Source organism: Streptomyces sp. DT190, assembly GCF_049846985.1.
Classification (GTDB): domain Bacteria; phylum Actinomycetota; class Actinomycetes; order Streptomycetales; family Streptomycetaceae; genus Streptomyces.
In genome coordinates this window covers 1-54,810 of record NZ_JBNCNM010000033.1, presented here as the reverse complement: position 1 = coordinate 54,810, position 54,810 = coordinate 1, and the positions used below count along the sequence as shown (strand labels likewise).

The following is a 54,810-nucleotide window of genomic DNA, read 5'->3' as shown; positions in this document are numbered from 1 at the left end:
CATGGTCGAGGCGCACCTGGACGTGTACGCGCACGGGCCGGCCCGGCTCGGCGGTCCGCTCGCCGACGAGGTCGCCCCGCTGTGGCGGCACACCGGCGCCCCGTACGGCCCGGTGTTCCTCGCCGTGGCGGCGGCCCTGTCCGGCCTGACGCACGGCGAACTGCCCGCAGGGCTCCTCGGGATGCGGCTCGTCGCGCTCGCCGGCGTGGCGCTGATGGCGGCCGCGCTGCCCCGTCTCGCCCGGCACAGCGGCGCCGATCCGGCCGCGGCGCTGTGGCTGGGCGCCCTCAACCCGCTCGTCCTGCTGCACCTGGTCGCCGGCGCCCACAACGACGCCGTCATGCTGGGCCTGCTGGGCGTCGGGCTGGTCGCCGCGCTCGGCCGGTGGCCGGTCCTCGGGGCCGTGCTGGTGACACTCGCCGCGCTGGTCAAGGCGCCCGCCGTGCTCGGCCTGGCCGCCGTGGTCGTCCTGCAGATCCGTGCCGGGCGCCGTCCCGTGCAGGCCCTCGCGGGCACCGCCGTCGCCGCGGCCGGCACGACCGTCGCCGTCACCGCCGTCGCCGGCACCGGCTACGGCTGGATCGGCGCCCTGAACACCCCCGTCTCTCCCCAGAACTGGGCCCTGACCACCCTGCTCGGCCGCGCCACCCGCGCCGGCCTCGAACACCTCGGCAGTGATCTCGCGCCCCTGGCCGTCCCCGTCTGGCACGGGGTGGGCATCGTGGCCGCCGTGGTCGCCGTCGCCGTGATCTGGCTGCGGCTGCGGCCGCGCCCGGTGTACGCCCTGGGCCTGAGCCTGGCGGCGGTGGCCGCGCTCGGCCCGGCGATCCGCCCCTGGTACGCCCTGTGGGGCCTGTTCCTCATCGCCGCCGCCGCGCCCAGCGGCTCCGTACGCCAGCGGACGGGCGCCGTGACCGGGGTGCTCGCGCTGTGCGTCCTGCCCAGCGGCGGACCGGCGGACACCGGGCAGCTGCTGCTGGCCGTCTCGGGCGGGGCGCTCGCGGTCGTCGTGCTGTGGCAGGCCCACCAGGCCCGGCTCGCCCCCGCGCTGGGAGGCGCCGCATGATCCCGCCCCTGCCGCGCACCGACCGCGGCCGGCTGCTGCTGGTGCTCGCCCTCGCCGTGTCGGTCACCGTCTTCACCGCGACCGTGCCCCTGCTGCGCGACTGGTTCGACCTGCGCGTCTACCACGGCAGCGTCGGCACCTGGGTCCACGACGGCGGCCGGCTCTACGACTACCGCGTGCCGGGGACGACGTACGGCTTCACCTACCCGCCGTTCGCGGCGGTCGCCATGCTGCCCATGACCCTGCTGGACCTGCACGCGGCGATCGCCGCCACCCTGCTGCTCGACCTGGCGGCTCTCGCCCTGGTCCTGCGCCTGCTGGCGGGCCGGGCGTGGCGGCGGATCGGCTGGTTCGGCTGCGCCCTGATCCTGTGTCTGCTCGCCCTGTTCGAACCGCTGCGCGACACCTTCAGCTTCGGTCAGGTCAACGTCCTGCTGCTGGCCCTGGTGCTGACGGACGCGGCGCTGCTGGCGAGCGGACGGGAGCGGGCGGCGGGCGTCGGCATCGGGCTGGCCGCCGCGATCAAGCTCACGCCGGCGCTGTTCATCGGACTGCTGCTGGTGGCCCGGCGGTGGCGTGCCGCCGCGGTCGCCACGGCCGTCGCCCTGGCCGCAACGGGCCTCGCCGCCCTCGTGGACCCGGACGCCTCGCGCTTCTACTGGACCGAGGCCCTGTGGGACACCGACCGGGTGGGCCGGCTCGGCTACGTCTCGAACCAGTCCGTGCAGGGCGTCCTGGCCCGGCTGGGCGAACCGGACCGGGCGGTGTGGGTGCCGGCCGTCCTGCTGGTCCTCGGGGTGTGGGCGGTGCGGGCGCGCCGGGCCGTGGCGGCGGGCGACTGGACGGCGGCGTTCGCCCTCACCGGCCTCGCCGCCTGCCTGGTCAGCCCCGTCACCTGGGTGCACCACCTGGTCTGGCTGCTGCCGTCCTTCGCCGTGCTGGTCCGGACCGGCCACGTCCGCGGCGCGGGCGCCCTGTACGCGGTGCTGTGCACCAGCGTCGTCTGGCTGTGGGTCGACGACGCGTCCGGCGTCGGCGGGTTCCTGGGCGGCAACCTCTACGCGTGGCTCACCCTGGGCCTGCTGCTGTGGCTGCCGGCCGGTCAGCTCCGTCCCGGCCTGCGCACCGGGAGCCGCAGCACCAGCACCACGACGGAGGCGCCCAGTCCGGCCGCTCCGGCGATCAGCCCCGCGTCCGTCCAGGCCGACCCCGGCTGCCTCGGCACGGTCGCGGCGGCCGCGGGCTCGGCCGTCACCTCCGTGCGCGCGGCCGGGCGCGGCCCCGCGAGCGAGCCCACCGGCTCGACCCTCCCGGCCGATCCGAAGCCCCAGTCGAGCAGCGAGCGGGCCTCCTCGTAGACGGCGGACCCGCCGCCCTTCTGAGGGTTCATCACCGTCACCACGAGGGTGCGGCCGTCCCGCCGCGCGGCCGCGACCAGGGTGCTTCCGGCCTTGCTGGTGTAGCCGTTCTTGATGCCGATCAGCCCCGGGTACGGCTTCACCCCCTGGGCGCCGCTCAGCAGCCGGTTGGTGTTGCGGATGGGGTACGACCAGCGGCCGCCGCCGGGGAAGCGCGCCTCGACCGTGGCGCAGTACCGCGCGAAGTCCGGGTTGCGCAGCCCCACCGCGCCGAACAGGGCGAGGTCGAACGCCGAGGACACCTGGCCCGGTGCGTCGTAGCCGTCCGGCGACACCACGCGGGTGTCGAAGGCGCCGAGGGAGCGGGCCTTGGCCTGCATCCGCTCGGCGGTGACCCGCCAGCCGCCGTTGAGCTCGGCCAGGACGTGCACGGCGTCGTTGCCGGAGTTGAGGAAGACCCCGCGCCACAGGTCGGCCACCCGGTACGTACGCCCCTCGGCGACCCCGACCAGACTGCTGCCGGATCCGATGCCGCGCAGCTCCCGCGCGCGGACCGTGTGCTGGATGCCCGCCGGCAGGGACGGCAGCACCGTGAGGGCGAACAGGGTCTTCAAGGTACTGGCCGGGGCCAGTCTGCGGTGCGCGTTGCGGGCGGCGAGCACCTCGCCGGTGCGGGCGTCGGCCACCACCCAGGACAGGGCGGAGACCCTGGGGACACGAGGCGTGGCGGCACGCGGGCGGACGTGCAGCCCGGGCCGGTGCAGCAGCGAGGGGTGCGGGGCCGCCGCCCGCGGCCCGGCCGGCGCGGTGGGCTCCGCGCCGCCGGGTTCGGCCGCGGCGGCGGGCATCAGCACCAGGAGCCCCGCCGTACAGAGCGCGCCCGCCGACACCGCCACCCGGGAAGAGAATCCGATGATCATACGATCAACGTAGAAACGGTCGGGCTGTGGACGGCGGCGGCGGGGCCGCACACCGCACGCGAGCACCCGGATGCCGCACGGACCGTGCGTCAGCCCGAGGGCAGGGTCGGCCGGATGCGCCGCAGGAACGTCGCGTTGTCGGGCGTCTCGCGCAGGCGTTCCAGCAAGGTCTCCAGGGCGCCCTGCCCGTCCCGGTGGTGCAGAACGCGCCGCAGGCCGTGCAGGGCCGTCAACTCACCCGGGGGCAGCAGGAGTTCCTCGCGGCGGGTGCCGGAGGAGGTGATGTCGACGGCCGGGAAGATCCGGCGGGACGCCGGCTCGCGGCTCAGCCGGAGCTCCATGTTGCCGGTGCTCTTCAGCTCCTCGAACCAGTGGTCGTCGGCCCGGGAGCCGGTCTCCACCAGGGCGGTCGCCAGGATCGTGAGGGAGCCGCCCTCCTCGGCCGTGCGGGCGGCGCCGAAGAAGCGCTTGGGTCCGGTCAGCGCCGACGCGTCGATGCCTCCGGTGAGGATGCGGCCACCGGATCCGGCCGCGTTGTTGTGCGCCCGGCAGAGCCGGGTCAGCGAGTCGAGCAGGACGACGACGTCCTCGCCGGCCTCGACGCGCCGCTTGGCCCGCTCGATGACGAGCTCGGCGAGCGCGATGTGCTGCCGGGCGCTGCGGTCGAAGGTCGAGGCGTACACCTCGCCGCGCACGGAGCGCCGCATGTCCGTGACCTCCTCGGGGCGCTCGTCGAGCAGCAGCACCATCAGCCGGCACTCGGGGTGGTTGCCGGCGACGGCCGCCGCGAGCTGCTGCAGCAGGACGGTCTTGCCGGTCTTGGGCGGGGCCACGAGGAGTCCGCGCTGGCCCTTGCCGACGGGTGCGACGAGGTCGACGACCCGTCCGGCCGTTCCGGCCGCCGGGTGTTCGAGGCGCAGCCGCGCGTGCGGGTGCAGCGGTGTCAGATCCCGGAAGTGGCGCCGTCCGCGCAGTGCCGCGGGGCCGGCGCCGTCGACCCGTTCGACCCCGGTCAGGCCGCCCCGGTCGCCGCGCACGCCCTCGACGAGGTCGCCCTTGCGCAGGTCGTGACGGCGGATCAGCGCGGGGGAGACGGCGGGGTCGGCGGGGGTGGGCAGGAGGTCGTCGCCGCGCAGGTGCCCCTTCCCGTTCCCGTCGATGTCGAGGACACCGGCGGCGTACCGGGGTGTGGCCCGCTGCTCGGCGGGAGCGTCCCGGAGTGGGCTGGTCAGTGTGGTGGTCATGGTGGGGATGTCCTTTCCGGACGGGACGGCATGTGACATGCGAAGGGAGGGGGTGAGCCGCGAGGGGAGGGCCTTGGGGCACGCCTCCGTGCGGCGGGGAACAGCACGCCGGGTACGACGGAACTCGTCGTGGTGCTGGGAAAGGAAAGGTGCTGCGAGAGAGAACTGGCACCGGCGCCCACACAAGGGGGCAAGCACACGTGCTGTTCGGCACGGTACCACGCGCGGTGGTGCCAGGGGAACGGAATACGCCTCAGCGCAGGGCCAGCAGCCCGTACAGCAGTGGGATCCGCGGCTCGGGGAGCCGCCACCAGCCGGACTCGGTACGGACCATCCGCGGCCAGCGCGGCCAGGGGAGTTCGTCGCTCTCCCGCAGGCGCCGCACGGTGAGTCCCGCATCCGTCAACGCGGTGACGACCTCGCCCATTCCGTGCATCCACTCGTAACTGTCCGTGGCGCCGTCGACGGCCGGGCCGTCCGTGTAGGTGTGGCTCGCGTCGCGGTGCACGGGACCGCCGCCGCCCAGGTAGTCGTGGCGCAGCAGCAGCTCGGGGCCCTCGCCGGGGGCCGGCTTCGGGCCGAGGGAGTTGAGCAGGGGGTGGAACTCGACGACGTACAGCCGGCCACCCGGCCGCAGGAGGCGGCCGACGGTCCCGGCCCAGCGGTCCAGGTCCGGCAGGTAGCACAGGGCGCCCTTGCCGGTGTACACGACGTCGAACCGCCGCCCGTCCAGGGCCTCGACGGCGTCGTACACATTGGCCCGTACGTACGTCACGTCCGCACCGGCCCTGGCGGCGATGCCCGCGGCGGCGGTCACGGACGCCTCGGAGAAGTCCAGCCCGACCGCCCGGGCCCCGCGCCGGGCGAAGGCGATGGTCTCCGTGCCGAGATGGCACTGCAGATGGAGCACGTCACGGCCGGCCAGCTCGCCGAGGTCCTCCCACTCGAAGGGGGCGAACCAGCGCTCGGGATCGAGGTCCTGGTCGAGGCCGTAGAACCGGCTGGCGAGGTGGACGGGCGTGCGGGCGTCCCAGTTGGCCTGGTTGGCGCGCATCAGCCGGTCGTGCTCGGCGGACGTCATGGAGACATCCAAGCGCGAACCGGCCCCGGGCGGCGGAGGAACGCGCGAAACCGAGCCATGAGCGCGGCGCTCGGGACCGGTGAGACCCTCCGGCCGCGTCACACCGCGCGGGCCCCGGCCTCCCGCGCGATGCGCTCGAACTGCTCGCCCATGGCCGCCGCCAGCGCCTGGGCCGCCGACAGGGGGCGCACCATCACCGTGAACTCGTCGATGAGACCGTCCTCGTCGACGTGGATGAAGTCGCAGCCGTTGATCTCCCGGTCGCCCACCCGCGCGGTGAAGACCAGGGCGTGGTCGCGCCCGCCCGCGTCGTTGATCTCGCGCACGTAGCGGAAGTCCATGAAGACCCCGGAGACGGCGCGCAGGATCGCCCCCGTGATCGCCTTGCCGGTGTACGGCTTGAACACCACCGGGCTGGTGAAGACGACGTCCTGCGCCAGCAGCGCCTCGGCGGCGTCCAGGTCGAGCGCCTCGACCGCCTCACGGAAAGCTCGCATCGCAACCGCCTTATTCAACTAGTTGAGTAGGTGCGGAGTAGATTAATCAACCGTTGATACGGTGTCCACATGTCTTTCAAGTACGCCGTCCTGGCCGCCCTGCTGGAGGGCGAGGCGTCGGGCTACGAGCTGTCGAAGGTGTTCGACGTGTCGCTCGCCAACTTCTGGGCGGCGACCCCGCAGCAGCTCTACCGGGAGCTGGAGCGGCTCGCGGGGGAGGGCCTGATCGAGGCCCGCGTCGTGCGGCAGGAGCGGCGGCCCGACAAGCGCATGTTCACGCTGACCGACCGGGGCCGCCGGGACCTGGACACGTTCGCCGCCGCACCGCCCCGGCGGCCCACCGCCATCCGTGACGAACTGCTCATCAAGATCCAGGCGATGGACGGCACGGACCCCGCGGCGACCCGGGCCCTGATCGACGAGCGCGAGGCGTGGGCGAGCGGCAAGCTGGCCCGCTACCTGCGGGTCCGCGAGCGCCTCCTGGCCGGCCGCGCCGAGGAGGACTACCTGCGGGACAACGACCGCGTCGGCCCGTATCTCACCCTGCTGGCGGGCATCGCCCTGGAGGAGGAGAACCTCCGCTGGTGCGCGCGTGTGCGGGAGGTCCTGGACCAGCGCGCCGCCCGGGACACGGGGCAGCGCCCTCCGGCTCAGGGCAGCACGCGGTAGGTCAGGTGCGTCACCAGGCTCGCCGGCCGCGCTCCCACCTGCCGCAGGTCCAGCGGCGGGACCCCGTCGAACAGCCGGGTGCCGGCGCCGAGCGTGCACGGCACGATGTGCAGCCGCAGCTCGTCGACCAGGCCCGCGGCGAGGAACTGGTTGACGGTGGTCGCGCCGCCCAGCACTGTCACGTCGCCGCCGCCTGCCGCCTCGCGCGCCCGGGCCAGGGCCGGCGCGACGCCGTCGGTGACGAAGTGGAACGTGGTGCCGCCGTCCATCGGCTGCGGCGGGCGCGCGTGGTGCGTGAGCACGAACACCGGCGCGTGGAAGGGCGGATCCGCACCCCACCAGCCGTTCCAGGGCCGGTCCCAGGCGCCGCGCACCGGGCCGAACATGTTGCGTCCCATGAGGAACGCGCCCGCGGTGTTCAGCCGGTCGATCTCGGCCCGGTTCTCCTCGGGCGTGTCGAACATCCAGGCGTGCAGCCTGTCGCCGCTGCCGTCCCCGCCGTCCTCGCCGAAGGGGCGTTCCTCCGTCTGGTGAAGCCCCGCCGCGTACCCGTCCGCCGAGATCGTGAGGTCGCAGCTCACCCGGCCCGTGCGTGCGGTCATGGCCCACTCCTTCCGAGGCGGCCCCCGCCGCCCGTGCGGCGCTTCTGGCGGCCCGGGGGCAGCGCATAGGCTGAGCCGATGTTCAGCCCCGATGGTCCCAGTGTGCGTGAGCTCGCCGTCCAGGCCCTGTCGTCCGTGGAACGCGGCTACGACCTCCTCGCTCCGAAGTTCGACCACACCCCCTTCCGCACGCCCGAGGCGGTGCTGGACGCCGTCGAGTCGGCGCTGCGCCCGATGGGTCCCTTCGGCACCGGGCTCGACCTGTGCTGCGGCACCGGCGCCGGGACCGGCGTGCTGACGCGGCTGTGCCGCGAGCAGGTCACCGGGGCCGACTTCAGCACGGGCATGCTGGACGTCGCCAGGGAGCGGGTCCGCTCCGACGGGCCGCGGGTCTCCTGGGTGCGGGCCGACGCCCGTGCCCTGCCGTTCGGGCCCGCCTTCGACCTGGTGGTGAGCTTCGGGGCCTTCGGGCACTTCCTGCCCCGCGAACTGCCGGGGCTGTTCGCGCAGGTCCGTTCCGTGCTGCGGCCGGGCGGCCGCTTCGCCTTCCCGCTGGTCGCCCCGCCCCGCCCGGGCACCCCCGGCTACTGGGCGCTGCTCGGCTTCGACGCGGTGATGCGGGTGCGCAACGCGCTGTGGCGGCCGCCGTTCGTCATGTACTACCGCGCGTTCGGCCTCGGTGACGTGCGGCGCGCGCTCACCGGGGCCGGATTCCGGGTGGAGCTGTACGCCCTGCCGGAGTTCGGGCGGCGACGCGACGGCAGCCCGCGGGTGCGTCTGGTCGTGGCCCGGACTCCGGACGGGGCCGTCGCGCCGGGAGGCCCGGTCAGCCGCGGATGAAGGCGAGCAGGTCGGCGTTGAACGCCTGCTCGTAGTCGCCCACCAGGCCGTGCGGGGCGCCCTCGTAGACCTTCAGGGTCGCGTCCTCCACGAGCTGCGCGGTCCGCTTCGCCGAGGCGGCGATCGGCACGATCTGGTCGTCGTCACCGTGCGCGACCAGCGTCGGCACGTCGATCCGCCGCAGGTCCTCGGTGAAGTCGGTCTCGGAGAACTGCTCGACGCAGTCGTAGGCGCCCTTCAGGCCGGCCTGCATGCTCCACCGCCAGAACGCCCGCCGTACGCCCTCCGACACCGCTGCGCCGGGCCGGTTGAAGCCGTAGAAGCTCTCGCTCAGGTCCCAGTAGAACTGCGAACGGTCCGCCTCCACCGCCGCGCGGATGCCGTCGAAGGCGTCCTTGGGCGTGCCCTCCGGGTTGTCGTCGGTGCGCAGCATCAGCGGCGGCACCGCGCCCAGCAGCACGGCCCGGGCGACCCGGGCGGTGCCGTGCCGTCCGATGTAGCGGGCCACCTCGCCGCCACCGGTCGAGTGGCCCACCAGCACCGCGTCGTCGAGGTCCAGCGACTCGATCAGCTCGGCCAGGTCGTCGGCGTACCGGTCCATGTGGTTGCCCTGCCACGGCTGGTCCGAGCGGCCGTGCCCGCGGCGGTCGTGGGCGATCGCGCGGAAGCCGTGCTCGGCGACCAGCCGGGCCTGCCGGTCCCAGGCGTCGGCGTTGAGGGGCCAGCCGTGGCTGAACACCACGGGCCGGCCCTCGCCCCAGTCCTTGTAGTAGATCTCGGTTCCGTCGGACGTGGTGAACCTGCTCATGGAAGACCTCTCTCGCGGGATCGTGGCGCGGGATCAGACGAAACGCCGCACGAACGTCAGGGCGGTGTCCGCGACCTCCTGCCAGCCGTGGTCGATGGTCAGGGCGTGGCCCCTGTCCTTCATCTCGATGATCTCCGTGATCCCGGGATTGCGCCGCTGGCGCTTGTACGAGGCGTTCGACAGCGCCCACGGCACGGTGTGGTCCTTCTCGCCGGAGATGATCAGCAGTGGGCCGCGCCCGGGGTTGCCGGTGTCGACCTTCGCCTCGGTCCACGGGTTGATGTTCGCCGTGGCCGCCTGGAACAGGGGCGCGCCCGGCGCCGGCACAGCGAACGTGCCGTACAGCTCCCGCGCCTCCTCCTCGCTCACGGCGTTGGCGAAGGAGTACCGGAACTGGTCGTAGGTGAGCGGCACGGCCCGGTTGCGGTTGGCCGGGTTGGTGAGCACCGGGGCCGCCGCGCGCAACGACGACACCGGCAGGGGCAGCACACCCCGGAACGGCGCCGGGTCGATGGCCACCGACGCGGCCGACAGCCCCCGCCCGGCGAGAATCTGCGTGAGCAGTCCGCCGAACGAGTGACCGATGATCGCCGGTTTGCGCTTCAGCCCGCCGATCAGCCCCGCCAGATGGTCGGCGACCTGCCCGACCGTCTTGCCGGCGAGGACCTCGGGGTGCAGGTTCGCCTCCTCGACGGTGCCCGGGTCGTCGGGCCAGGACAGCGGCACCGGGGCGTACCCGGCCCGCTCGAAGTGGTCCGCCCAGCGGTCCCAGCTGCTCGGCAGCAGCCACAGTCCGTGGACGAAGACGACGGGCGTACGGTCGGCGGCGTTGGCCCGGTCGATCAACTGCTCGTCCCGCGTGGTCATACGGTCGTTCCCCCCTGAGATGGCCGAAGTCCTGGTCGGGGCGCCCTGTACACGTGCACAGTGCCCCTGTTGCGGCCGATACTGGCAGCGGACACGGCAGGCGGATCGGCTCACGGTGCCCGGTCTTCGGCCGACCGTGCCAGGGGGAGGGCGGAGGATGCTGCTGCTGGACACCGAGGGCGTACCCGCGGACGAGCGGGTGGAGGCCTTCCGCGCCGCCCTGCTGAGCGCGTCCGTGCCCTCCCTGGTCGGCATGGAGGACAACGGGGAACGGGTGTTCGCCCGCATGGAGTGCTGGCAGTTCGGCGAACTCGTGCTGTTCACCAGCCGCTCCTCGGGCTGGTCCGTCACCCGCAGCCCCCGCTACCTGCGGCTCGAAGGCCCGCCCATGGTCTCCCTGTCCCTCCAGGCGCACGGCACCGGCCGCTTCGGCCAGTCGGGCCGCCGCGACCGGGTCCGGCCCGGCGAGCTGATGCTCAACGACCTGACCATCCCCTACGACTTCGCCTGGTCCGGCAGCGGCGCCGCACGCGCCCTCCAGGTGCCCTACGAGCTTCTCGCCCTGCCGCCGGACATCGTCCGCCGGGGCGCGGAGCGGCTGCGCGCCAGCCCGCTGTACGACCTCGTCCGCGCCCACCTGGCCCGCGTCCACCGCGACGCCGACACGCTCGCCGGCGACCCGGGCGCCGCCGCCCTCGGCACGGCGACGGTGGAACTGGTGCGGGCGCTGATCGCCTCCGCCTCCGGAGCGGACGCCCACGCCCGGCCGGCCCTGGCCGAGTCCCTGCTCCCGCGCGTCCTCGCCTACGCCCGGATTCATCTGACGGAACCGGACCTCACGCCCGCCCGGATCGCCCATGCGCACAACCTCTCCGTGCGGGCGCTGTACCGCCTGTGCGCGCAGGGCGGGCTGAGTCTGGAGCAGTGGATCATCGAGCAGCGGCTGGAGGGCGCCCGCTCCACCCTGCTCTCCCCGGCCGGACGCACCCGGACCGTGGCGGCGGTGGCCCGCGCCTGGGGCTTCACCGACCCCAGCCACTTCACCCGCCGCTTCAAGGCGGCGTACGGCGTGACGCCCCGGCGGTTGCGGGCCGCGCCGCCCGGCCCGGCACGGTGAACTCGTAGACCAGCGCGTCCTGCTGGGCGTCCACGACCAGGTCGGTGATCTCCAGCGGGCGCGCGTACTGGTCGTGCACCCGCCGGGTGACCCGCACCGACGGCGTGCTCGCGGCCGGGGTGATGGCGTCCCGGTGGTGCAGGGTCAGACCGGCCCGGCGCATCCAGTCGTAGGCCCGGCGCAGCTGTGCGGCGGCGGTGCCGTCGGCACGGTCGCGGTACCGGGCCAGTTCCTCCACCTCCGCGAGGGCGACGGCGGAGAAGGACGTGACGGCCGTGCGCAGTCCGCGCCCGTCGGCGGTCGCGTACCGGTAGCGGTGGATCAGGGTGGGACGGCCCGGGGCCAGGCCGAGGGCCTCGGCGTGCTCCGGCGGCGGAGGCTCCCAGGTGACGGTGGCGCGGGCGACCGTACCCGGGGTGGCGGTCCGGGCGCCCAGGGGGAAGGTGAGCGCCGCCGGTGTCTCCGTCGGCGCGCCGGGCAGGGTGGCGTGACTGCCGCGCCGGTCGGTGGCGACCAGGCCCTCGCGGCGCAGCAGTTCCAGCGCCTGCCGTACGGTCTCCCGGCTGACGCCGAAGTGACCGGCCAGGCGCCGTTCGCCCGGCAGCCGTTCACCGGGCGGGATCGTGCCGTCGCGCAGCTCGCCGAGCAGTTCCGTCGCGATCCGCCGGTACAAGGGCTCTCCGGGTGCTCCGGGTGCGCCGGGGTCTACGAGTGCTACGGGTTCTCCTTCGGTCGCCGGGTGGTCAGGCGGGGTGGTGCGGGCCATGCCGCGCCTCCTGTTGGTGACGTGCGGTAGCCGTGCGGGCTCGGTGCGCCACCAGATCTAGCATTGGTCTAAACCAGTTGTGAAGGGCGGTCGGGGGGTTCGGCCGAAACCGGTGCGTCGGAGGGGAGTTGACCGCCTGCGCGGAAGGCGGGGGCGGGTGGTGGGCACCTCTCTTACCCGCCCCCGCCGCCGGTGGCCAGCGGTCGCGCGCGAGGGCCGAAGGCGGGCGGCGGGCCGCCGCCGACGGCCGCCGGCAGGAAGCACGCGCAGACGCCCCTCCGGAACGCGGAGGCCGTCGTCTCGGCCTGCCACAGCCTCTGCCACCGGCCCCCCGCCCGTGCCACCGGCGGAGCGGCGGCGCGCCCCGGCCCGGCACCGGCGCCCGCGCGGAGCGGTGCCGCTCTACAGCGCGCTGTACAACGCGCCGACCAGCGCCATCTTCCGCGGGTCGTCGGCGATGTGCGGGCCCATCCGGTTCATCACGTACCCCAGGGACACCCCCGCCTCCGGGTCGGCCAGCCCGCAGGAGCCGCCGAAGCCGTCGTGTCCGAAAGCGCGCGGGTTCGGGCCGTAGGAGCCGTTGCCGCCGCTCAGCCAGAGCCCGAGTCCCGCCTCCGTCTCGGCCGGGAAGCCCGCGCCGAGGACCAGGTCCCGGCAGCTGCCCTGCCCCTCGCGCACCCGCTCGGCCGCCTCGGCCGACAGCACGCGCCGGTCCCCGTACGAGCCGCGCCCCGCGAAGACGCCGTACAGCTCGGCGACCGCCCGGGCGGTGCCGTGGCCGTTCGCCGCGGGGATCTCGGCGGCCCGCCAGCCCGGCGTGTTCGCCGCGGCCGCGTCCACCGGCGGGTTGGTCAGCGCGGCGATCGCGGCCGGGGCCAACTGGGCGAAGACGGCGGCCTGCGTGCTGCTCCCCGTGACCGGCGGCTGGACCAGTTCCGCCAGCCGGTCCACCTCCTTCTCCGGCAGGCCGATACGGAAGTCGATGCCGAGCGGCCCGGTCACCTCCTGCTCCAGGAAGGCCCCCGGGCGCAGCCCCGACACCCGCCGCACGACCTCACCGACGAGATGGCCGTAGGTCAGCGCGTGATAGCCGGACCTGGTGCCCGGCTCCCACCAGGGTTCCGTCGCCGCGAGCCGCTGCGTGGTCAGCTCCCAGTCGCAGAGCTGCTCCAGGGAGTGCGGCTCCCTGAGCCCGGCCAGACCGGCCCGGTGGGACAGCAGGTGCCGTACGAGGACCTTCTCCTTGCCCGCCGCGGCGAACTCGGGCCAGTGGACGGCCACCGGCGCGTCCAGGTCCAGCAGCCCCCGGTCGGCGAGGAGGTGCGCGCACAGCGCCACCGGACCCTTGGTCGTGGACCACACGTTGACCAGCGTGTCCCGCTCCCAGGGCCGGGTGCGCGCCCCGTCGGCCCAGCCGCCCCACAGGTCCACCACCAGCTCGCCGCCGACGGTGACGGCCACCGCGGCGCCCAGTTCGTCCCGCTCCCGGAAGTTCTCCTCGAAGGCCTCGCGCACCGCGGTGAAGCGCGGGTCGCAGTGGCCGTGCACCCCCACCGGGTCGGCGAGTGCCCGGCCCGCGGCTGCCGCGTCCCCGTGTTCCGCCTGCTCGGACTCCTCGTGCTCGGGCATGGGCCCCACCCCTCAACCGGTCGTGTCCCTGCCCCGGGCCACCGTGTCGGGGCCCGGGCGGGAAGAACGTACCGACTGGTCGGACCAAGGGGGAAGGACGCGGATGCGGAAACGGCCGGATCAGATGTGCCGGCGCATCCAGCGCAGCTTGGCGGCCTCCTGGAAGGGGCCGCCGCCCTCGTGGTCGTTGAAGTCGTAGACCTCGATCGCCTTGTCCTCGTGGCTCCAGGCGTTGAACGCCGCGAAGACGGTCGACGGCGGGCAGGTCTGGTCCTCCAGGGCGGCCGAGAAGAGGGCGGGGGCCCGGCCGCGGGCGGCGAAGTGGACGCCGTCGAAGTAGGAGAGCGTGCGCAGGGCCTCCTCGGTCCGGCCCCGGTGCGTCTTGAGGTAGAGGCCGATCTCCCGGTACGGGTGCCGGTCCGTGAGGGTCGCGGCGCGCGGGTAGTCGCACAGGAACGGCACGTCCGGCGCGATGCCCGCCAGGTCCGGCACCAGGCCGCCGACCGCGATCGTGATGCCGCCGCCCTGGCTCGCGCCCACGGCCACCGTGCGGGCGGCGTCGGTCAGCGGATGCGAACGGGCCGCCTCGATCGCGCGCACGGCGTCGGTGAAGACACGGCGGTAGTAGTAGTGCTCCGGCGCGTCGATGCCGCGCGTCATGAAACCGGGGTAGGCCGGCGCGCCGCCCACCGGGTCCGCCGTGCCGCCGCCCGCGCCCCAGGCGCTGCCCTGGCCGCGGGTGTCCATCACGAAGTGGGCCCGGCCCGTGGACGCCCACAGCAGGTGCTCGTGCGGCAGTCCGCGCCCACCGCCGTAGCCGATGAACTCCACGACCAGCGGCAGGGGGCCGTCCGCTGCGGCCGGCAGGGTCAGCCAGCCCTTGACCGGATGCCCGCCGAAGCCGGCGAACGTCACGTCGAGGACCCGCACCGTGGACAGGCCCGTGTCGACCGGTTCGAAACGGGCGTCCAGGTCGTGCTCGCGCGCCTCCTGGAGCGTCTTGGACCAGAACGCGTCGAAGTCCTCCGGCTCGGTGGACGCGCTGCGGTAGGCGCGGAGTTCGTCGAGAGGAAGGTCGAACAGGGCCATGCAGGACCGCCTTTGGTGAGCAACCGGTGCGCAGACAGTGCGGATGATCACCCTACGGCGGTGGTCGGACGACTGACCAGGTGCTTACCGGACGCGGCTGACGCGGGAACGGCGACGGGAGTGGGGCTCCCGCTGGTCGGAGGGGTGCGCGCGGAAAGCCGTCGGGCCTGACGGGCGGATTCCGGCCCACGGGTGGTCGGGTCACCGAACGCCCGTGGGCCGCCTCACGCGCGGCGATGCGTCCACCGCGGTTCGGTGCGGGCCCACGCGCGGTCCCACTCGGCCAGCCTGCGGCGCAGGGCCACCCGGCGCACCGCGGCGTGCAGGAGCAGTACGAGCAGCACCGCACCGCACGCGGCACACGTGCCCATCGTCAGGGTGTGCTGCCGGACCGCGCTGCCGTCGACCGGGGGAGTCACGTTCCGCCCCCGGGTGTCGAACCAGACGTCCACCACGTCGCCCTGCCGGGTGCCCGCGGGGACCCGGACGGTCGCGGTGCGGGTGCCCTCGCCCGGTTCCGTCCAGCGCACGGTCGTCCGGTGGGCGCGTTCCCCGCCGGCCTCGACCGTCGGCAGGGAGCGACTGCGTCCGCCGATCACCTCGGCCCGTACGGAATGCCGCTCGGCGCGCTGCTGCAGCGCCACGGCGCGCACCTCGCCATGGGCCCGGCAGGCCGCCGCCGCCCCCACCGCGGGCGCGCCCACGAGGACCAGGACCGCGACCACCAGCACCGTCCACGCCTCGACGACATCCGACCGGCGCCGCAGCGGACTGCGCCGCCGGCGCCAGCCGCGCACCCGGGTCCGCATCCCGGCCTCCTCGCCGTCACCGGAGTGCCGGACCGGTCGCAGACGTGCCCCCGTGCGTCCGGTACCCCTCCACCGTGCCGGGCCGCCGGTCCGCTCCCCGGGGCGCGTGCGCGTGCGCGGAGGAGGAGCGGTGGCCCGCCGCGTCCCCTGCCGCGGCCCCCGGGCCGGGTGTCCGGCCCGCCCGGGGCGGAACACCGGCGGTGTGCGGGGCGGCGCCGGACCCCGTCATGACCGAGGGCCTCGGCCGACGGGACCCCCGCGGGCCGTCAGCCGAAGCGTTCGATCCGGATGCGGTCCACGGGCTGACCCGCCGTCACGAGCAGCCGAGAGGCGTGCTCGGCGAAGGAGTTGGAGCCGCACACATAGGCCTCCCACCCACCGGGAGGCGACGCCGCCAGGAGCGGCGCCACATGTGCGGCCGTCATACGTCCCACCGGCACACCCTCCGGCGCGTTCCGGGTGAACACGGCCGTCGTCTCCGCGCCCAGCTCCCGGGCGTAGACGAGCTCCTCGGGGCTGCGCGCGGACACCAGCATGCGCAGCGGGACGGTGAGGTTCCGCGCCCGGTGGTGGCGGACCATCGACATCAGCGGCACGATGCCGGAGCCGGCGCCGACGAGCAGCGCGGGCCGGTCGCCCGGCCAGGCGAAGAAGCCGCTCACCGGGCCCCGCACCTCGACCCGGTCGCCGACCCGGGCGACGGTGTGGAACCAGCCCGAGACCTCGCCGCCCTCGACGTGGTCCAGCGTCAGCTCCACGTGCCCCGCGTCGTCCGGCGCCGACGCGATGGAGTAGTGGCGCTGGGCCGCGTAGCCGTCCTCGGCGGTCAGCCGCACCATCAGGTGCTGCCCGGGCAGGTGACCCGGCCAGCCGGGCACGGCGAACCGGTACGTGGCCGTGCGCGGGGTCTCACGGCGGATCTCGGTGAGCGTGGCGGTCTGCCACACGGAGGCGGCCTGCTCGCTCACGGCGATGCGCCCGGGCACGGCGAACCGGGTGGGCGGCACGAAGGTCTCAGTCACCGGCGTACCTCTGCTCCTCCCACGGGTTGCCCCGCTCGTGGTAGCCGTTCTGCTCCCAGAAACCCGGCTCGTCGTGGTCGAGGATCCGCAGGCCCGCGATCCACTTGGCGCTCTTCCAGAAGTACAGGTGCGGCACCAGCAGCCGCGCCGGGCCGCCGTGCTCCGGGGCGAGCGGCCGCCCGTCGTACTCCCAGGCGATCCAGGCCCGCCCGCCGGTCAGGTCGGCGAGCGGCAGGCTCGTGGTGTAGCCGGTGTGCGCGTAGGCCACGGCATGGGTCGCCGGCTCCTGGGGGCGGACCGCGTCCAGGAAGGCGTCCAGGGACACGCCCGAGAAGCGCACTCCGAACTTCGACCAGCTCGTCACACAGTGGATGGCGCCCTCGTACGCGGACGGCGGCAGCCGGTGCGCCTCCTGCCAGTCCCAGGTGCGGGGCGCCTCGACCAGTCCGTCGATGCGGAAGGTCCAGTCGGCGGGGGCCAGGTCCGGGGTGACCTCGGCGGACAGCACGGGCCAGTCGTCGCGGGCGTCGTACTGCCCGGGCGGCAGCCCCGGGTCGGCGCCGCGCGGGCGCCCGGTGAAGCCTCGGGTGATGTGCATCGGGTGGTGCCTCCGGGCCGGCCGGCGGTGCCCCGTCGGGCCGGCGTGATCGTTGCGTGCGTGTCCCACCGTACGTGCGGGTACGGCCTAGTCCCGCCCCCCGGGGCCGGGCCCCTCGTTGTACCGCACGAGGTAGTCGGCGAACCGCGCCAGGTCCTCCTGCGGCCAGTGCGCGAGCCGTTCCCGGAAGACCGCACGGCGGCTCTCGGTGACCCGGGCCAGGACGCGCCGGCCGGCCCCCGTCAGTTCCAGCACCTGCCCATGCCTCCCATGGTCGCACGATGCTTGCATGACCCAACCACCTGCCCGGCGGGGGGCCCGGCCGTCACCGCGTCACCCGGGTGGCCGACCCGTCGGGTAATGTTGCCGTCCGGCTGCGGACGGACCCAGCCGTTGAAGGACCGGGGAGGTGAGACCCATTACCGCTGTGTCAGCTCGGGTGCTCTCCCCTCGACGTGGCGCGGATCGCCGGCCGTAGGCGACCGCCGGAGCGCCCTTCGGTTCTCGAAAGGCTCTGGGCTTCCATGCCGTCTGTGTCCGCCGTTCCTCCTGTTCCGCCGTCGTCCCCCGACGCCCTCGTCGCCGCCCTGCGCGCGGCGGGCTGCGTCTTCGCCGAGGACGAGGCCGCTCTGATCCTCGCCGCCGCCCGCACCCCGGCCGAGGCCGCCGCCATGACCGAACGCCGCGCGGCCGGTCTGCCCCTCGAACTCGTCGTCGGCTGGGCCGCGTTCCGGGGGCTGCGCATCGACGTGGCCCCGGGTGTGTTCGTGCCGCGCCGCCGCACCGAGTTCCTGGTGGAGCAGGCACTCGCCCGCGCGCCCGGCGCGGGCGTCGTCGTCGACCTGTGCTGCGGCTCGGGCGCCGTCGGCGCGGCACTGGCCGCCGGGCTCGGCCGCGTCGAGCTGCACGCCGCCGACATCGACCCGGCCGCCGTGCGCTGCGCCCGCGCCAATGTGGCCGCCGCCGGCGGGCGGGTCCACCAGGGCGATCTGTTCGACGCGCTGCCCGGTGCGCTGCGCGGCCGCGCCGACATACTCGCCGCCAACGTGCCGTACGTCCCGAGCGACGAGATCGGCCTGCTGCCGCAGGAAGCGAGGGACCACGAGCCGCTGGTCGCCCTCGACGGCGGCACGGACGGTCTCGACGTGCTGCGCAGGGTCGCGGCCGGGGCGCCCGGCTGGCTGGCGCCGGGCGGCTGCGTCCTGGTCGAGACGAGCCGGCACCAGGCGCCGGACGCCGTCGCCGCCTTCGAGCGCAGCGGACTGGCGGCTCACCTGGCCGTCTCGCAGGAGCTGTACGCCCACGTGGTGATCGGCGTCCGGCTCTAGGTCGTCTCCGGCACCGTAGCCCGGGCGACGAGAAGGGCCACGTCGTCGAAGTTGTCCGGCTCGTGCAGCGTCCGCAGCAGCAGTTCGCAGACGTCCTCCAGCGGCCGGTCCGGCCCGTCCAGCAGGGACAGGAGCGTGCCGAGCCGGTCGTCGAGCGGGTCGCGCCGGGTCTCGACCAGCCCGTCCGTGTAGAACACCAACAGGTCGCCGGGCTCCAGGTCGACGGTGGTCGTGGAGAAGGCGATCCCGCCGACGCCGAGCGGCACCCCGGTCGGCAGGTCGAGCAGCTCCGGAGGCCGGCCGGCCCGGACCCGGACGGGCGGCAGGTGCCCGGCGTTGGCGATCCGGCACTCGCCCCGGCGCGGGTCGTGGACGGCGTAGACGCAGGTGGCGATGGCCTGGTCGAGCCCGGTGGTGATCTTGTCGAGGTGCTCGAGGAGCACGTGCGGGTCGAGGTCGAGGGAGGCCAGCGTGTGGGTGGCCGTCCGCAGCCGTCCCATGGCCGCCGCCGCCGGGATGCCGCTGCCCATCACGTCGCCGACGACCAGTGCGGTCTTGTCGTCCTCCAGCGGGATCACGTCGAACCAGTCGCCGCCGACCTCGCTCGTGGCCCCGGCCGGCTGGTAACGGGAGGCCACCTCCAGGCCGCCCGTCACGGCGGGATGGCTGGGCAGCAGGCTGCGCTGCAGCGTCAGCGCGGTGTCGCGGGCGCTCTGGTACCAGCGCGCGTTGTCGATCTGCACGGCGGCCCGGGCGGCCAGCTCCCGGGCCAGCAGCAGGTCGTCCTCGGTGAACGGCAGCGGATTGCGGGTGCGCTTGAGGTCCAGGGCGCCCAGTACCTCCCCGCGCGCGATCAGCGGCACCGCCAGATACGAGTGCACCCCGGCCCGGCTCAGCAGTTCGGCCGCCTCCGGGGAGCGGGCGATACGCGCGAGGTCCTCGTCCTTGACCTCCGGCAGCATCACCGGGCTCGCCGTGCGCACGCACTGGGTGACCAGCCGGTCGGAGGCGTACCGCGCCACCTGCCCGGGCGGATCGGCCGCCTCGAGCGCCTCGGCGGAGTCGTACCCCTGGACCGCGAGCGCCCGGATCACCGCCGACTCGGTGGGGCCGAGGCTGGACTGCCGGCCCTGCACCACGGCGTCCAGGAGGTCCACCGCCGCGATGTCGGCGAGTTCCGGCACGGCCACCTCGGCGAGCTCGTGCGCCGTGTGGTCCAGGTCCAGCGTGGTGCCGATCCGCCCCGAGGCGTCGGCGATCAGCGCCAGCCGCCGCCGGGCCGCCTCGGCCTCGATCCCCGCCCGGTACTGCTCGGTGACGTCGACGATCGAGACGGCCACGCCCAGCACCGTCCCGAAGGCGTTCTCCAGCCGGTACAGCGAGACCGACCAGGCGTGGTCCTGGTGCGGGTCGGCCGGGGTGCGCCCGATCGTGGACTGGTCGACCACCGGCGTGCCCGTCTCCAGCACGCGGCGGGTCGCCGTCTCCAGCGCGTCGACGTCCATCCCGGGCACCACCTCGCGCGGGGTGCGGCCCAGATGCTCCTCGGCCGGAAGGCCGTTGATCTCCTCCAGCGCCTTGTTGACGGAGACGTAGCGCAGTTCGGTGTCCAGCACGGCCAGCCCGATCGGGGACTGCGCGATCATCCGCGTCGACAGGGCCACCTCCCGCTCCAGCCGGTGCACGGTCGACTGGTCGGCGCACAGACCCAGCGCGTACACGTCGCCCTGGTCGTCCAGCAGTCGCATGTTGCGGAACTCCACCAGCCGGGTGGTGCCGTCCTTGCGGCGGATGGGGAACGCCCCGGCCCAGCTCTGGCCGGTGCCCATGACGTCCGAGAACAGTTTGACCACGAGGTCGACGTGCTGCTCGTGGACCATGATCCGCGCGGCGTACTGTCCGAGCGCCTCCCGCGCCTCGTACCCGAACAGCTCCTCGGCCTGCGGGCTCCACAGGACGATGCGGCCCTCGGTGTCCAGGACCACGGATGCCACGCGCAGGACGTCGAGCAGTCCGCTCGGCCGCCTCGATCCGCGCACCGGCTCCTCGCCCTCGGCCTCGGGAGACCCGGCTGCACTCATCCCACGCCCCGCCTTCGCCGTTCCTCGCGGCACGCCGTCAGGTGCCGACACCCCAGTTCTACCGCGCGGAGCCGTTCGTGAGAGGCCCCTTCCGCCACCTTCCACCATCCCCCACCGGGGCGCGTGCCGCCCCGCAGACGCGTCCCCGCCGCCGGTAGTGCTCGGCGGAAGGTGGTGCTTTGCTGGGGGAGGGGCGGAAACGGCAGCGCGGCCAGGCAAGGAGCGATCACGATGGCGATGAACCAGGAGCGACCGCACCCCCACTCCGTCTCGGTGGAGATCAGCGGGTGCAGCAAGCACGACGCCCGGATCGTGTTCGACACGCTGTGCGCCTGCTTCGAGTCCGACCGGTGCGCCGACGACGTCCCGGAGGACCTGCACGCGACCCGGCCGACCGTCTGGCTCGGCACCTTCGACGTCGCCGACACGCACGAGGGGGCGCACCCCGAGGCCCGGCTGTCGTCCTCGGTCGAGGCCGATCTGCACGGCGGGTACTGGGCGATCGAGCAACTGCGCACGACCCTGGACTCGCTGTTCGACGTGCACGACCTGAGCACGGTCTCCGGTGACCAGGAGAAGGAACTGCACGTGCGCCTGCAGAGCCGGTGAGCGCGGCTCACGCCTGCGGCAGGCCGAGGACGGCACGCCGGTAGACGGCGTACACGACGCGCAGGTCCGCCGGCGAAACCCGCTCGTCGACGCCGTGCACCCCCGAGCAGGGACGCCGGAGCCGGCGGTGGCCGGGACGCCCCGGGCCGCCGGCTGGTCGCTGAGGGTGGTCGGGCCGGCGGTCTCGGCCCCCTACCGGCTGGACGCGGAGGAACAGCCCGCCGCGTCCAGCCGGTAGGGGGCCGGTGGGCCACCGGGGCGTCCTCGGCTCGGACGGCGGGCCGGGCGGCAGCGCGTCCAGGTCGCCCACCGCCGTGCGGACCGGGCGCTCGGCGTCGGGGGCCGCGTCGTGCGGTGGGGTGCGGACGTCCACGCCCGGCTCGCAGCGGTCCGGGCCGGCGCCGGAACCCCTCGCCCCCGTGGCAGGACGTCACGCTTCGGCGGCAGCGGGAGGGACCCGTGCGCCCCGGGCAGGGAAGCCCCGTCCAGCAGCCGACCGGACGCGCCGCCCGGGACACGGCACCCACCGCCGTCCGGCTGGACCCGGCGTGCCCGGACGCCCCGTGCACCGTGATCCGGGCCCGCCACAGGCCGCACCCGCCGATCGTCACCTCGTCCAGGCCCGGGCAGCCGGCCATCACCCCGGCCGGGCGGGCGGCCGACGGGCCGACAGGCCCGGGCAGCCCCGAAGCCGCCGTACTGCTCGTCGGCGTCGAGCAGTACGGCGAGCCCGCCGCGCGGCTCACCGGCCCGGCCGTGCGGCTCCGCCGCCAGGTGGCGGAACAGGGCGGCGGCGCGCCGGGAGCCGGCCGTGCCCTGCCGTGCAGCCGGCCGTCCGCGACGTCCCCGGCGCCGGGAGGGAACGACCAGGCCGCCGCCTCGTCGCCGCAGGGCGTGGTGTCCACGCAGGCGCCCGGCGTCCACCAGGGGCCGGGACGCCCGCCGGCGAGCCCCACCGGGAGCGCGACCGCGCCTCGCGTAGGCGTCGGTGCGGCAGGCCGCGGCCCGCCTCCCGGTCCGGGTGGCGACGGGCCGGCTCCAGGGGCGTCGACCGGCGGAGCCATTCCTCCGGGACGGCCGGCTCGGGCCTGCGAGCCTCGAGGCCGGCCCGGCCGGGGCGGCGGATCTGTGCCCTCCATCACCTTGTGCAACTAGTTGCATAAACCGTCGGTAGTCCTCTACAACTACAGGCACCACACCGCGCACGGAGGGCCCGATGAGCCGTTACCCGCACCTGCTGAGCCCCCTCGACCTGGGCTTCACCACCCTGCCCAACCGGGTCCTCATGGGCTCCATGCACGTGGGCCTGGAGGAGGCCGAGGGCGGCTTCGCGCGCATGGCCGCCTTCTACGCCGCCCGCGCCCGCGGGGGAGTGGGCCTGATCGTCACCGGCGGCATCGCCCCCAACGACGAGGGACGGCCCTACGAGGGCGGCGCCAAGCTCACCACCGAGGCGGAGGCCGAGCAGCACCGGGTCATCACCGACGCCGTGCACCGCGAGGGCGGGCGGATCGCGATGCAGATCCTGCACTTCGGCCGCTACGCCTACCACCGTGACCTGGTCGCGCCCAGCCCGCTGCAGGCGCCCATCAGCCCCTACCCGCCCCGCGAGCTCACCGACGCCGACGTCGAGCGGACCATCGACGACTACGTCCGTGCCGCCCGCCTCGCCCGCCAGGCCGGTTACGACGGCGTCGAGATCATGGGCTCCGAGGGCTACCTCGTCAACGAGTTCATCGCGCTGCAGACCAACCGGCGCACCGACCGCTGGGGCGGCTCGTACGAGAACCGCACGCGCTTCCCGCTGGAGATCGTGCGCCGGGTGCGCGAGGCGGTCGGCGACGACTTCATCGTCATCTACCGCCTTTCCATGCTCGACCTCGTGCCGGGCGGCTCCACGCTCGACGAGGTGATCACCCTCGCGAAGGCCGTCGAGGACGCCGGGGCGACGATCATCAACACCGGCATCGGCTGGCACGAGGCCCGCATCCCCACCATCGCGACCTCCGTGCCCCGCGGCGCCTACACCTGGGTCACCCGGCGGCTGATGGGCGAGGTGTCCGTCCCGCTCGTCACCACCAACCGCATCAACACCCCCGAGCTGGCCGAGGAACTGCTCGCCGAGGGCGCGGCCGACATGGTGTCGATGGCCCGCCCGATGCTCGCCGACCCCGACTTCGTCACCAAGGCCGAGGCCGGCCGCCCCGAGGCGATCAACACCTGCATCGGCTGCAACCAGGCCTGCCTGGACCACACCTTCAGCGGCCTGATCACCTCCTGCCTGGTCAACCCGCGCGCCTGCCACGAGACCGAGCTCGTGCTCTCCCCGACCCGGCTGCGCAAGCGCGTCGCGGTCGTCGGCGCCGGTCCGGCGGGGCTGGCCTGCGCGGTCTCGGCCGCCGAGCGCGGGCACGAGGTGACGCTGTTCGACGCGGCGAGCGAGATCGGCGGGCAGCTCAACGTCGCCCGGAAGGTGCCCGGGAAGCAGGAGTTCGACGAGACGCTGCGCTACTTCCGCACCCAGCTCGACTGGCACGGGGTCGACGTCCGGCTGAACACCCTCGTCTCGGCCGCCGACGTCGACGGCTACGACGAGGTCGTCGTCGCCACCGGCGTCACCCCGCGCACCCCCGACATCCCGGGCATCGACCACCCGAGCGTCCTCGGCTACCTCGACGTGCTGCGCGACGGCGCCCCCGTCGGCGACCGGGTCGCGGTCCTCGGCGCGGGCGGCATCGGCTTCGACGTCGCCGAGTACCTCACCGACACCGGCGACAAGGCCCACGAGAACCCCCGGACGTACTTCCGCCAGTGGGGCGTCGACCTCGACTACCGCGCCCCCGGCGGCCTCGCCGCGCCCGAGCGGCCCGCCCCGCCGCGCACCGTCCACCTGCTGCAGCGCAAGACCTCCAAGGTCGGCGCCGGGCTCGGCAAGACCACCGGCTGGATCCACCGCACCGAACTCAAGCACCGCGGCGTCACCATGGTCCCGGGCGTGCGCTACGACCGGATCGACGACGCCGGACTGCACATCACCGTCGGCGAGGAGAGCACGGTGCTCCCGGTCGACACGATCGTGCTGTGCACGGGCCAGGAACCGCGCCGGGGGCTGTACGAGGAGCTGATCGCGGCCGGGCGCAGCGCGCACCTGATCGGCGGGGCGGACGTGGCCGCGGAGCTGGACGCCAAGCGCGCCATCAAGCAGGGCACCGAACTGGCGGCCGCCCTGTAGCGGTCGGACGCGTCCCTAGGATGAGGCCATGTCACTCCCGCACGCGATCCTCACCGCCCTGCTCGAGAAGCCGTCGTCCGGGCTGGAGCTGACCCGCAGGTTCGACCGGTCGATCGGCTACTTCTGGTCGGCGACGCACCAGCAGATCTATCGCGAGCTGGGAAGGCTGGAGGCCGACGGCCTCATCAGGGCCCTGCCGTCCGAGCAGCCGGCCCGCGGGCAGAAGAAGAGCTACGAGGTCCTGCCCGCGGGCCGCGCCGAACTGGCCCGCTGGACCGCCGCCTCCCAGGACCCCAAGCCGCACCGCGACACGCTGCTGCTGCGGCTCAGGGCGGCGGCCGTGGTCGGCACCGCCGGTCTCGAGGCCGATCTGCGGCGCCATCTGGAGCTGCACGAGCGGCAGTTGGCCGAGTACCGGGAGATCGAGAAGCGTGACTTCCCGCCCGGCCGGGACGGCGCCGAGGACCGGCTGCGGCACCTGGTGCTGCGGGCCGGGATCGACCTGGAGACCTTCTGGACCCAGTGGCTCAGGGGCGCCCTCGCGGACTTCGCGGACCTGCCCGGCCCCGGGACGACCGAACCGGCCGAACCGACCGAACCGACCGGACCGTCCGAGCTGTCCGAGCCGTCCGAGCCGTCCGAGCCGGTCTGACTGGCCCGACTGGCCCGACTGGCCCGACCGTGACGTGACGGCGCCCGCCCGGCCGGAGCGCTTCGACCGGGCGGGCCGCCCTTCGTACCGGGTCAGAGCCGGTACGGCTTGGTGCGCCGGCGCAGGTACCAGGCGGTCGCGAGGAGTCCGGCACCGACCAGCGTGCCGCCCGCCACCAGCGTGACGGTGCCGTAGTCCGTCGAGGAGCCGCCGACCCCGCCCATGACGCCGCGGGACGGCGAGGCCGAGGGGGACGCGGTACGCGTGGGGGTGGGGGCGGGCGAGACGACGACGGACTGGGTGCCCGCGGTGGTGCCGTCCGAGCAGATGACGATGACGGTGTACGTGCCCGCGGTGACGTTCGACCAGGCGGCGGACTGGCTGGTCGACGTGCCGGACAGGGTCACCTGCCGGCCCTGGGCGAAGCTGCCCTGACTGCTGGTGAGCAGCGAGGCGGTGCCCCAGCTGCCGTTGATCTGGGTGCAGGAGCTGGTCGTGACCGACACCGTGGAGCCCGTGGTGCTGACGGAGATGCCCGGACCCGCGGCCGCGGGCACCGCCGCCAGGGCGAGGGGCAGCGCGGCGGCGGCCACGGTCAGGCCGGAGCGGGAAACTATCGATGAGTTGCGCATGTGGACTGCCCTCCGGCGGCACGGTTGGCGGTACATCCCTAGCGCCGCCGAGGGTCGGGAACGCCCGTGCTGCCTCAGGGTCAGCCAATGCGCCCCGGGCCCCGGACGCACGCCGGACGCCGCCGTGCAGGTGACGGCGTCCCGCCCGGTGGCCCGGTGCCGCGGGGTGGGTCAGCGCCCCGCGCCCGTCGTCACCGTCCGCTCCGCCGAGAAGCCTCCCCAGGTGCCGTCCGGCAGCATCGCCCGGATCCGGACGCGATGGGTGGCACCGCTGTCGCGCCCCACGTAGAAGCTGTACGTCGCCCGTCCGCGCGGTGGGTCGCCGCCGAAGACGAGGGACGTGGCCGCCCGGCCGTCCAGATGGACCTGGTACTCGGTGACCACGCCGTCCACCCGGGGCGGCACCCAGCTGAGGTCGACGTAGTAGGCCCCGTCCGCGCGGTGGCTCGTCGCCCGGAAGCCGGTGGGTGCCGTGGCGCGGCCGTCGCCGGCGCCCGGGGTGGTGAGGCGGACGGCGGCACTGGCGGGGGAGACGTTGCCGGCCGCGTCCCGGGCTCGGACGGTGAACACGTAGGAGGTGCCGGGCCGCAGCCCCGTGACCACGGTGGCCGTCTGGCCCCCGCCCACACTGTGGATCTTCGCGTCCCCCTGGTGGATGTCGTACGACACCACGTCCCGGTCGTCCGTCGCGGCGGACCAGGACAGCTGCACGGCCCGGCTGCCGGCCACCCGCCCGCGGGGTGCCGTCGGGCGGGACGGCGCCGCGCGGTCGTCGGCGGCGGCCACCGGTGTGCTCGCCCGGACCTCCCGGCTGCGTGGCCCGAGCCGTCCGTCGGCGTCCCGTGCCCGCACGGTGAAGGAGTACTGCGTGGACGGCCGCAGCCTGGTGACATCCACCATGTGCTGGGAGCCCGGCACTTCCTTGACCTTGGTGGTCCCGCGATACACCTCGTAACGGTCGGCCCGCTCCGTCGCGTTCCACATGACGTGCACGCTGGTGGCGCTGCCCGCGGCGGCGGTGACACCGGTCGGCGCGCCGGGCGGTGAGCCCGTGTCGCCTCTGCCCGTACCGGCCCAGCCGCAGGACGCGACGAGCGCGACGGTCGCGCAGGGTGCTGCGCATCGCCGGAGAAGGACGAGGAATCGCACGAGACTGCCTCCCGGGGCGGCACGCGGGAACGGTCCGTAATGGTCCGGACCAATATGACGCGACTGACGCGATCACATCAAGAGGGTGAACGGGGCAGGCCGTGGCCGGACCGGGCGTCACCCCGTGGTGTGTGACCACTCGGAAGAGTTACGTATGCTGAAGGCCTCACGGCCGAACGCCCGGCGCACACCGGGGAGTTCGGGCTTGTCGCGCGGACCGCTGTCGTCGCAGATGCCGCGTTGGCGCGGGTGGCCGGGCGGCCGGGTCTCACACGGACTCAGGCCCCCGGCCCCTTTTCGTGGTTGGGGGCCGTGCACCGTCCGGCCCCCCAGCGGTGGCCCGCCGACCGGCCCGGGGCCAGATTGGGCTGAGTGCCTGTCAGGTCCCCGAGGAGAGGCTCCCGTATCGTGCGTGTCCAGTCGCTCTCGCTGGCCGCGGCCAGCGCCGCCCTGCTCGCTCCGACGACAGCCCCCGCCACGCCGCCCGCGCACCAGGACCGGCCGGCCGCGTCGCGCGAGGGCACGGTGCCCGCCGCCGACCTGCTGGCCGCGGTGCGCGACTGCACCCCCGTCTCGCGCGGCCGTTACCGCAGCGACTACGGCGCCCCCGCCACCATCCCGGTCTGCGGCACCCGCGACGTCGTGTTCTGGAAGGCGGACATGGACATCGACTGCGACGGCCGTCCGGGCCCCCACTGCAACCGCCGCACCGACCCCTACTTCGCCCCCAGCACGGCCTTCGCGCAGTCCGACGGCCGCTTCCTGAGCGCCGAACGCCTGCCCTTCGTCGTCGTGCCCGCCCCGAGTCCTCTCTGGGACTACCGGGACCACGGCGTCCGCGGCGGATCGGTCGTGGCCGTCATCCACCGGGACCGGGTGCAGTACGCCGTCGTGGGCGACACGGGCCCGCAGCACATCATCGGGGAGGCGTCCTACGCGACCGCCAAGGCCCTCGGCATCCGCCCGGACCCGCACGGCGGCGGCGTGCCCTCGGGCGTCACCTACATCGTCTTCAAGAACACCCGTGTGTCGCCGATCGAGGACCACGCCGCGGCCGTGGCGGCGGGGGAGGCGGCGGCGAAGCGCTTCACCGCGGGGCGCTGAGCCCCGCGCGCCGGCACCGCACGCGGCCGGGCCCGCCGGGAACCGGCGGGCCCGGCCGCACACCGGGGAAGGACCTCACACCTTCCGGTACGCGTACGCCTCCGCGGCGGCCGCCTCCACGGCCGCCAGATCGGCCCCGGTGGCCGCCGTGACGACCGCGGCCACGGCCCCCTCCACGAACGGGGCGTCCACCAGCCTGGTCCCCTCGGGGAGTTCGTCGCCCTCCGCGAGCAGCGCCTTGACCGTCAGCACCGCGCTGCCCAGGTCGGTCAGGACGGCGACGCCGGCCCCGCGGTCCACGGACGCGGCCGCCGCGGCGATCAGCTCCGCGCTCGTGCCGAGCCCGCCGCCCTCGGTGCCGCCCGCCGGGGCGACCGGTACCTCCGCACCGCCGCCCGCCAGGCCCTTGGCCAGCGCGGCGACCGAGGCGGCCACCTCCGCGCTGTGCGACACCAGCACGATTCCCACCTGCCGCTCGTCACTCACCGGCGGCCTCCGCGAGAGCGGCGATCAGCAGCGCCGAGGACGTGGCGCCCGGGTCCTGGTGCCCGATGCTGCGCTCGCCCACGTAACTCGCCCGGCCCTTGCGGGCCTGCAGAGGCGTCGTGGCGACGGCGCCCTCCTCGGCGGCGGTGCGGGCGGCCGCGAACGACTCGCCGAGCGCGTCCACCGCGGGCACCAGGGCGTCGATCATGGTCTTGTCGCCGGGCGCGGCTCCGCCGAGCGTCATGACCGCGTCCACCCCGGTCCGCAGTGCCTCGGTCAGCTGCTCCGCGCTGACCTCGGCCTCCTCCCCGAGCGCCTTGCCCGTCCGGCGCAGCAGCGTGCCGTAGAGCGGCCCCGAGGCGCCGCCGACCGTCGAGATCAGCTGGCGGCCGGCCAGCGTCAGGACCGCGCCGGGTGTTCCGGGAGGCTCCTTGTCCAGGGCGGCCTTCACCGCGCGGAACCCGCGCTGGAGGTTGCTGCCGTGGTCGGCGTCCCCGATCGGGGAGTCGAGGGCGGTGAGCCGTTCCGCCTCGCGGTCGACGGACGTGGCGGTCGCCGTCATCCAACGGCGGAAGAAGTCGGCGTCGAGCACTGGATCTCCTTGCCTGGTAGGTACGTGGTGATCCTCTACCCCCTGTCCCTCACACGCCCCAGCGCAGGGCCGGTGTCCTCACGGGGGCGTCCCACAGCCGCAGCAGATCCTCGTCGGCCTGGCACAGGGTGAGCGAGGCGCCCGCCATGTCGAGGGAAGTGACGTAGTTGCCCACCAGGACACGGGCCACGGCCACACCGCGCGCCGCGAGCACCCGGTGCACCTCGGCGTTGAACCCGTACAGCTCCAGCAGCGGCGTCGCGCCCATGCCGTTGACGAGGACCAGCACCGGGTTGCGCGGGCGGAGGTCCTCCACCACGGCCTCGACGGCGGCCTCGGCGATCTCGCCCGAGGTCATCATGCTCCGCCGCTCCCGCCCCGGCTCGCCGTGGATGCCGATGCCCAACTCCAGCTCGCCCGGGGGCAGATCGAAGGTGGGGCTGCCCTTGGCCGGCGTGCTGCAGGCGCTCAGCGCGACACCGAAGCTGCGGGAGCTCTCGTTGACCTGCCGGGCGATGGCCTCGACCCGCTCCAGCGGCATGCCCTCGTCGGCGGCGGCGCCCGCGATCTTCTCCACGAAGAGCGTCGCGCCGGTGCCGCGCCGGCCCGCCGTGTAGAGGCTGTCGGTCACTGCCACGTCGTCGTTGACCAGGACCTTCGCGACCTGGATGCCCTCGTCCTCGGCCAGCTCGGCGGCCATGTCGAAGTTGAGGACGTCACCGGTGTAGTTCTTGACGATGAACAGCACTCCGGCCCCGCTGTCGACGGCGGCGGCCGCGCGCAGCATCTGGTCGGGCACGGGGGAGGTGAACACCTCACCAGGACAGGCCGCCGACAGCATGCCGGGACCGACGAATCCGCCGTGCAGCGGCTCGTGCCCGGAACCTCCGCCCGAGACCAGTCCCACCTTGCCGGCGACGGGGGCGTCCCGCCGCACGATGACCCGGTTCTCCACGTCCACGGTCAGGTCCGGGTGGGCTGCCGCCATACCACGCAGCGCGTCCGCGACCACGGTCTCGGGGACGTTGATCAGCATCTTCACTGGAACCTCCTGATGAGACTAGCATCTGGGCCTCTGACCTTCATGTTCGCAGGTCAGATTGGGTTTGACTAGTTTGCGATCTTGACGGTCCGTAGTCCTCCGTAGCGCGTTGTGGCGGTACTGATGCTGACCTAATGCTGACATTGGTGACAGGTCGTCAGGTGCAGGTTGTCGTCGCGTGCGAGCGGGCTGGTGATCCTCCAGTCGGCAGTATCGACCTTGCGGAAGCGAAGGTCACGCTGCTGGGGCTTGGAGGTCGGAAGGGAAGCGGGCAAGGCGTTGCCTCACTGAACATCCGGGAGCCGGCCAAGGCGGCGCGGGAGGGTTTCGGGGTGCGTAGCACGAGATCGACCGGGAACAGCTTCGCGGCGTCTCCTAGCTCCCGGCGCTCCAACGCGCCCGTGTCGCCTCCCACCGCGGCAAGCTGCCCGGCCTGGTTGTTGTCGTACGAGGCGAGCACCTTGTACGCGGCCAGGCGTCGCAACTCCTGCGGCGGCACCCCCGCTTTGGCCAGCTCGGGAAAAGCACGGCTATCGGAACGACCAGCCTCAGCCATCACCGGCTTGTAGTTCAGCCACGACCCCGCATCGATCATGAATTGGCGCAGGCCAACGGTCTCCTACGGACCTCGGCCCCGCGCCGTTGATCAGCCTAGTATCCCGTGAAGCACCCGCTGTCGGCCGCCGTGTCCCTCACAATCGCTCCATGCGCTTGTGGATCAGTGGCATCTTGCTCCCTGCTGCGACAGCCCTCTTCATCGGCCTCGTCATCACCCCGCGCCTGGAAGCTCGCAACAAGCGCGTGCGAGTCGTACACGAAGCCCGCGACGAGTTCAGCCGCCGCGTGCTCATCATCCTGTCTGCCTCCGGCCGCCTGCGGGAATCCTGAGCTCGGGCACCTTCGGGCGGCGGCTCGCGCGCAGGTCGTTGTGTGAAAGGGGTTTCAGCACCGGACCGCACATGACAAGATCGGGTCACTCGCAGTGAGCAGAGGCCTGCAGGGGGTTGAACATGGCTGAGCGGGAACCGGATTTCGAAGCGTCGGCCTCCGCGCTCGGCTACGTTTACCAGCTGCGTGAAGCTCTTCACTTATGCGTGAGTCGTCTCGGAGGTCTGGACTGGGCCTTGGCCATCGAGGCGGGAGACGACATCGAGGAGGTCCGCCAGGGCGGGCGAACGTACTACCAGCTTAAACACCGAGCCCCGGGCACGCGCATGACCAACGCAAGCGTGGACCTGTGGAAAACGCTGCGGATCTGGGCCCACGCGATCGACCGAGGCCAGCTCGACCTCGAACACACCGATCTGATTCTTCTCACTACCGCGGAACTATCCGCTGGGTCTGTGGGCAGCATGCTGCAGCCTGCCGAATCCCGGCAACGCGATGAGCGGAACGCCCTGGAGGCGCTGAAAGCCACCCGCAGGACCTCCAAGAACGACGCCTTGGCTAAGGCATTCGAAGCGTTCGATCTCCTGAGCCCTCAGCAGCTGGAACGCATGGTCGCCAGGATCCGGGTGATCGGGAACGCGCCCGACGTGGATGCCGTCGAGCAGAAGCTGCGACAGGCAGCAATCATGGCTGTAGGCCGTGAACACGCCACAGCGTTTCTTGTCCGGCTGGAAGGATGGTTCTTCCGACGCACCATCCAGCAACTACGCTCCGGAAGCCTGGATGCGATCACCGGCCTGGACTTCGACGCTGTCTTCTCCGATCTGCGCAACCAGTTCGGTCGGGCGAACCTGCCCATCGACGAGGACATCGCCGAGATGGAGGCCGACCTTGCCAGGTACGCCGGCCAGACCTTCGTGCGGCAACTGGAGCTCATCGAGCTGGGATCAAGACGCGTCAACCGCGCGGTACGCGACTACATGAGGGCTGTCAGCCAGCGTTCGCGCTGGCTGAACGAGAACCTGCTGCTGCCCAAAGAACTCAGTCGTTACGAGCGGCGACTGATCGAGGAGTGGGAAGAGCTCTTCGACGACATGGTCGACACCCTCGGTGCCGAGGCAGCCGCAGCGGAGAAGATCGCTGCGGCTACAAGCATCTACCGGTGGGCCATGACCGAAGCTCAGCAGCGCATCCGCCCCGAGTGCGATGAACCCTTCGTGGCCAAGGGCTCGTTCCACATTCTGGCCGATGACTGCAGGATCGGTTGGCACATGGACTTCGTTGCTCGCCTCATGGCCGTGTTGGAACCCGTGGAGACCACATCCGCATGATCGAGTTCAGCACTCTCAGTCGGGATGAGCGCGCCCTGTACAACCCCGCGTTCACCGGCCTGACCGTAGCCCGCTGCGTACAAGGACACCAAGCAGAGGTCAACAGGCCCTGCCCTGTCGCTGTTGCCATTCTCGCGGCGGTCATGGCCCTGCAACCGACGATACGTAATGTGCTTCCGCGGTCGACTGCGAGCGGACTGCACCGCTGGGTGCAGGAGCATTCGGCGGTGCGCTCGTCGATGGCGCTCAACGCCACGGCAATCGCAGGCGTCGTCCGTCCTGGCCTGCTGATGGCCCTCCAAACACGTACGCTGGTGTGCGATATAGACGGCAATCTCCATGTGCCGAAGAGGGCTTTGAAGAAGGCAATCACCGGCGAAAGCGATGACGTCGTCGCCGTTCAGAAGGCGGCCTTCTTCTTGGGGCGCTGGCTGCCCAGCGCCGGCAGCATAAGCACCGTCATGACCCTGCTAGGAGTACGGCCTTGACGTTCCAGATCCGCGCCATCTCCATCTACAACGAGAATGGCGAGATCCGTACCGTTCAGTTCCAAATGGGCTCGCTCAACATCATCACGGGGGACTCCCGGCGCGGAAAGAGCGCCATCTTGACCATCGTCGACTACTGTCTCGGCAGCGACGAATTCGTCATCCGCGGTGCGGCTCTTCGCAACTTCGTGCACGTCTTCGCGCTGACCATCGTCAAGGACGACGAGCAACTCTTCGTGGCACGTCCCGCACCTGTCGGCAAGGCAGCAACAAACACCACGTTCTGCGTCATCTCCCAGGAGCGCGGAGCGCCCCCGCCGGACTACGCGAACCTGACTTTCTCTATGCCGTTGGACATTGCGAAGAAGGTCCTGTCCAGGTTCACCGGCATCGATCCGTCCGTGCAATTGCCCGTAGCGCGCAGCCCCCGCCAGCTCTCCCCGTCCGTCCGGCACGGCTTGTTCTTCTGTCTGCAGGAGCAGAACGAAGTCGCCAACCAGGACCTGCTCTTTCACGGACAGATGGATGACTATCACCGCCCGGCACTGCGGGCGATGCTTCCGTACTTCCTGGGCGCCGTGGATCCAGAACGCGCCCAGCTTGAGCACCGGCTCAAGCTTCTGCGTCGGCAACTGACCGAGCAGCAACAGCGTCTGGAGGCGGCCCAGCCGTTTCAGCACCCGTCGGGTACGGCGGCGGGGCTGCACGAGGAAGCCGTCGAAGCAAACCTGCTCGGCCCGGTAGCGGATGGCCATCGCCTGTCACGGGACGAGATTGTCAACCGACTGCGCCAAGCTGTTGAGACGGCCGTGCCTGAGCCGGAGCCTCCCGCAGGCGAGGACCCGCTGTCCGCCCTCAGCGCAACCCGCCGAGACCTTCGGCAGGCCTATTCTCAAACCCGGGTGCGCATTTCCAACCTCAAGACCATCGCCAGGGAGAAGGACGACTTCCTTGGCCAGGTCCGCGAGCAGCATGCCCGACTGGCCACCCTCGGTCTGCTGCGCCGGTCTGATCCGGAGATGCGGACGCACGACGAGCTGTGCCCAGTGTGTGGCAGTCGCGCGCCCGACTCTGGTCAGGCAACTCAGATCATGCGGCGCGACCTTGAGCGGCTTGACGCTGAGATCGCCACGATCGGTGATGCGACTCCGGACATCAACGCGCGCATCGCCGAAGAGGAGAACACTCTTACGGATCTGCGCGCTGCCCTAGCTCGGAATCAAGAGGAGATCGAAGTTCTTGGCGCAGGCCAGCGGACAGCCGCCCAGGACGATCCGCTGCACCGGGCAGCCGTGGTGCAGGGTCGCATCAGTCTCTTCCTCGACACCATGGCTCGCAACACGCAGTCCCCAGTGGAGGATCGCCGGCTGGAGTTGGCTACGGAGATCGCCTCGCTTGAGGAACAGCTCGGCAGTACCGTCCAAGAAGACCTACTCAGCAGCTTTCTGTCTCTCGTCAACCAGAAGATCCAGGCCAAAGCCATCGCCCTGGAATTGGAGCACCATGACGAGCCCATCCGCTTGGACCCCCGGGCCCTGACTCTCATCGCCGACACTCGGCGTGGGCCCGTCAAGATGCCTGAGATGGGTAGTGGCCACAACTACTTGGGCTACCACATCGCGACCATGCTGAGCCTGCACGAGTGGTTCAACGAGATAGGCAGCCCCGTCCCTCGGTTCCTCATTCTCGACCAGCCCTCGCAGGCCGGGTTCCCCGACGAGACTCGTGATGGCGGGTTCGGATCCGCCCGCGCCACGCTTCTTAATCTCTACGAGACGATCCAATCGAGTGTCGAGTCGCTCGCGGGCGCCTTCCAGGTCATCGTTCTTGAACACGCCGACCTCGACGACGAGCCCTTCCGCAGCGCTGTTCGCGCACGATGGCGCCGAAGCAACGGCGAAGCGCTCGTTCCTGAACATTGGATTACCTACGACGCCGACGAATGATCCACCCAGAGGGGGCAGTGACGCCTCGCCACTGGGGCATCTCCGCGAGCGGACGACCCTGTGCTGCGATCGTGACCACAGTTGACATGGCGCCGCTGCTCTGGGCTCGCATGCACCAACAGTGGTTGGTTGCCTGAGCCGCGAGAACACGCACGGCGGGGTCTGTCCGGGGGCGCGCCCGGGCTGGATCCTGCCGTGCGTGTTTGTGGGTCGGCCAGATGGCGTCCGTCTGTGGGGAGCGTCTGCCGCTTGCGTCAGGCCGGTGTCGGCCTTCTCGGAGTGTCTGGCCGGCAGCACGTGCTGTGCACGACGCAGACAGTCAGGGCGCTGTGCGCGGCGCTTCAGGCGGCCTTGGTCAGGGCGGACCGGTCCTTGCTGGGCGCATGCCGGTCGGGTGCCGCGAGTGTGGTCATGGCTCCTGGTTCGTCGTGGCGCGGCCATAGGAGGAGGGCACCGATTGTTCCCGCCCCGGCCAGGACCGCGAGGAGGGACCAGGCGAGAGTGAAGCCGGCGTTCGTGCCGAGCCACCCCGCGACGGGATAGGTGATCAGCCAGGCCAGGTGCGACAGAGAGAACTGGGCGGCGAACGCCTCGGGGATCGCGTTCCGTCCGACGGAGGCGCGCAGGACCTTGCCGGTCGGTGTGATGATCAGTGCCATGCCGATGCCGACGACGGTCCAGATGATCGCCGTACCGGTCCAGGTGGTGAGACCGGCTGCGGTGAGCGTCACCGCGGCGGTCGTGCCGCCCACGAGGACTCCGGCGCCGGTCATCATGACGGTGCGGGCAGCGATCCGGTCGAGAACGCGGGGGAGTGTGAGGGCGGCCAGGAGGGTTCCGGTGCCGGAGGCGGCGAGCATCCAGGCGACGTCCGACTGCGAGCCGCCGAGCTCGTCACGGACGTAGTTGACGGTGTTCACGACGACTATCGACCCTGCCGCCGCAACCACGAGATTGAGCGCCATGATGCCGCGCAGCCGCGGTGTCCTGAGGAACGTCCTGATCCCTGCTGCCACCTTGTCCCACGCCTTGGTGTGGGTGCTGGGGCGGGCGTCGGGGATGCGCGCCGAGAGGACGAGCAGGGCGGAGATGAGGAACCCGGCGGAGGTGCCGAGGAACAGCCAGCCGAAGCTGATGAACGTTAGGGCGACAGCTGCCAGCAGGGGGCTGAGCAGGCTCTCCATGGTGTAGGCGACCTGGGACGCGGACAGGGCACGTGTGTAGTCGGACTCGTCGGTGACGATGTCGGGGATGACGGCCTGGAACGTCGGGGTGAATGCCGCGGAGGCGGCCTGGAGCAGGCCGATCAGGACGTAGATGTGCCAGACCTCGGTCACCAGCGGCAGTGCCAGGACCACCGCCCCGCGGACCACGTCGAGGAGGACCAGGAGTGTTCTCCGGGGGAGTCGGTCGACGTACGCGGCGGCCAGAGGGGCTATGGCCACGTACATGACCATCTTGATGGTCAGGGCGGTACCGAGGACCATGCCCGCGCGCGGTCCTGCGAGGTCGTAGGCGAGCAGCCCGAGGGCCACTGTGGTCAGTCCGGTACCGAACAGGGCGATGACTTGGGCGCTGAACAGGTGACGGTAGTCGCGGATGGCGAACAGACGCATGGCTGGTTCCTTCCGTATCCATGCGGCGGGGCACGGGCTCGGGGTGGAGGCCGTGCCCCGCGAGTACAGGCGGGGATGTCCCTAGACACTGGTGTCGCTCTCGGGTGTGAGACCGGCGAGCAGGTTGAAGGCGCCGGTGAGGATGTTGAGTGCGACGACGCCGACGACGTCGGCAATCGCGCGGTCGCTGTAGCCGTATTCACGCAGCGCGATGACCTGTTCGTCGGTGATCGACGTCGGCTCGCGATAGATCTGGAGGGCGAGGGTGATGATCGTCGCGATCGCGGGATCGGCCGAGGTGCCCGTGTGGGCTCGCTCGATCTCCTCCTCGTCCACTCCCATGGCGCGGGCGGCATTGACATGCGAGTCGAGGCACAGCCTGCATCCCTGCAGGGCCTGAACGGCGATCGAGATCCGTTCGCTGATCCTTCGGTCGAGTTTGGCTCGTCCCATGGCGCGGCTCAGCTGGAGATAGCCGCCCAGCACGGCTGGCGAGTGCGCCATCGTGGAGACCATGTCACCGATCTGGCCATGGCGGGAGACCAGGTCGGCGAGGAGGTCGCGCGAGGCGCCGACCGCCGTGTCGGGCGTGAGTCGGGTCAGGCGGGGCATGACGTTCCTTCCGATGGAGAAGATGCGCGGGGGCGATGAGGTGAGCACACCCTTGGGTATGCCGTGTGCCGTGTCAGGCGATCGGCGGCCGTCATGCGTCAGTGGTGTGCATGGCCGCTGCGGTGGTGGCCTCTGTGCTCGGGTGCGGCCTGAGATGTCGCGTCTGGGCGGGGGGTGGTCGTGGTGGTCTGAACCGTGAACTCAGCCGTCCGGACGACGTCGTGGTGCTGGAAGTCCAAGTACAGGCGGTAGGTGCCGGCCGAAGGCGCGACCGCCATGAAGGCGATCTCGGGTCCCGGTGCGGTGGTGCCGTCACCGGGTTCGCCCTCCGGATGGACGTGGAGGTAGCCGAGGTCTCCGACCCGCAGTGCTACCAGGTGCCCGTACGCGGCCAGGTAGGGCTGCAGGTCGGTGACGGGGAGGTCGTTCCGGCTGACGGTGAGGGTCAGCTGGCTCGGCTCGCCGGGCAGGAGTCCGCCGTCGAGCGCGACGGTGTACTCGCCGTTCTGTGCGATCCGGGTGGCCTCGGGGAGCGGCTGCGGGTCGTAGGTCCCGGCGACCGCGACGTCGATCCCCAGCGTCATGGTCCCGTCGTGGCCGACCGGGTGGATGTCGGCGAAGAATCTCCAGTCCCCGGGTTCCAGGGCCAGATCGACGCTCCAGGTGCCCTTCTCGTCCATTACCGGGTGCACGTGCTGAAAACCGGTCGTGTCGCGCCGGACGGCGATGAAGTGCAGTTCTTTCTCGTGCTCGGGCGTGAACTCGGTCACCGCCTGCCCGTCGGGACCGAGCACCCGGAAGCTGACTGGCTGCACGCCGGCGGTGAGGATCGTCGAGTCGAGCTCGAGGGTGTACCCGTTCTCGGAGACTGACAGGCCACCGGGCTGGGCTCCGCCGTGGACGCCGTGGTTGGCCTGGTCGTGGCCGAAGCGATCGCTCATGACATCTCCCATTGGTCTTGTGTGCCTTCCGGCGTGGTCCGCTCAGGACGTTGCCCATAACCATATACCCCCCAGGGGTATTCCTCCATGGTCAAAATTTCGCGAGACGGCTTGCAGGAGTGGATTCACCAGAGGCTTCCGTCCGCCAGTCTCGTGGCGTCGGCGTGTCGGCGCAGCTGCCCTTGCGGTGGTTGGCGCGCGGTTGAAGGGCCAGTGCATTAAGACGAGCGACAGCTGGCGCTGCCGCCCCATCAGCGGTCGGCCGACGTGCTGGCAGCCGGATTCGGGTTTGTCTGCGGCTGGTAGGCGTTGCTCTGCTGCGGCGCCGCTTTACGGTGCCCAGGAGCCACGCAGCGGGCTGCAGCTGGCGTGGGTGCCACTGGTGCACGACGACGCCAAGCAGCTCGCACGGACCCAGGTCTGACGGGGGCCTCGAACGCGGCCGGTGCGGTCCAGGACGACACCGCCCATGGCTGCGTCCCAAACTTCAAGGGCTCGGAGCAGCCCCCCCGGGCGACCAACCGAACTCGACAGGTGGATGACCGCAGAGGTCATTGAGCGGTCGAGACGAGGCCCAGCTGCCCGTACGTGCACGCGCCTTGGCGGAGGTAAGATCGTTGATGGGAACGGAACCGGTTCAGACTGCTGGATTCTGAGGCTGCCCTTCGGTGGCGACCCCGATGGCAGCCTGGATCCGGTGATCGATGCGGAAGGTTCCGCCGAGGTGGCTGAAGTGTGCCGCACAGGCCGGGTGGCGGCGGAGCGCTGCCGCGACGGAACTTGCGGAGTCCCCAGTCAGGGTGAGCAGCCAGTCGGCGATGTGGCGTTGCGGTATCCACTGATCCCAGTCGGCGTCCCATTCGAAGGCGCCGTTGCAGCATTCCTCTAGCAGATCCAGCTCGCCCGCCTCCGCTGCTTCCTGGGCGATGTTCATCAACCACATGATCACGGCGTCCACCTCGCCGCGTTCGGGCGGTCTATGGGTGCCGACCAGCGTGGCCATGGCTCGAACGACTTCTGCGGCCTGGCTTGGCGCGGCCAAGAGCGCCGGCGCGAGGCTGGCAGGCGGCAGCGTCAGGAGGAGGTCGCAGTACAGAGGCGCGTCATCGGTGTGTGCGGCCGCGAGCGCAACAAGTTTGTGCGCTGCGACTGACGAGCCTGCTCCGATGGATTTGATGAGCTCTTCGGCCTGCAGGAGGGGAGGCTGTGGTGGCGTTTCGGTCTCGTGGACGATGAGCTGCTGAAGCTCTTGGACAGTTGCTGGCCTGTGCGCGGGGTCGCGTTGGGTGGCCGCGCGTACCACGGTGCGCCAGGGCCCTGTTTTGGGCACCAGAGGCAGATTGATCTGGGGCATGTCTCCGGTGACGGCCCAACCGATCAGCTGGCCGATGCTGTAGATGTCGGCAGCCTGCGTGGCCGCGTGCGCGTCTTGGGCGAGTTCCGGGGCGGCGAAGCCGTCCGTGCCGAAGCGGACGCCGACACGTGTGCGCTGGGGGTCGGTGGTCTGCCCGCGGGGGCGACGCGCTATGCCCCAGTCCGCCAGGACCCAGCGCCCGTCGAGACGGAGGATGTTGGCGGGCTTGATGTCCCGGTGGATCCACCCTGATTGGTGGGCGCTGGCCAGCACAGAGCACAGTGCGTCCAGCAGGGCACGGAGGCCAGGGAGTTCGGAGAGTTCCGGACGGCAGTGCTCTGCTGTGGTCTCGGCGTAGGGCATCACGAACCACCTGTGGTTCGGGTCGGCGTCCAGCACGGGCATGGCGTGCGGGTGACCATCGAGGTGGCGGCCCACCACGATTTCACGGCGCATGCGGGCGATCTGTCGCTCAGCGGGAGGCCTGCCTCGGAGTTGTTTGAGAGCGACTGTCGTCCCGGTTGCCTTGTGGGTCGCGCGGAAGACATCGGCTTGTCCGCCGTGAGGGATGGGGAAGCGGTCGCAGGCGTAGTCCTTCCGCTCACCTCGGGCGAGCTCGCGCACAGGCGCGGTGACATGGATGGGAGGCTTTTCCGGAGTCGGCGCCGTGGGCTCACGGACTGCCGACGGAGGCCGCGATGGCTCTATCTCTCCCTGCGGGGGCTGCCAGCGCTCGGAGCCGGCGTCCTCGAGCCGTCGCCCTTCGTAGACGGGGAAGCCGCTGATCGTGGCTCGCTGGACAAGCGCGTGACCATCGCGGGCCAGGGCTTCATTGAATGCCGCGAGCAGCTGCTGCACCTCGGCGGCGTCCGTACGTACGGCCGGGTGGATCATCTCGGCCAGGAACCTCAGCAGGGCCTCGTCCGGCCCCTGGGCGAGAGCGAATCGCGCGTCCTCGTAGATCCAGTCGTCCTCCCAATCCTGGTTGTTGTACCGGTGCTGGACGATGTCTCGCTCGGCCGTGGTGAAGCGTGAGTCGGTGCTCGGCAGGGCTTGCAGGTTGTACAGCCGTAACAGAAAAGCGATCTCGTCCAAGCCGCCCGACCAGGCGGTGCCCTGCCGACGCAGCAGGTCGAAGATTCGGCGGCGGGTGACCTCGGTGATCCGCGGACCCCGCGCTCGGCTGCCTGCCGGCGCTTCCCGGGGCGGGGCGGCCATCGGCCCGCCAGTGATGCGGCCGTGCTCGTCGAGGGCCAGGCCGTCCCGCTCGAGCTTCGCCGTCACTTCATCCAGCCATGATCCCGCCCATCCCTCCCGCTTGCCGCTGCGGATGATGTCCTCGAAGACTCGTAGAGCCCGGCTGACGTGGGAGCGATCGGACCAGTCGACTGCCGCCGCGTACGACTCGAAAGTGGTGCGGCGCACGCTGGTGTCGGTGTACCGCAGCTCGTCATCAGGAACAGGCGCGAAGTTGTGGCTCTGCCACACTTCGGCGATCGTCCGGACGGTCAGATTCGTGGCCAGCATGCGGAAGGTGCTGCGCGTAGCCGGACTGACCAGGTCCTCTCGGCGTATCGACATGAAGAGACGATAGGGCTTTCCCCGCTGGCAGTGCCTCGGGTTGCCTGTGTTCGCATCCTGACGGCGTCGGATGCAGCGTTGCCTGAGATGGTCACGGCGGCACGTCACCGTGTGCCGGATTGTTCACTCTCTGTGGCTACCGCGACGCCGATGGGGCCCGCCCACCCACCGTTTTGATCGTCCGCTCGCAGCCGCATGGCGCTTTTCGCGCGTCATGGCCCCTTGCGAAAGCACCCGGGGAAGGATCTCCACTTGCCCCCTTACATACCCCCCACGGGTATGCTACCTTCGCGGCCGAAGGTACCCCCTAGGGGTATGTCAGAGAAGGGATGAACCCATGTCTGCCGTCAATCCCCGGCGCTGGTGGGCACTGGTCGTGCTCGCCGCCGCTCAGTTCATGGTCATCATGGACACGTCGATCATCGGGGTGGCGCTCCCCGAGATGCAGAAGGACCTCGGCTTCTCGCAGGGTGAGTTGCAGTGGGTCTTCAATGCCTACGTCATCGCCTTCGGCGGGCTGCTGCTGCTCGGCGGCCGCCTCTCCGACCTGATCGGCGCGCGCAAGATCTTCAACACCGGCTGGGTCGTGCTGATCGCCGGCTCGGTCGTCGCCGCTGCCGCGCAGACGGCGTGGGTGGAGGTCGTCGGCCGTGCCGTTCAGGGCGTGGGTGGCGCGCTGATCGCACCGTCGGCCATGACGCTGCTGATGATGCTCTTCGCGCACGACCCGAAGGAGCTCGGCAAGGCCATGGCGCTCTACGGCGCCGCCGCGCCCGCGGGCGGCACGGCCGGTGTGTTCCTCGGCGGAGTGTTCACCGAGTGGCTGAGCTGGCCGTGGATCTTCGTCATCTACGTACCGATCGGCGTCGCCACCCTCGCGGCCACCCGGCTCCTGCCCGCCGTCGGCAGCCGTCGCGGTGCCGTCGACGTGCTCGGAGCCGCCGCGGTCACCGCAGGCCTGGCGCTCGCGGTCTTCGCCATCGTCCGCGCGCCGGAGGCCGGCTGGACCTCCACCGGGACCGTGCTTCAGCTGGCCGGTGCCGCCGCGCTGCTCGTGCTGTTCTTCGTGATCCAGAAGACGGCGCGCGAGCCGCTGATGCCGCTCGGCATCTGGCGCGTCCCGCGGCTCGGTTCGGCCAACCTCGCGATGACCCTGCTCGGTGCCGCGTGGATCCCGATGTGGTACTTCCTCAACCTGTACCTCCAGCAGGTCCTCGGCTACGGGGCGTTCGCCTCCGGTGCCGCGCTGCTGCCGATGACCGGTCTGCTGATGATCTTCATGACGGCGATCACGGCGAAGCTGATGGCCAGGGTCGGCGCCAAGCCGCTGATCGGCGGCGGTCTGCTGGTCCTCGCCGCCGGGCTGCTGTGGCTGTCCGCCGTCGAGCCCACCGGCACCTTCGTGGTCGATGTCCTGCCTGCCTCGCTGGTCGCCGCGCTCGGCATGTCGCTCGCCTACATCCCGGCGATGATGACCGCCATGTCCGGGGCTCCGCAGGAGCAGGCGGGTCTGGCGTCCGGCATCGTCAACACCACCTACCAGGTGGGCTCCGCACTGGGTCTGGCGGCGCTGACCGCGGTGGCCACGTCGCAGGGCGCCGGGCAGCTGGGCAACCTGCCCGCGCTGACGGACGGCTTCAGTGCCGCGTTCGTCTGGGCCGCAGTGATCGCCGCTGTGGGCGGGCTGATCACCCTGCTGGTGATGCGCAGCGACAAGGCGGCTGCCGCACCGCAGGCCGACGCCGCTCCCGCGGCGCGGGGTGAGCGGGCCGGCGTCTAGCGGCCGGCCAGTGGGCAGGTGGAGGAGCCGTACAACGTCGCCGTCCACCAGGACAAGAGAACCTCCGAAGGGCCGTCCGGCACCGGGTAACCGGGGCACCGGGCGGCCCTGAGTTCTGTGCAGAGAGGAGCATCCACGTTGGACATGCAGACCCGTGCCGTGCACATCCTGAACGAGCCCGCGCCGAACGGCAGCCGGCCCTTGAGCGTGCCCATCGTCCAGTCCTCGGCGTTCGCCTTCGACTCCGCCGACGCGCTGGCCGACGCCATGGCCGGGCCGGACGGCCCGTACGTCTACTCGCGGCGCGGCAACCCGACCGTACGGGCCCTGGAGCGCACGCTCGCCGCGCTGGAGGGAGGAGCCGCCGCCATCGCCTTCGCGTCCGGAATGGGGGCGATCAGCGGGGTGCTGCTCTCGCTGCTGCGGCCAGGCGACCACGTGGTCGCCCAGCGCTGCCTGTACGGCGGTACGTACGCCGTGCTCTTACTGATGGTTTCAGAATGAGCCACAGTCGTCTGAACTGGTGGAGCCAGGCCAGGTCCGCTCGACGACCCAGTGGGTCTCGTGTGGTCATGGACCGCCTTGGTCGTCGGCGGTGAGCCGCTGTTCCAGGTGGCTGAGCAGGTGGGTGCATTTCCGGACCGTGTCGAGGTCGTCGCCCAGGATAACGGCGAGTTCCTGTGCCCAGGCGGCGCGCAGCACCCGGAGGTTGGCCGCCGCGCGCTCGGTCGGGCGCACGGCGATGCCGCGGCCGTTGGTGGCGGCGCGGGAAACCATCCCCTTGCCCTCGAGGCTGCGCAGCGCCGTGCTGACGTTGGTGCGCTGTAGCCGGGTGCGGCGGGCGATTTCGCTGGGCGCGGCCCCGGGGTACAGGTCGACGACCCGCATCACCTGCCGCTCGGTTTCGGTCAGCGGCACCACCTGAGGGCCTTCGGGGGTCCGGGCACGCACCAGCCGGCCGACGTTGAGGATCAGGTCGGCGAGGTCGGCGAGCGGGCCACCGGCGTCCGCGCCGACGGCGTCTTTTGTGTCGTGGGGCATGGCACCACCCTACTGAGTTATGTCACCATAATTATATGTCCATAACTCATGGAGATGCGCAAGATCGGCAGACGGTCGCCACGGCGGAGAGCACCGACGTTCCGAAGCCGGTGAACCTGGGGCGCCGGGCGCGGCTGGCCCTGGTGCTCGGCTCGCTGAGCGCCTTCGGTGCGCTCACGATCGACATGTACCTGCCCGCGATGCCGAGCATGGCCCACCAGCTGCATACCAGCGCGCCGATGGTTCAGATGACCCTCACGGCGTTCGTCGCCGGCCTGGCCCTCTTCCAAGTAATCGTCGGTCCGCTGTCGGACGCATGGGGCCGGCGCCGCCCGCTGCTGGCCGGTATGGCGCTGTACCTGGCGGGGTCGCTGTGGTGCGCGCTGGCGCCGACCGTCGGCTGGCTGATCGCCGGCCGGATCCTGCAGTCGCTGGGGGCGGCCGCGGGCACGGTCCTGGCGCGGGCCATCGTGCGGGACCTGTTCTCCGGCACCGCCATGACCCGGTTCTTCTCCACCCTCATGGTCGTCAACGGCGTTGCCCCGGTCGTGACGCCCGTCATCGGCGGTCAACTGCTGACGCTCACTACCTGGCGCGCGGTGTTCCTGGTGCTCGCCGCCGTCGGCGCCGTCCTGCTGCTTGCGGTCGTCTTCGCGCTGCCCGAGTCGCTGCCGGACGCCAATCGGGCGCCGGCCCACCTGCGCGCGACGCTGCGGACCTTCCGGACGCTGGTCACCGACCTCCATTACCTGCGGTACGTGCTCGTCGCGGCACTGATGTTCGCCGCCGTGTTCGCTTACATCTCCGGATCGTCGTTTGTCTTGCAAGACGCCTACGGGTTTACGGCCCAGCAGTTCAGCCTCATCTTCGGCCTCAACGGTCTGGGCATCGTGCTGCTCGGGCAGGTTAGCGGCTGGCTCGTCGGCCGCGCCGCCGACGAGCACACCCTGCTGCGCGTCAGTCTGACCGTGGCAACCCTCGGCTCCGCCGGCGTCCTGACCTGCGCCGTGCTAGGCCTCCCGCTACCGTTGCTGCTGACCTGCCTTTTCGTGGTGGTGTCCATGCTCGGTATCGTGCTGGCCAACGCCACATCCCTGGCACTGATCGGCCACGGCTCCGCCGCCGGAGCCGCCTCTTCCCTGCAAGGACTACTGCAATTCCTCGTCGGCGGCCTCGCCGCCTCCGCCATGAGCCTGCCCGGCCAGGTCACCGCAGTCGCCATGGGCACCACTATGGCCATCTGCGCCGCAGCCGCGCTGGCCGTTCTCAATGCCCGCCGTACGTGAAACACCTGCTCGTTTCCGGAGTTCCGGGGCCAGATGTCGGTGCGTTCGGGCACCAGCGAGCGCGTGCTCATCTCGACATTCGTGAGTTCCGGTGCCGCCGGAATCAGCACGGACAGCCAACTGATCATTTCAGGATGAGGCACGTAGGCGGCGCAGGCATATGAGGCTGCAGGCCAGTTCGAGCAGACCCTGGTGGATATCGGCGCGTCGTTCGTATCGGCTGCGGAGCCGTTTGAACTGGTGCAGCCAGGCGAAGGCACGCTCGACCACCCAGCGCACCTTGCCCAGTCCGGAACCGTGGGCGACGCCGCGTCGTGCGATCAACGGCTTGATGCCACGCCTCCACAGCAGGCGGCGGTACCTGTCGAAGTCGTAGCCCCGGTCGGCATACAGGCGCCGGGGCCTGCGGCGGGGGCGGCCCCGTAGTCCCCGAATCGGCGGGACGGCGTCCAGCAGCGGCAGGAGCTTGGTGATGTCGTGCCGGTTGCCGCCGGTGAGCGTGACGGCAAGCGGGGTTCCGTGGCGGTCGACGATCAGGTGGTGCCTGGAGCCGGGGCGGGCGCGGTCGACGGGTGAGGGGCCGATGTGGTCACCCCTTTGAGTGCCCGGACGTGCGACCCGTCTACGGAGCAGTCATCCAGGTCCAGCAGGCCGGCACGGCGCAGCTCGGTCAGCAGGGCCGCGTGCAGGCGCGGCCATACACCCGCCTCGGTCCAGTCCCGCAGCCGGCGCCAGGCCGTCACCCCGGAGCATCCCACCGTCTCCGCGGGGACGTCACGCCATGCGACACCGGTCCGCAGCACATACATCACACCAGCGAGTGCCACTCGGTCGGGAATGCGCAGCCGCCCGGGGTAGCGATGGCGCCGCTCGGGAGCGGGCGGCAGGAGCGGGGCCACCCGTTCCCACGCGTCGTCAGGAACAAGATCAGCACGCACTCCGGACACCCTGCCGACCAAGATCGGCGAGCACAAGAGCCGCGACTCAACTCACTCTGAAACGACCAGTTAGACCTCGCGGCGCGGTACGGCGTCGAGGTGGACTACGTAGGAGGCGACGACCCGGCCGAGTTCGAACGGCTTGTGCGGCCTACCACTCGCGTGCTGCATCTCGAGATCATCGCCAATCCGACCGGGCAAGTGCCTGATCTTCCCGGCCTGCTGGCGGCTGCCCGGCGACACGGTGTGGTGAGCGTTGTCGACAACTCCCTCGCGTCGCCCGTGCTGTGCCGCCCCATAGAGCACGGCGCAGACGTGGTCGTGCACTCGACGACCAAGTACCTGGCGGGCCACTCCGACGTACTGGGCGGAGTCGCCGTCTTCGCCGACGCGGAACTGCGCGACCGGGTGTGGCCGCGCACGGTCGAACTCGGAGCATGTGCCGACCCGTTCGCAGCCTGGCTGACCCTGCGCGGGCTGCCGTCGCTGCCGCTGCGCATGCGGCAGCACTGCGCGGGCGCACACCTGCTGGCCGGTCGTCTCGCGGAGCACGAGCAGGTCACCGCCGTGTACTGGCCCTGGCTGCCTGGCCATCCGTCGTACGACCTGGCCCGCAAGGTGCTGTCCGGAGGCGCCGACATGGTCTCGTTCGAGCTCGCCGGCGGGCGGCGGCCTTCCCGGACCGTGGCCGGTCGGCCCCAGCGTCAGAGCCGGTCCATGATTTCGGCTTCGAGGTCACCCAGCCGTCGCACCCTTCCCCCTCTTCCTCCCCGTCACCGAGGTGCCTCACATCGTGGGGGCACCCCTCTTCACCGCAGGATGGTCACACAGGCGTCACGCATACCGGTAGGGGGTATGTTCCCTTCATGTTCTCACTCGGCAGGGAAATCACCGTCGGAACCCCGAACAGCCCGCGCGCGAAGGTCTGCGGAAGCGACCTGGGCGGTGCCGAGTTGGTGCTGCTGCGCCAGGTACTCGGCCTGTGTCTGCGCCTCAGCCTCCGGCTGAGCGCCGACTGCCCCGCGGGCAAAGGGGCCTGAGCAGCCCCGGGCCCGGGCGGTGGAACCACCCGGGCCCGGAAACCTGGAGGTCACGCCCGTACGAGCCGGGCGATTGCCTTGGACGCCTCGTCGACCTTGGTCCTGGCCTGCTCGCCGCCCTCCACGATGGCCTCCGTGACGCAGCAGTTGAGGTGCTCGTCCAGCAGGGCCAGCGCGCAGGACTGGAGCGCGGCGTTGGTGGCGGCGACCTGGGTCAGGACGTCGATGCAGTAGGTCTCCTCCTCGACCATGCGCTGCAAACCCCTCACCTGGCCCTCGATCCGGCGGAGCCGTCGCAGGACGACGTCCCGGTGGGTCTGCTCTCCGGCCACGGCGGCCTCCTTCCCGTCCTGGTCGGCCGCTTCAGCGGTCGGCGGGCTGGAAGCCGCGCAGCCGCAGGCTGTTGCCGACCACGAAGACCGAGGAGAAGGCCATGGCCGCTCCGGCGATCATCGGGTTGAGCAGGCCGGCAGCGGCGAGCGGCAGCGCGGCGACGTTGTAGGCGAAGGCCCAGAAGAGGTTGGACTTGATGGTGCCCAGCGTCTTGCGGGACAGGCGGATGGCGTCCGCCGCGGCCCTCAGGTCGCCCCGCACAAGCGTCAGGTCTCCCGCCTCGATCGCGGCGTCCGTACCCGTTCCCATCGCCAGGCCCAGGTCGGCCTGAGCCAGCGCGGCCGCGTCGTTGACACCGTCTCCGACCATCGCGACCGAACGGCCCTCGCCCTGGAGGCGCTTGACGACGTCGACCTTGTCCTGCGGCATGACCTCGGCGATCACGTGCTCGGGGGCGATGCCCACCTCCGCGGCGACTGCCTCGGCGACCGCCTTGTTGTCACCGGTCAGCAGGATGGGCGTCAGGCCCAGGGCGCGCAGCCGCTCGATGGCCTCCGGGCTGGTCTCCTTGATGGCGTCGGCGACCTCCAGGACCGCGCGGGCCTCGCCGTCCCAGGCGACCGCGATGGCGGTACGCCCGGCCGCCTCGGCCTCGGCCTTGGCGCGCCGCAGTTCCTCCGGCAGGGACATGGCCCACTCGGCGAGCAGCTTCTCGCGTCCGACCAGGACCGCGTGGCCTTCGACGATGCCCTGGACGCCGAGGCCGGCGATGTTGGCGAAGTCCTCGGGAGCGGGGAGCGTGCCGACGCGGGCGGCGGCGCCGGAGGCGACGGCCTGGGCGATGGGGTGCTCGGAGGAGTGCTCCAGGGCGCCGGCGAGGCGCAGGACGTCGTCCTCGTCGGTGCCGTCGGCGGTGTGCACGGCGAGCAGGGTCATCTTGCCGGTGGTGACGGTGCCGGTCTTGTCCAGGACGATGGTGTCGACCTTGCGCGTCGTCTCCAGGACCTCCGGGCCCTTGATGAGGATGCCGAGCTGGGCGCCACGCCCCGTGCCCACCATGAGGGCGGTCGGCGTGGCCAGGCCCAGGGCGCACGGGCAGGCGATGATCAGGACGGCGACCGCGGCGGTGAAGGCGGCGGTCAGTCCGGCGCCGTTGCCGAGCCAGAAGCCCAGGGTGCCGAGCGCCAGGGCGATCACGACCGGGACGAAGACCGCGGAGATCGTGTCGGCGAGCCGTTGCGCGGCGGCCTTGCCGTTCTGCGCGTCCTCCACCAGCTTGGCCATGCGGGCGAGCTGGGTGTCGGCGCCGACGCGGGTGGCCTCGACGACCAGGCGGCCGCCGGCGTTCAGCGTGGCACCGGTGACGGCGTCCCCGGTGCCGACCTCCACGGGTACGGACTCGCCGGTGAGCATGGAGGCGTCCACGGCGGACGACCCCTCGACGACCACACCGTCGGTGGCGATCTTCTCACCGGGCCGCACCAGGAACCGGTCGCCGACCTTCAGCTCGCCGACGCCAATGAGCTCTTCCCGGCCACCGCGCACCACCGTGACTTCCTTGGCGCCGAGCTCCAGCAGGGCCTTCAGCGCCGCCCCGGCCTTCCGCTTGGAACGCGCCTCGAAGTAGCGCCCGGCCAGGATGAAGGCGGTGACACCGGCCGCGGCCTCCAGGTAGATGTTCCCGGCGCCGTCGGTGCGGGCGATGGTGAGTTCGAAGGGGTGGGTCATGCCGGGCGTGCCGGCCGTGCCGAAGAACAGCGCCCACAGGGACCACAGGAACGCCGCCGAGGTACCGACGGAGATCAGCGTGTCCATCGTGGCGGCACCGTGCCTGGCGTTCGTCCAGGCCGCCTTGTGGAAGGGCCAGGCGGCGTACGTCACCACGGGCGCCGCCAGCGTGAGCGAGAGCCACTGCCAGTACTCGAACTGCAGCGCCGGAACCATGGCCATCGCGATCACGGGGACGGCGAGCGCCACGGCGGCGGTCAGCCGCTGGCGCAGCGGCCGCAGCTCGTCGCTCTCCTCCTGGGCCGAGCCCTCACCGGACGCCGAGTCGTCGGGGCGGGCCGTCTCGGGCCGGGGCTCCCGCGCGGTGTAGCCGGTGGCCTCGACCGTCGCGATCAGGTCCGAGACGGTCACGTCCTCGCGGAAGGTGACCTTCGCCTTCTCGGTGGCGTAGTTGACGGTGGCCTCGACCCCGTCCAGGCGGTTGAGCTTCTTCTCGATCCGGGCGGCGCACGAGGCGCAGGTCATGCCGCCGATGGCGAGTTCGACCTCGGCGGCGCCGGGCGTGGTGGTGGTCATGTCTGCTCCTCGGAGCTCACGAACGCGAAGTGCGAAAGAAGACAGGGAGGACGGGGGCCGCCAAGGTTTCGCGGCCCCCGCCCGGTTCGTTGGTCAGGCGGCCACGCGGCCGGCGAAGTCGTATCCGGCCTCGTCGACGGTCTTGGCGATCAGCGCGTCGAGCGCCTCGTCGGGCTCGGCCGCGGTCGTCACCGTGACCAGACCGGTGCCGATCTCGACCTCGACCGCGGTGACCTCGTCCAGGCCGCCCACCGCCTTGGCGACGACGCCCTGGCAGTGCGCGCTGCCGACGCCGTCGACCTTGTAGGTGGTCTTGGCCTCCGCCGGGGTGTGGCAGCTTCCGTCGGGGGTGCAGCAGTTCGACACGAGTCCTCCGCAACTAGTGATGTATACCCCGGGGGGGTATCTGCGACGGCTTCATGTATACCCCCCTCCCGTATTGGATGGCAAGACTCGGCCCGACTTGACTTAGTACCCCCGGGGGGTATGTTGAAGGTGTCGGCCGCATGCACGAGCGGTCAGGAGATGAGGAGTTGTCTATGAACACCGGACTGCGGATCACCGTCTTCGCCGCCGGACTCGCAGCGACGTTCGGCGCCGCCTACGGCGTGGGCGGCGCGGTCGGCCCGATCTCGCCCGAGCCGGAGAGCGACACGCACAGTGGCTCAGCAGGCCACGCGGTCGCCGGGCACAAGGGAAAAGCGGCCGGGCATCACGAAGCGAAGGGCGGTGGCCATGAAGCGGCACCGCCGGGCGGCCTCCAGATCTCCGCCGACGGCTACACGCTCGACCTGAAGACCCCGCGCGTCGAGGCAGGCAAGAAGACCGACCTGCGCTTCGCCGTCGTCCAGGACGGGACCGGACGCAAGGTCACCGCCTACCAGCGCGAGCACGGCAAGGAGCTGCACCTGATCGTCGCCTCACGTGACCTGACCGTCTACCGCCACCTGCACCCCACCCGGGCCGCGGACGGCACCTGGTCGACGCCCGTGAACCTGCCCGAGGCCGGCGGCTACCGCCTCTTCGCCGACTTCAAGCCGAAGGGCGGCCAAGCGCTCACCCTCGGTGCCGACCTCGCCGCGTCCGGGCCGTACGAGCCGGGCGAGCTGCCCGGGCACAACACCACGGCGAAGGTCGACGGCTACGAGGTGAAGCTGCGGGGCGCGCTGACGCCCGGCAAGGCCGGCGAGCTCACGCTGACGGTGGCGAAGGACGGCAAGCCGGTCCGCGACCTCCAGCCCTACCTGGGCGCTTACGGCCACCTTGTCGCCCTGCGCTCCGGTGACCTCGCTTACCTGCACGTCCACCCCAACGGCGAGCCCGGCGACGGCAGGACGAAGCCCGGCCCCGAGGTCTCGTTCACCGCGACGGCGCCGAGCGCCGGTGCGTACCGCCTGTTCCTGGACTTCCAGCACGAGGGCAAGGTCCGTACCGCGGCCTTCACGGTGCACGCGGGTGGCGCGGTGGACGAGTCCGAGCAGCCCTCGCAGACCCAGTCCGCCGAGGAAGAGGCCGGACACGCACACTGAGTCACGCGGCCCCGCGCCGGCCTCCGGGGTGCGGGCCGCAGTCGACGCGGCGGCGGGAATGTGAGCGGGGAGAACAAGACCACCCGCCGCGCCCCCGGCGTGTCGCCGGAGGAACGGCGCGCGATGATCATCCAGACCGCGATCCCACTGATCGCCGAGTACGGCGCCACGGTGACAACCGCGAAGATCGCCCGCGCCGCGGGCATCGGCGAGGGCACGATCTTCCGGGTCTTCGCCGACAAGGACGAGCTGTTGCAGGCCTGCATGGCCGAGGCGCTCTCCCCCGAGCACGGGGTCCGCGAGCGCGACGCGATCGACGTATCCCAGCCCCTGCCCAACCGGCTCGCGGAGGCGGCCGAGGCGCTGCAAGCGCACATGTCCAGGATGGGCGCGATCCTCGGCTCGCTGGGGCATCGCGGCGGCAAGCACCCCGGCACGGTGCGCGGCGCGGGCCGTAACGAGTCGACGACCCATATCCGCGCGGCCCTCACGGAGCTGCTGGAGCCCGACAAGGCCGCCCTGCGCCGGCCGCCGGAGCAGATCGCGGCCCTCTTCTTCGGGCTGCTCTTCACCCAGCCACGTACGGAGGACGAACCCGACCTGACCCCGCAGGAGCTGGTGGATGTCTTCCTGCACGGCGCGCTCTCGGGGGACGCCGAGTGAGCACGCGGAGAAGGCGCCTGGGGGTCACGGCCCTGGCCGTCCTGGCCCCCGTCCTGGTGTGGCTGGTCGCGGACTCACTGCTGGGGCACCGGCTGCGGATCGCCGACGGCGAGCAGACGCTCCACCTCGGCGCCGTGCCCGTGGCGGTCGTCGCACTGCTCGCGTCACTCTCCGGCTGGGGACTGCTGGCCGCCCTGGAACGGTTCGGGGTACGGCGCGCCCGCGCCATCTGGACCGTGGCGGCTGGCGCCGTACTGGCCGTGTCCTTCCTGCCGTTCATCGGCGACGGTATGGACGGCGGCACCCGGGTCTCCCTCGCTCTGATGCACGTGGCGGTGGCGGCGGTGCTGGTCCCGGGGCTGGGCGGCAGGTCCCCCGGGACAGGAGCCGCTGCGGCCAGAAGGGCAGCTCGGCCCCCGTCGCCGCCTTCCTCACCACCATCCCGAAGATCGGCGCCCTGGCGGCCCTCTACCGGCTCGCCGCCGTGCCGCTCGTCGACGCCGACCTGCCCTGGGCCGACCTGGTGGCGGTCCTCTCGGTCGCCTCCATGACCTGGGCAACCTGGCAGCCTTCTTCCAACAGGACGTCAAACGGCTGCTCGCATACTCCACCATCAGCCAGGTCGGCTACCTCCTGCTCCCGGTGGCCGTCGCCGGACGCACCCACCTCGACCAGGAGGCACTGCTGTACTACCTGGCCGGGTACGTGCTGACCAACCTCGGGGCCTTCGCCGTCGTCTGCGCACTCCCCGGAGCCCACACCATCGACGACTACCGCGGCCTGGCACGGGCGCACCCGGCCCTGCTCGCCTCGCTCGTCGTCTGCCTGCTGGGCCTGGTGGGCACGCCCCCCACCGCAGTCTTCCTCGGGAAACTGGAGGCCTTCAGCGCGGCCTTCGACGGCGACTACGCCTGGTTGGCCGTCGTCGCAGCCGTCAACACCGTCGCGTCCCTCTTCTACTACCTGCGCTGGATCGCCCCGGCGTTCCTCGCACGCGGACCCGCGGGTGACTCCCGTACGACGTCACGGACGGCCGCTGTGATCGCCTGCGGTGCGGCGGCCGGATCCGTCGTTCTGGGACTGTTCGCAGGGACCGTCCTTGACGTACTGGGCGGTCCGCTCGCGCCCTGACCGCGCATGCCCTGTCGAAGTCACTAAGCTACCTAGTAATAGCGATCGGTCAGTCCGCCTGGGTCGGCGGGGTCGGGCGACGCGATGCCCGCGGGCGAGGCAGCTCATGCGCTCCTGGTAGCAATGTGCGTCGATGCTGCCGTTCAGCAGGAGACCCGCGCACCACCGTTCCTTGTCTTCCAGTGCCGTACGTCGTCCTCGCAGCCGGGCGAGCGGGGGCAGGAGGCTCTGGTCGGGCGAGATCAGGCGCGCGAGGCCGTAATTTGATGGCCGCGAGGAGCAGCGCGGCGATCAGTACGGCTGCCGCTTCCGTGGCGCCTTCGGTCTCTGTGTCAGTTTCGCGAGGGTTGGTGCGTGTGCGTCTGGGCGGCGCGCAGCTCGGCGATTTCCTTGCGCAGCTCGGCCAGCTCGGCCAGCTCGGTCTGCTCGCGCAGGGAGTCGTGTTGCCGCGGTGTGTGCGAGCCTCCGCGCATCATCAGCCACATCACCAGGCCCATGCCGATCGGGCAGGCCAGGAGCAGCAGCGGATACAGGGACTGGGGCATGGAGACCTCCTGGCGGGCGGAGGGTCGCGTGTGGGCCCTGCCGATCACTCTTCTACTAAGTAATTTAGATTATTTCAGGTAGGCGTGCCAGCCTGGGCAGGTCTGTGGCGGTTCACAGGGGCAGCTGGAAGCCGGTGATGAGGGTCTGGAGGCGGGCGATCAGCTGGCCCCACCAGCCCGTCACCTGCATCACGCCTACCGCTACCAGCAGCACGCCGCCGAAGCGCATCACGGCCCGTGCGTGCCGCCGTGCCCAGGTGAAGCGTCGCATGGCCCCGTCGAACGACGCGGCAACGAGCAGGAACGGGATGCCGAGGCCGAGGCTGTAGGTGAAGGACAGGGTGGCCCCGCGTTCCGCGCTCGCACTGTCCGCCGCTAGTGACAGGACCGCCGCGAGGGTGGGGCCGATGCACGGCGTCCAGCCGATCGCGAAGAGGGCGCCGAGCAGCGGCGCGCCCGCGAGCCCTGCGCCGGGCCGGAAGGCGGGCCGCCAGCTGAAGCCGGCCAGCGGCAGCTTGTCGAGCAGCCCGGCGAAGACCAGGCCCAGCACGATCGTGAGCGAACCCAGCACGATGCCGATCGTGCGCTGGTGCGCCAGCAGGACTGCACCCGCTTCGCCGAACAGTGCGCCGAAGCTGGTGAAGACGGCGGCGAAGCCGACCACGAAGAGCACGCATCCGGCCAGAACACGCCAGCGTGCGGTGCGCCGCGCCGTCTCAGTGGCACCGGCGCCGGACATCCCGGCGACGTACGACAGGTAGCCCGGGACCAGGGGCAGGCAGCAGGGGGAGAAGAAGGAGAGGGCTCCGGCGGCGAGGGCCAGGAGGAGTGCTCCGCCGCTCTCGACCGTCTGGAAGGCAGAGCCGCGCATCATCGCCGCGGTGCACGCGAGCGGCCGACTGCGCCAGCACACCTCGCAGGAAGCCGCCCCAGCGCGGCCCGACACCGGCGGTGAACCCTCCCAACTCGACCAAGATGTGGAGGTGCTCCCTGCCCACGAGCAGCACAGCAGGTGACGTGGGGCACGCCACCCTGACATGCTCGGCTCGCCCGCGAGCCGACGCAACGGGGTCGTGCCGTGGTTCCCCGGAACCCAGGGGTGCAGATCCCACGCATGCCATGGGTCCGGGTCCTTGCTCTCGCGACGGTCTCTGCACCCCGGTGAGTCAATCTTCCCGGTGTTGCGGTACAGGTCGCGTAAGAGCGGCACGGGCAGGTTCGCCGCCGGAGCCCATCGCCGTTCGTGGTGCATGGCTCAGTGCGGCAGTGGCATCCGCTCAGGCTGGTCGAGTGCGACGCGCCGGGCATCTGGGTGAGTTACACGCCGCCGCCCTGGTTACCGGCCGGTTGCGAGGAAGGGGTGTTTCGGCGCTTTGCCACCGACTGACCGATCGGAGTTTGTATGAACCGCCGGATAACTGTGAGCCGTGTGGGTGCGGCCGCGCTGATGACTGCCTCACTCGCCGTGGCGGCAGCGCCAGCCGCTGTCGCGGACGGCGACAGCGAGTTCAGCGACAAAGAGTTCCTGACCATGACCGTCGACCATCACTTCGGCGGTGTCCGCATGGCCGAGC

50 protein-coding genes and 5 pseudogenes (1 of these 55 only partly in view) are annotated in these 54,810 nt (G+C 71.8%); 23 read left to right on the top strand and 32 right to left on the bottom strand.

Annotated elements, in window-relative coordinates; genetic code table 11:
- Positions 1-1,066, top strand: partial view of a polyprenol phosphomannose-dependent alpha 1,6 mannosyltransferase MptB gene (gene mptB / locus ACPXCS_RS36740; protein ID WP_425946777.1) — the 3' portion only. 329 nt of this gene lie to the left of the window's left edge; 1,066 of the gene's 1,395 nt are visible here — the last part of the coding sequence; the start codon falls outside the window, past its left edge; it ends in the stop codon at positions 1,064-1,066.
- Positions 1,063-2,424, top strand: coding sequence for a glycosyltransferase 87 family protein (locus tag ACPXCS_RS36735; RefSeq protein WP_425946759.1), 1,362 nt, complete (start codon positions 1,063-1,065; stop codon positions 2,422-2,424). Before mptB ends, ACPXCS_RS36735 begins: the two co-directional genes overlap by 4 nt.
- A gap of 83 nt (positions 2,425-2,507) precedes the next feature.
- Here ACPXCS_RS36735 and ACPXCS_RS36730 read toward each other — a convergent pair.
- The 4 genes and pseudogenes from ACPXCS_RS36730 to ACPXCS_RS36715 form a co-directional block, all read right to left on the bottom strand.
- A pseudogene (locus ACPXCS_RS36730) lies at positions 2,508-3,272 on the bottom strand (D-alanyl-D-alanine carboxypeptidase family protein); the annotation flags it as partial.
- A 161-nt stretch (positions 3,273-3,433) separates the two neighbouring features.
- Positions 3,434-4,588 carry a transcription termination factor Rho gene (rho, locus tag ACPXCS_RS36725; protein WP_425946758.1) on the bottom strand — a complete coding sequence of 385 codons (1,155 nt, stop codon included), beginning with the start codon at positions 4,586-4,588 and terminating at the stop codon, positions 3,434-3,436.
- A gap of 253 nt (positions 4,589-4,841) precedes the next feature.
- Entirely contained in the window at positions 4,842-5,669 is an 828-nt protein-coding gene (locus ACPXCS_RS36720; RefSeq protein ID WP_425946757.1) for a class I SAM-dependent methyltransferase, read from the bottom strand.
- Positions 5,670-5,767: 98 nt separating this feature from the next.
- A complete protein-coding gene (locus ACPXCS_RS36715; RefSeq protein ID WP_425946756.1) occupies positions 5,768-6,166 on the bottom strand; it encodes a nuclear transport factor 2 family protein in 399 nt (132 codons plus the stop codon).
- 69 nt (positions 6,167-6,235) lie between these two features.
- On the opposite strand from ACPXCS_RS36715, the gene ACPXCS_RS36710 reads away from it, so the two are divergent.
- A complete protein-coding gene (locus tag ACPXCS_RS36710) occupies positions 6,236-6,835 on the top strand; it encodes a PadR family transcriptional regulator (protein WP_425946755.1) in 600 nt (199 codons plus the stop codon).
- On the opposite strand, the gene ACPXCS_RS36705 is transcribed toward ACPXCS_RS36710, so the two are convergent.
- On the bottom strand, positions 6,817-7,437 hold the full coding sequence (locus ACPXCS_RS36705) for a dihydrofolate reductase family protein (RefSeq protein WP_425946754.1): 621 nt from the start codon (positions 7,435-7,437) through the stop codon (positions 6,817-6,819). The genes ACPXCS_RS36710 and ACPXCS_RS36705 overlap by 19 nt on opposite strands.
- 78 nt (positions 7,438-7,515) lie before the next feature.
- On the opposite strand from ACPXCS_RS36705, the gene ACPXCS_RS36700 reads away from it, so the two are divergent.
- Complete coding sequence (locus ACPXCS_RS36700) at positions 7,516-8,277, top strand: class I SAM-dependent methyltransferase (RefSeq protein ID WP_425946753.1); 762 nt, start codon at positions 7,516-7,518, stop codon at positions 8,275-8,277.
- On the opposite strand, the gene ACPXCS_RS36695 is transcribed toward ACPXCS_RS36700, so the two are convergent.
- Together ACPXCS_RS36695 and ACPXCS_RS36690 are read right to left on the bottom strand one after the other, a co-directional pair.
- Positions 8,264-9,085, bottom strand: coding sequence for an alpha/beta fold hydrolase (locus ACPXCS_RS36695; protein WP_425946752.1), 822 nt, complete (start codon positions 9,083-9,085; stop codon positions 8,264-8,266). The two genes, ACPXCS_RS36700 and ACPXCS_RS36695, sit on opposite strands and share 14 nt — an antisense overlap.
- A gap of 33 nt (positions 9,086-9,118) precedes the next feature.
- Complete coding sequence (locus tag ACPXCS_RS36690; RefSeq protein ID WP_425946751.1) at positions 9,119-9,952, bottom strand: alpha/beta hydrolase; 834 nt, start codon at positions 9,950-9,952, stop codon at positions 9,119-9,121.
- A 157-nt stretch (positions 9,953-10,109) separates the two neighbouring features.
- On the opposite strand from ACPXCS_RS36690, the gene ACPXCS_RS36685 reads away from it, so the two are divergent.
- Positions 10,110-11,069, top strand: coding sequence for a helix-turn-helix domain-containing protein (locus tag ACPXCS_RS36685; RefSeq protein WP_425946750.1), 960 nt, complete (start codon positions 10,110-10,112; stop codon positions 11,067-11,069).
- Here the strand turns inward: ACPXCS_RS36685 and ACPXCS_RS36680 are convergent.
- From ACPXCS_RS36680 to ACPXCS_RS36650, 7 genes and pseudogenes are all read right to left on the bottom strand, one after another.
- Positions 11,005-11,835, bottom strand: coding sequence for a GntR family transcriptional regulator (locus ACPXCS_RS36680; RefSeq protein ID WP_425946749.1), 831 nt, complete (start codon positions 11,833-11,835; stop codon positions 11,005-11,007). The genes ACPXCS_RS36685 and ACPXCS_RS36680 overlap by 65 nt on opposite strands.
- Before the next feature lie 402 nt (positions 11,836-12,237).
- Positions 12,238-13,464 (bottom strand): serine hydrolase domain-containing protein, encoded by a 1,227-nt coding sequence (locus tag ACPXCS_RS36675; RefSeq protein ID WP_425946748.1) that lies wholly within the window; start codon positions 13,462-13,464, stop codon positions 12,238-12,240.
- Between the two features lie 120 nt (positions 13,465-13,584).
- Entirely contained in the window at positions 13,585-14,553 is a 969-nt protein-coding gene (locus ACPXCS_RS36670; protein WP_425946747.1) for an acetylxylan esterase, read from the bottom strand.
- A 224-nt stretch (positions 14,554-14,777) separates the two neighbouring features.
- Positions 14,778-15,362: an Rv1733c family protein gene (locus ACPXCS_RS36665; protein ID WP_425946746.1), complete on the bottom strand. Its 585-nt coding sequence runs from the start codon at positions 15,360-15,362 to the stop codon at positions 14,778-14,780.
- 266 nt (positions 15,363-15,628) lie between these two features.
- Positions 15,629-16,384, bottom strand: coding sequence for a ferredoxin reductase (locus ACPXCS_RS36660; protein ID WP_425946745.1), 756 nt, complete (start codon positions 16,382-16,384; stop codon positions 15,629-15,631).
- A complete protein-coding gene (locus ACPXCS_RS36655) occupies positions 16,377-16,982 on the bottom strand; it encodes a sulfite oxidase-like oxidoreductase (protein WP_425946744.1) in 606 nt (201 codons plus the stop codon). The genes ACPXCS_RS36660 and ACPXCS_RS36655 overlap by 8 nt, the downstream gene beginning before the upstream one ends.
- Before the next feature lie 87 nt (positions 16,983-17,069).
- Positions 17,070-17,240, bottom strand: a pseudogene (locus tag ACPXCS_RS36650) (MarR family transcriptional regulator); the annotation flags it as partial.
- Between the two features lie 266 nt (positions 17,241-17,506).
- Here ACPXCS_RS36650 and ACPXCS_RS36645 point away from each other — a divergent pair.
- On the top strand, positions 17,507-18,310 hold the full coding sequence (locus ACPXCS_RS36645; protein WP_425946743.1) for a putative protein N(5)-glutamine methyltransferase: 804 nt from the start codon (positions 17,507-17,509) through the stop codon (positions 18,308-18,310).
- Here the strand turns inward: ACPXCS_RS36645 and ACPXCS_RS36640 are convergent.
- Positions 18,307-20,391, bottom strand: a complete 2,085-nt coding sequence (locus ACPXCS_RS36640) for a SpoIIE family protein phosphatase (RefSeq protein ID WP_425946742.1) — start codon at positions 20,389-20,391, stop codon at positions 18,307-18,309. The genes ACPXCS_RS36645 and ACPXCS_RS36640 overlap by 4 nt on opposite strands.
- Positions 20,392-20,628: 237 nt before the next feature.
- On the opposite strand from ACPXCS_RS36640, the gene ACPXCS_RS36635 reads away from it, so the two are divergent.
- The 3 genes from ACPXCS_RS36635 to ACPXCS_RS36625 all read left to right on the top strand — a co-directional run bounded on the left by ACPXCS_RS36635 (position 20,629) and on the right by ACPXCS_RS36625 (position 24,884).
- A complete protein-coding gene (locus ACPXCS_RS36635) occupies positions 20,629-21,000 on the top strand; it encodes a hypothetical protein (protein ID WP_425946776.1) in 372 nt (123 codons plus the stop codon).
- A 1,216-nt stretch (positions 21,001-22,216) separates the two neighbouring features.
- The gene (locus tag ACPXCS_RS36630; RefSeq protein WP_425946741.1) at positions 22,217-24,232 is read left to right on the top strand and encodes an FAD-dependent oxidoreductase; all 2,016 of its coding nucleotides are present in this window, start codon (positions 22,217-22,219) and stop codon (positions 24,230-24,232) included.
- 28 nt (positions 24,233-24,260) lie between these two features.
- Complete coding sequence (locus ACPXCS_RS36625; protein WP_425946740.1) at positions 24,261-24,884, top strand: PadR family transcriptional regulator; 624 nt, start codon at positions 24,261-24,263, stop codon at positions 24,882-24,884.
- A 92-nt stretch (positions 24,885-24,976) separates the two neighbouring features.
- On the opposite strand, the gene ACPXCS_RS36620 is transcribed toward ACPXCS_RS36625, so the two are convergent.
- Together ACPXCS_RS36620 and ACPXCS_RS36615 are read right to left on the bottom strand one after the other, a co-directional pair.
- Complete coding sequence (locus ACPXCS_RS36620; RefSeq protein WP_425946739.1) at positions 24,977-25,516, bottom strand: hypothetical protein; 540 nt, start codon at positions 25,514-25,516, stop codon at positions 24,977-24,979.
- A 171-nt stretch (positions 25,517-25,687) separates the two neighbouring features.
- Positions 25,688-26,665, bottom strand: coding sequence for a fibronectin type III domain-containing protein (locus tag ACPXCS_RS36615; protein ID WP_425946738.1), 978 nt, complete (start codon positions 26,663-26,665; stop codon positions 25,688-25,690).
- A gap of 408 nt (positions 26,666-27,073) precedes the next feature.
- Here ACPXCS_RS36615 and ACPXCS_RS36610 point away from each other — a divergent pair, with 408 nt between their 5' ends.
- Positions 27,074-27,769 carry a glycoside hydrolase family 75 protein gene (locus tag ACPXCS_RS36610; protein ID WP_425946737.1) on the top strand — a complete coding sequence of 232 codons (696 nt, stop codon included), beginning with the start codon at positions 27,074-27,076 and terminating at the stop codon, positions 27,767-27,769.
- 75 nt (positions 27,770-27,844) lie between these two features.
- On the opposite strand, the gene ACPXCS_RS36605 is transcribed toward ACPXCS_RS36610, so the two are convergent.
- The 4 genes from ACPXCS_RS36605 to ACPXCS_RS36590 form a co-directional block, all read right to left on the bottom strand.
- On the bottom strand, positions 27,845-28,255 hold the full coding sequence (locus ACPXCS_RS36605; protein ID WP_425952221.1) for a PTS fructose transporter subunit IIA: 411 nt from the start codon (positions 28,253-28,255) through the stop codon (positions 27,845-27,847).
- Entirely contained in the window at positions 28,248-28,847 is a 600-nt protein-coding gene (gene dhaL / locus ACPXCS_RS36600; RefSeq protein WP_425952222.1) for a dihydroxyacetone kinase subunit DhaL, read from the bottom strand. The genes ACPXCS_RS36605 and dhaL overlap by 8 nt, the downstream gene beginning before the upstream one ends.
- A gap of 49 nt (positions 28,848-28,896) precedes the next feature.
- Positions 28,897-29,889 carry a dihydroxyacetone kinase subunit DhaK gene (dhaK, locus tag ACPXCS_RS36595; RefSeq protein WP_425952223.1) on the bottom strand — a complete coding sequence of 331 codons (993 nt, stop codon included), beginning with the start codon at positions 29,887-29,889 and terminating at the stop codon, positions 28,897-28,899.
- Between the two features lie 157 nt (positions 29,890-30,046).
- Positions 30,047-30,484 carry a hypothetical protein gene (locus tag ACPXCS_RS36590; RefSeq protein WP_425971106.1) on the bottom strand — a complete coding sequence of 146 codons (438 nt, stop codon included), beginning with the start codon at positions 30,482-30,484 and terminating at the stop codon, positions 30,047-30,049.
- A gap of 110 nt (positions 30,485-30,594) precedes the next feature.
- Here ACPXCS_RS36590 and ACPXCS_RS36585 point away from each other — a divergent pair, with 110 nt between their 5' ends.
- The 4 genes from ACPXCS_RS36585 to ACPXCS_RS36570 all read left to right on the top strand — a co-directional run bounded on the left by ACPXCS_RS36585 (position 30,595) and on the right by ACPXCS_RS36570 (position 34,542).
- Positions 30,595-30,777 (top strand): hypothetical protein, encoded by a 183-nt coding sequence (locus tag ACPXCS_RS36585; protein ID WP_425952224.1) that lies wholly within the window; start codon positions 30,595-30,597, stop codon positions 30,775-30,777.
- Positions 30,778-30,899: 122 nt separating this feature from the next.
- Positions 30,900-32,108, top strand: coding sequence for an ABC-three component system protein (locus ACPXCS_RS36580; protein ID WP_425952225.1), 1,209 nt, complete (start codon positions 30,900-30,902; stop codon positions 32,106-32,108).
- Positions 32,105-32,596, top strand: a complete 492-nt coding sequence (locus ACPXCS_RS36575) for a three component ABC system middle component (RefSeq protein WP_425952226.1) — start codon at positions 32,105-32,107, stop codon at positions 32,594-32,596. The genes ACPXCS_RS36580 and ACPXCS_RS36575 overlap by 4 nt, the downstream gene beginning before the upstream one ends.
- Positions 32,593-34,542, top strand: coding sequence for a DUF3732 domain-containing protein (locus tag ACPXCS_RS36570; protein ID WP_425952227.1), 1,950 nt, complete (start codon positions 32,593-32,595; stop codon positions 34,540-34,542). The genes ACPXCS_RS36575 and ACPXCS_RS36570 overlap by 4 nt, the downstream gene beginning before the upstream one ends.
- Positions 34,543-34,883: 341 nt before the next feature.
- Here ACPXCS_RS36570 and ACPXCS_RS36565 read toward each other — a convergent pair whose 3' ends face one another.
- From ACPXCS_RS36565 to ACPXCS_RS36550, 4 genes are all read right to left on the bottom strand, one after another.
- Positions 34,884-36,158: an MFS transporter gene (locus tag ACPXCS_RS36565; RefSeq protein ID WP_425952228.1), complete on the bottom strand. Its 1,275-nt coding sequence runs from the start codon at positions 36,156-36,158 to the stop codon at positions 34,884-34,886.
- Positions 36,159-36,239: 81 nt separating this feature from the next.
- Complete coding sequence (locus tag ACPXCS_RS36560; RefSeq protein WP_425952229.1) at positions 36,240-36,770, bottom strand: carboxymuconolactone decarboxylase family protein; 531 nt, start codon at positions 36,768-36,770, stop codon at positions 36,240-36,242.
- 98 nt (positions 36,771-36,868) lie between these two features.
- Complete coding sequence (locus tag ACPXCS_RS36555) at positions 36,869-37,711, bottom strand: hypothetical protein (protein WP_425952230.1); 843 nt, start codon at positions 37,709-37,711, stop codon at positions 36,869-36,871.
- A gap of 637 nt (positions 37,712-38,348) precedes the next feature.
- Positions 38,349-40,646, bottom strand: a complete 2,298-nt coding sequence (locus ACPXCS_RS36550) for a protein kinase domain-containing protein (protein WP_425952231.1) — start codon at positions 40,644-40,646, stop codon at positions 38,349-38,351.
- 337 nt (positions 40,647-40,983) lie between these two features.
- Here ACPXCS_RS36550 and ACPXCS_RS36545 point away from each other — a divergent pair, with 337 nt between their 5' ends.
- Positions 40,984-42,426 carry an MFS transporter gene (locus ACPXCS_RS36545; protein WP_425952232.1) on the top strand — a complete coding sequence of 481 codons (1,443 nt, stop codon included), beginning with the start codon at positions 40,984-40,986 and terminating at the stop codon, positions 42,424-42,426.
- A gap of 144 nt (positions 42,427-42,570) precedes the next feature.
- Positions 42,571-42,930 (top strand): PLP-dependent transferase, encoded by a 360-nt coding sequence (locus tag ACPXCS_RS36540; protein WP_425952242.1) that lies wholly within the window; start codon positions 42,571-42,573, stop codon positions 42,928-42,930.
- Positions 42,931-42,996: 66 nt separating this feature from the next.
- Here the strand turns inward: ACPXCS_RS36540 and ACPXCS_RS36535 are convergent, their stop codons facing one another.
- Complete coding sequence (locus tag ACPXCS_RS36535) at positions 42,997-43,467, bottom strand: MarR family winged helix-turn-helix transcriptional regulator (protein ID WP_425952233.1); 471 nt, start codon at positions 43,465-43,467, stop codon at positions 42,997-42,999.
- 35 nt (positions 43,468-43,502) lie between these two features.
- Here ACPXCS_RS36535 and ACPXCS_RS36530 point away from each other — a divergent pair, with 35 nt between their 5' ends.
- Positions 43,503-44,753 (top strand): multidrug effflux MFS transporter, encoded by a 1,251-nt coding sequence (locus ACPXCS_RS36530; protein ID WP_425952234.1) that lies wholly within the window; start codon positions 43,503-43,505, stop codon positions 44,751-44,753.
- Between the two features lie 129 nt (positions 44,754-44,882).
- On the opposite strand, the gene ACPXCS_RS36525 is transcribed toward ACPXCS_RS36530, so the two are convergent.
- A protein-coding gene (locus tag ACPXCS_RS36525) for an IS5 family transposase (RefSeq protein WP_425952235.1) occupies positions 44,883-45,691 on the bottom strand; the annotation gives its coding sequence in 2 pieces (ribosomal slippage) (positions 44,883-45,352 and positions 45,352-45,691; 810 coding nt in all).
- 99 nt (positions 45,692-45,790) lie between these two features.
- On the opposite strand from ACPXCS_RS36525, the pseudogene ACPXCS_RS36520 reads away from it, so the two are divergent.
- Together ACPXCS_RS36520 and ACPXCS_RS36515 are read left to right on the top strand one after the other, a co-directional pair.
- Positions 45,791-46,309, top strand: a pseudogene (locus tag ACPXCS_RS36520) (aminotransferase class V-fold PLP-dependent enzyme); the annotation flags it as partial.
- A 248-nt stretch (positions 46,310-46,557) separates the two neighbouring features.
- Positions 46,558-46,731, top strand: a complete 174-nt coding sequence (locus ACPXCS_RS36515; RefSeq protein WP_425952243.1) for a hypothetical protein — start codon at positions 46,558-46,560, stop codon at positions 46,729-46,731.
- A gap of 50 nt (positions 46,732-46,781) precedes the next feature.
- Here ACPXCS_RS36515 and ACPXCS_RS36510 read toward each other — a convergent pair whose 3' ends face one another.
- From ACPXCS_RS36510 to ACPXCS_RS36500, 3 genes are all read right to left on the bottom strand, one after another.
- Positions 46,782-47,063, bottom strand: a complete 282-nt coding sequence (locus tag ACPXCS_RS36510) for a metal-sensing transcriptional repressor (protein WP_086845088.1) — start codon at positions 47,061-47,063, stop codon at positions 46,782-46,784.
- Between the two features lie 31 nt (positions 47,064-47,094).
- Complete coding sequence (locus tag ACPXCS_RS36505; protein WP_425952236.1) at positions 47,095-49,368, bottom strand: heavy metal translocating P-type ATPase; 2,274 nt, start codon at positions 49,366-49,368, stop codon at positions 47,095-47,097.
- Between the two features lie 93 nt (positions 49,369-49,461).
- Positions 49,462-49,734, bottom strand: coding sequence for a heavy-metal-associated domain-containing protein (locus ACPXCS_RS36500; protein ID WP_425952237.1), 273 nt, complete (start codon positions 49,732-49,734; stop codon positions 49,462-49,464).
- A 173-nt stretch (positions 49,735-49,907) separates the two neighbouring features.
- Here ACPXCS_RS36500 and ACPXCS_RS36495 point away from each other — a divergent pair, with 173 nt between their 5' ends.
- The 4 genes and pseudogenes from ACPXCS_RS36495 to ACPXCS_RS36480 all read left to right on the top strand — a co-directional run.
- Entirely contained in the window at positions 49,908-50,897 is a 990-nt protein-coding gene (locus ACPXCS_RS36495; RefSeq protein ID WP_425952238.1) for a hypothetical protein, read from the top strand.
- Between the two features lie 123 nt (positions 50,898-51,020).
- Positions 51,021-51,560, top strand: a complete 540-nt coding sequence (locus tag ACPXCS_RS36490) for a TetR/AcrR family transcriptional regulator (RefSeq protein WP_425952239.1) — start codon at positions 51,021-51,023, stop codon at positions 51,558-51,560.
- Positions 51,557-51,871, top strand: a pseudogene (locus ACPXCS_RS36485) (DUF6069 family protein); the annotation flags it as partial. The gene ACPXCS_RS36490 and the pseudogene ACPXCS_RS36485, both read left to right, overlap by 4 nt.
- Before the next feature lie 89 nt (positions 51,872-51,960).
- Positions 51,961-52,691, top strand: a pseudogene (locus tag ACPXCS_RS36480) (NADH-quinone oxidoreductase subunit N); the annotation flags it as partial.
- A gap of 332 nt (positions 52,692-53,023) precedes the next feature.
- Here the strand turns inward: ACPXCS_RS36480 and ACPXCS_RS36475 are convergent.
- Positions 53,024-53,236 carry a hypothetical protein gene (locus tag ACPXCS_RS36475; protein ID WP_425952240.1) on the bottom strand — a complete coding sequence of 71 codons (213 nt, stop codon included), beginning with the start codon at positions 53,234-53,236 and terminating at the stop codon, positions 53,024-53,026.
- Positions 53,237-53,348: 112 nt separating this feature from the next.
- Positions 53,349-54,110: a cytochrome c biogenesis CcdA family protein gene (locus tag ACPXCS_RS36470; RefSeq protein WP_425952241.1), complete on the bottom strand. Its 762-nt coding sequence runs from the start codon at positions 54,108-54,110 to the stop codon at positions 53,349-53,351.
- Positions 54,111-54,810 lie beyond the last annotated feature (700 nt).

Excerpts from the sequence above, each read along its gene's own strand:
- ACPXCS_RS36735 (WP_425946759.1), top strand. The coding sequence starts at position 1,063 with ATGATCCCGCCCCTGCCGCGCACCGACCGCGGCCGGCTGCTGCTGGTG.
- rho (WP_425946758.1), bottom strand. The coding sequence starts at position 4,588 with ATGACCACCACACTGACCAGCCCACTCCGGGACGCTCCCGCCGAGCAG.
- ACPXCS_RS36720 (WP_425946757.1), bottom strand. The coding sequence starts at position 5,669 with ATGACGTCCGCCGAGCACGACCGGCTGATGCGCGCCAACCAGGCCAAC.
- ACPXCS_RS36715 (WP_425946756.1), bottom strand. The coding sequence starts at position 6,166 with ATGCGAGCTTTCCGTGAGGCGGTCGAGGCGCTCGACCTGGACGCCGCC.
- ACPXCS_RS36710 (WP_425946755.1), top strand. The coding sequence starts at position 6,236 with ATGTCTTTCAAGTACGCCGTCCTGGCCGCCCTGCTGGAGGGCGAGGCG.
- ACPXCS_RS36705 (WP_425946754.1), bottom strand. The coding sequence starts at position 7,437 with ATGACCGCACGCACGGGCCGGGTGAGCTGCGACCTCACGATCTCGGCG.
- ACPXCS_RS36700 (WP_425946753.1), top strand. The coding sequence starts at position 7,516 with ATGTTCAGCCCCGATGGTCCCAGTGTGCGTGAGCTCGCCGTCCAGGCC.
- ACPXCS_RS36695 (WP_425946752.1), bottom strand. The coding sequence starts at position 9,085 with ATGAGCAGGTTCACCACGTCCGACGGAACCGAGATCTACTACAAGGAC.
- ACPXCS_RS36690 (WP_425946751.1), bottom strand. The coding sequence starts at position 9,952 with ATGACCACGCGGGACGAGCAGTTGATCGACCGGGCCAACGCCGCCGAC.
- ACPXCS_RS36685 (WP_425946750.1), top strand. The coding sequence starts at position 10,110 with ATGCTGCTGCTGGACACCGAGGGCGTACCCGCGGACGAGCGGGTGGAG.
- ACPXCS_RS36680 (WP_425946749.1), bottom strand. The coding sequence starts at position 11,835 with ATGGCCCGCACCACCCCGCCTGACCACCCGGCGACCGAAGGAGAACCC.
- ACPXCS_RS36675 (WP_425946748.1), bottom strand. The coding sequence starts at position 13,464 with ATGCCCGAGCACGAGGAGTCCGAGCAGGCGGAACACGGGGACGCGGCA.
- ACPXCS_RS36670 (WP_425946747.1), bottom strand. The coding sequence starts at position 14,553 with ATGGCCCTGTTCGACCTTCCTCTCGACGAACTCCGCGCCTACCGCAGC.
- ACPXCS_RS36665 (WP_425946746.1), bottom strand. The coding sequence starts at position 15,362 with ATGCGGACCCGGGTGCGCGGCTGGCGCCGGCGGCGCAGTCCGCTGCGG.
- ACPXCS_RS36655 (WP_425946744.1), bottom strand. The coding sequence starts at position 16,982 with ATGCACATCACCCGAGGCTTCACCGGGCGCCCGCGCGGCGCCGACCCG.
- ACPXCS_RS36645 (WP_425946743.1), top strand. The coding sequence starts at position 17,507 with ATGCCGTCTGTGTCCGCCGTTCCTCCTGTTCCGCCGTCGTCCCCCGAC.
- ACPXCS_RS36640 (WP_425946742.1), bottom strand. The coding sequence starts at position 20,391 with ATGAGTGCAGCCGGGTCTCCCGAGGCCGAGGGCGAGGAGCCGGTGCGC.
- ACPXCS_RS36635 (WP_425946776.1), top strand. The coding sequence starts at position 20,629 with ATGAACCAGGAGCGACCGCACCCCCACTCCGTCTCGGTGGAGATCAGC.
- ACPXCS_RS36630 (WP_425946741.1), top strand. The coding sequence starts at position 22,217 with ATGAGCCGTTACCCGCACCTGCTGAGCCCCCTCGACCTGGGCTTCACC.
- ACPXCS_RS36625 (WP_425946740.1), top strand. The coding sequence starts at position 24,261 with ATGTCACTCCCGCACGCGATCCTCACCGCCCTGCTCGAGAAGCCGTCG.
- ACPXCS_RS36620 (WP_425946739.1), bottom strand. The coding sequence starts at position 25,516 with ATGCGCAACTCATCGATAGTTTCCCGCTCCGGCCTGACCGTGGCCGCC.
- ACPXCS_RS36590 (WP_425971106.1), bottom strand. The coding sequence starts at position 30,484 with ATGATCGATGCGGGGTCGTGGCTGAACTACAAGCCGGTGATGGCTGAG.
- ACPXCS_RS36585 (WP_425952224.1), top strand. The coding sequence starts at position 30,595 with ATGCGCTTGTGGATCAGTGGCATCTTGCTCCCTGCTGCGACAGCCCTC.
- ACPXCS_RS36580 (WP_425952225.1), top strand. The coding sequence starts at position 30,900 with ATGGCTGAGCGGGAACCGGATTTCGAAGCGTCGGCCTCCGCGCTCGGC.
- ACPXCS_RS36575 (WP_425952226.1), top strand. The coding sequence starts at position 32,105 with ATGATCGAGTTCAGCACTCTCAGTCGGGATGAGCGCGCCCTGTACAAC.
- ACPXCS_RS36565 (WP_425952228.1), bottom strand. The coding sequence starts at position 36,158 with ATGCGTCTGTTCGCCATCCGCGACTACCGTCACCTGTTCAGCGCCCAA.
- ACPXCS_RS36560 (WP_425952229.1), bottom strand. The coding sequence starts at position 36,770 with ATGCCCCGCCTGACCCGACTCACGCCCGACACGGCGGTCGGCGCCTCG.
- ACPXCS_RS36555 (WP_425952230.1), bottom strand. The coding sequence starts at position 37,711 with ATGAGCGATCGCTTCGGCCACGACCAGGCCAACCACGGCGTCCACGGC.
- ACPXCS_RS36550 (WP_425952231.1), bottom strand. The coding sequence starts at position 40,646 with ATGTCGATACGCCGAGAGGACCTGGTCAGTCCGGCTACGCGCAGCACC.
- ACPXCS_RS36545 (WP_425952232.1), top strand. The coding sequence starts at position 40,984 with ATGTCTGCCGTCAATCCCCGGCGCTGGTGGGCACTGGTCGTGCTCGCC.
- ACPXCS_RS36540 (WP_425952242.1), top strand. The coding sequence starts at position 42,571 with ATGCAGACCCGTGCCGTGCACATCCTGAACGAGCCCGCGCCGAACGGC.
- ACPXCS_RS36535 (WP_425952233.1), bottom strand. The coding sequence starts at position 43,467 with ATGCCCCACGACACAAAAGACGCCGTCGGCGCGGACGCCGGTGGCCCG.
- ACPXCS_RS36530 (WP_425952234.1), top strand. The coding sequence starts at position 43,503 with ATGTCCATAACTCATGGAGATGCGCAAGATCGGCAGACGGTCGCCACG.
- ACPXCS_RS36515 (WP_425952243.1), top strand. The coding sequence starts at position 46,558 with ATGTTCTCACTCGGCAGGGAAATCACCGTCGGAACCCCGAACAGCCCG.
- ACPXCS_RS36505 (WP_425952236.1), bottom strand. The coding sequence starts at position 49,368 with ATGACCACCACCACGCCCGGCGCCGCCGAGGTCGAACTCGCCATCGGC.
- ACPXCS_RS36495 (WP_425952238.1), top strand. The coding sequence starts at position 49,908 with ATGAACACCGGACTGCGGATCACCGTCTTCGCCGCCGGACTCGCAGCG.
- ACPXCS_RS36490 (WP_425952239.1), top strand. The coding sequence starts at position 51,021 with ATGATCATCCAGACCGCGATCCCACTGATCGCCGAGTACGGCGCCACG.
- ACPXCS_RS36475 (WP_425952240.1), bottom strand. The coding sequence starts at position 53,236 with ATGCCCCAGTCCCTGTATCCGCTGCTGCTCCTGGCCTGCCCGATCGGC.
- ACPXCS_RS36470 (WP_425952241.1), bottom strand. The coding sequence starts at position 54,110 with ATGATGCGCGGCTCTGCCTTCCAGACGGTCGAGAGCGGCGGAGCACTC.